This window comes from Thermoactinomyces intermedius, from assembly GCF_013912365.1.
Classification (GTDB): domain Bacteria; phylum Bacillota; class Bacilli; order Thermoactinomycetales; family Thermoactinomycetaceae; genus Thermoactinomyces; species Thermoactinomyces intermedius.
This window is the reverse complement of the sequence record NZ_JACETT010000009.1, coordinates 1-56,950: the sequence shown is the minus strand read 5'-3', so window position 1 is coordinate 56,950 and position 56,950 is coordinate 1. Positions and strand designations below refer to the sequence as shown.

Sequence of the window (56,950 nt, the reverse complement as noted above, 5' to 3'; positions counted from 1 at the left end):
TGACGACAGCCGCTTCCAATGCCGAAGTTCCGCTGCCTGCCACAATGAGCGGTTGCTGTCTGGTTCCGAAGATGGGTTTCAACCGCTCGGAACATTCCTGAATCAGTTGGGAAGCCAAACGGCTCCGGTGCCCGATCACCGGTTGTGTCATGGCCCGCTGGACTTGAGGCGGAACGGGGGTCGGACCGGGAATGCGCAGATGATATTTGTCTTTTAAAGGCATGAAGATCTCCTCCTATCCAAGGTGAAAGTCAATAAAAAAACCTTACATCCCCACACCTGTGGCAACAGGTGAGGGACGTAAGGTCCGTGGTGCCACCCTCATTCGCAATTGGTTCGCACCAATTGCCTCATCAAGTCCGAAAAGGACTCATGATGTAACGGATCATCCGGATCTGCCTACTCTGTCTTTCAGCAGACCGCTCGGGAGTGCTCCGCATCGGGCAAACTGCCGATTCGCAGCAAACATCGGCTCTCTGAGAGTTTGCCGGCTGATGCTTGGCTCCTTCATCGCTTTAATCATCTGAATTTTGATAAATAATGTAACATGGCGGGGAAGTACTGTCAACCCGTAAAGAAGAAAAATGTTGAGGCATAGAAAAAAAGGTTTGTGTTAACATTGAATTATTCAGTTTTGCTGATGGCGATCCGGAGGAAAGGAGGAAAAGCGGTGGGGATCAGCGGAACGAATTACATTTTGTCCGGATTGAATGAGAGACAACAAGAGGCTGTAACGGCACCCTGCCAGCCGACCGTGGTGTTCGCCGGGCCGGGAAGCGGAAAAACGACGGTGCTGACAAGAAGAATCTTATATTTGATGGATCAGGGGACAGCACCCGGACAGATCATGGTGGTGACGTTCACCCGGGCAGCGTCACGAGAGATGAAAAGCCGTTTACAGGAAGTGAACCCCGTGGATACGGACAAACTGTGGATCGGAACGTTTCATTCTTTGTTTCTTTTGATGTTGCAAGAAAGCGGCATGAGAATCCCTCCTTTGTTGAAAGACGGCAGGCAAAAAGAAGCCATCCGCAACATCTTGTCCCAACTGAACCAGCCCACCGATGATGACACGATCGGCACGTATCTTCAGCAAATCGGATTATGTAAAGCGCATGCCATTCTCCCGGCCAGAATGAAAGTCCAAAAGCAAAAAAACATCTTGTTTCGGGAAATTTATTCTTTATACGAAGCATGGAAACGGGAGCAGGATTATTGGGATTATGATGATATCTTGCTGGCGATGTACCATCAGGTGAAAAAACCGGAGTTTCTTGCGCGGTGGCAAGAACGGTTGATACATATTTTGGTGGATGAGTTTCAGGACATCAACCGGATTCAATACGACATTCTGGTCCGGTTGGCTTCCAGGCACCGCCTGCTGTATGCCGTCGGGGATGATGATCAATCGATTTACGGATTCCGGGGCAGCGATCCGGAAATCATGCTGCAATTAAAAAAAGATTTTCCCGATCTGAAGCGATACATCCTGACCACCAACTACCGGTCCGCCGATCCGATCATTCAAGCCAGTGAACGGTTGATCCAAAAAAACCGCTTCAGGCAGGCCAAAGTCCGGCATGGACTGGGAAAGGAAGGTGCGGATGTGGAATGGATGGAGCCGGAAGACGAGAATGAAGAGGCCGAACGGATTTTATTCCGGATCCAGGACGGCGCCGACACGGCGGTATTGTTCCGAACCGCCACCCAGGCGCGCGCTTTGGTCGATGCGTTGGTACGAAAGGGCATCTCTTTTTATATGTCAGGAGAGTTTTCTTTTTACCGCCGGTGGCAGATCCAGGATCTGTTTTCTTATTTTCGTCTGGCCAAAGACCCGGATGATCTGGACGCCTTGATCCGCATCATCAACAAACCCAAACGTTACTTGTTTCAAGAAGAATGGATCGATGCATGCTGGTCCCTGTCCAAAAAAAGCGGGCGGTCGCTGGTGGATACATTGCCGTCACTGCCGGGATTGGAACCGTATCAAGTCCGCCATTTGGACAAGCTGGGAAAAGATCTGCGGGAAATCCAGTCATGCTCACCGGTTGAAGCGATCCGGCATTTGCGGTTTCAAACGGGATATGACCGGTATTTAGAAGCATTTGCGAAGGAAACGGGGGCGGAGCTCGAGCAGTTGACCGAACCGTTGGATGAACTGATGGTCGCCGCGGAGAATTTTTCCGATCTTCCGGAGATGCTCGCGCATGCGGAAAAAGTGGAAGAAGCGTTAAAACAGACCAATCCCGACACGGCCAAAATCAAGCTGATGACGCTTCACCGTTCCAAAGGTCTGGAGTTTGACCGGGTTTTCATTATCGGATTACAGGCGCAAATTCTTCCGCATCACCGGAGTCTTCAGGTGGCGGAGGAACGAAAAAGTGCCGCCTGGGAAGAAGAACGGCGCTTGTTGTATGTGGGAATGACCCGTGCGCGAAAAGAACTGATTTTGTCCTCGGCCAAAACCAGGCAGGGAAAAAAAGCTGCTCCTTCGCCGTTTTTAAAAGACATCGGAATCACCGGGGAAACCCGGCGGGCACAAGGGGGAACGGATAAGAAACCGGAAGCCGCTTCCCCTGTAAAGCCGTCCGATCTGAAAAAGCAACCGCAAATGCGATTTATCCATGAAGAATTAACCATCGGCATGATGATTCACCATACCCGGTTCGGAACCGGGATCATTGAAGATGTCGTTCCCATTGAAGGGGTGGCTCCCGGCAGAAAAATTCTGGTGCGGTTTCAAGGCCAGCGTCAATCCTTGCACTATGAATTATCCCGGCAGTTGGGATTGATCCTGCAGGCATGAAAAAGGTCAGGGACACGGGTTCCCTGACCTTTTGTCAATTTCCCAGAAAATAAGGAATGGTAAACGCAAGACCGACGACAAGAAGGATGAAAATCCAGGAAAGCGGGTGAGCCCAATTATTGGTCCAGCCGATCCCGAAACGTTTTTCCACAAAAATCGCCGGATCATTTTTATTAAAGTAAAACTGTCCAAGCTTCCAGTATTGGTCCTCATCCCGGTTGATCATATCCCCGTTTTTGCCGGAAACCGTTTTGACCCGGCTGCCGCCTTGTCCCGTTGTAAAGGATAGGATAAGTGCGGCGATCAAAATTCCGATGGTAATGACGAGTGAAACGGCAGTCACCAGTCCCGCGGAAACCGGGTGGATCCATGAAAAGGATGACAGAGACAACATCGAAACCAAAACGGTTCCGGAAAGGATGGTGAAAAGGGACCATCTGCGCCGGAAAATGACATTTTGCCGGATGGATTTTTCCGGATTTTCCGCGCCGATTTGTTGTTTGGCTTTGCCGATGATGATGTTGATCCATAAAAACAGAAGGGTTAAATAGACCTGCATCACCGGTGGAAAGAGAACCGTCCGGTAAGATTTTTCCGCATAGCGGGTTACCTTTCCGTTCAAGTCATATTGCATGGGGATCTTTTCCGGGATCTGTTCATAAACATGGATGAAATAGATCAAAGTGGCAAGCGCAAGCGAAAAGGGAATCAAAAACCATAAATGGGAGTAAGTCAGTTTTTGCTGGCGAAAGCCGGTATCCACAACCACCATCTGCTTTTTCTCTTTTCCCCAATCCGCTTGTTTTTTCAATGCTTTCATTTTTCGGTGAAAGATTAAGTAAGCCAAAAAGTTGACAGCCAAATAAGCAACAAGAAGAAAAACAAACCAAAGACCAAGCGATTCCTCGTCGTCACATATCATGGATCCCGGAACAAACATGGCAAGGACGGCCAATCCGATACCGGCCATGATCCAGGCATATTGCTTGCGCATCTTTTTAAGTTCCGGAAGATGATAAACTTTTTCCGGGATGGAGACGCCAAAACTTTCCGTCCGACGGGTCCAATAGGGAATGAAACAAAGGGAAATCAATACGGGAATCATGATGAGGCACATCAGTAACACACTTGTACTCACGGGTTGTCACCTTCCCTGTCGGTGAATTTTTCAAACAAGCGGCTGCAAAGCTGTTGAAATTCCTTTTCCCCGATTCCGCGGCAAACGGATTCGGCGATCAGGGGAGAAAGGGATTGTTCCAGTTTTATCCGGTATGCTTCATCCGCTTCCGGAACCCCTTCCGGATGAACGACCACGCCCTTTTGTCTGTGAATCAAAATGAAGCCTTCCTGTTTTAACTGTTGGTAAGCTTTATTGACCGTGTGCAGGTTGATTCCGATGTCAGCGGCCATGGCTCTTACCGAAGGAAGGCGGTCGCCCGGTTTTAATTCTTTTTTGGCGATCCCGGCGATGATTTGATGCTTTAACTGCAAATAAATCGGTTCATCGGATTCGAAGTCCAAAAAAATTTGCATCCTTCCACCACCTTCCTTTCATTCTATATGTTATATATATAATATAACAAACAAATAAAAACAGGCAACAGAAGGCACAAAAAAAGCACCTGAAAGGATCAGGTGCTTGTTCAAGGAGACATTATTTATTTTCTTGATACCGCTTTTGACATTCTTCATAAAGTTGAGCCGCAAAGTCAGCATCTTTCCAGCCTTCGATCTTGGTTTCTTTATTTTCGAGGTCTTTGTACACCTGGAAGAAGTGTTCGATCTCTTTCAACACATGGGGAGCCACGTCTTCCAGGGAGTTGACTTTGTCAAAGCGGGGATCATCAACCGGAACCGCCAATAATTTTTCATCCGGGCCTTTGTCATCCGACATCAGCAACACGCCGATCACCCGGCTGGAAATCACGCAACCCGGGAAGGTCGGGAACGAAGTCAGGACCAAAATATCCAACGGATCCCCGTCTTCCGCCAGGGTGTTTTCAAGATAACCGTATTCGGTCGGATAATGCATGGGAGAGTAAAGAACCCGGTCCAGTCGGAATACGCCAAGTTCTTTATCATATTCGTATTTGTTTTGGCTTCCGGTCGGAATTTCAATGAATGCATCAACTACGAGTGGATTGGACATCTTTGTTCCTCCTTTGGTATGTATAACCTAACCATCATTGTAGACGTTTTTTTACAGATTCGCAATAAAGAAGGTGCTCCGGGTATGCTACAATCATAAAAAAGGGGAGAAAATATGATAAATGAAATTTCCGCAAAAGAGTTTGCGAAAAAAATTCAAAGCCAAAAGCCAGAGAAGGGTGAAATGGTGATCGTTGATGTGCGCGAACCCGAAGAATGGCATGATTACCATTTGGAAGGCTCGAAGTTAATGCCATTGGGATCGTTGCACCGGCAAATTCATGCACTCAATAAGCAGCAAAAAATTTATGTGATATGCGCCCATGGCGTCCGCAGCTTCTATGCCGCGCAATATCTGCTTCAACAAGGGTTTTCCGATGTGGTGAATGTCGAAGGGGGCATTCAACGCGTTCGGCTGTATTTGGAGGAATTTGAAAAATGAAAAAGCTACCCGGAAAAAAACCGGGTAGCTTGTGCGCATTATTCCTCGACTTTAATGGAATCCGTGGGGCATCCTTCTTGAGCGTCTCGGACATCTTCCCAAAGTTCTTCAGGAACATCTGCGGTTCCGGTGTTGTCGTCAAGAATCACATATGCAATGCCGTCTTCGTCATAGTCATACACGTCGGGAGCCGTTGCTCCGCAAGCACCACAAGCAATGCAAGTATCTTTATCTACCCAAGTGCGCATAAGTACAAATCTCCTCCCGTGAATAAATACCAATGAGCTAAGTCCACTACCAACCCTCATTTTAGAACGAATTGGTTGGAATTGCAAGAAGCGGATTGAGAGGGATGACCATGAAGGAACACGGTTCCAACGATTCATCATCCACGGCGAAGCAAGTGCTGTCCGCCTTTTATATTACCCAGTTTTTGTTATTTGCAATCAGTGCCGTCGCTTTATGGTGGCAAGGGAAATCACCGGAGCATTTATTCTCCTTTCATGATATACATATGTGGGTGTGGGGAATCGGTGCGGGAGGATTAATTCTGGCCGTCGATGCCGTGCTCATGGCCTGCGTTCCCGAAAGCTGGATGGACGACGGGGGATTGAATCAACTGCTGTTTGAGAATCGCTCCCGCGTGCATGTTCTTGTGATTGCGTTGATCGCGGCGGTCTCGGAAGAGATGTTTTTCCGGGGCGTTCTTCAGGAATGGCTGGGGATCTGGATGACCAGTGTCGTGTTTGTGCTCCTGCATACACGGTATTTAAAAAAATGGTTGTTGATGGCCGTTGTTTTTGCCATCAGTGCAGGGCTCGGTTGGTTGACGGAATGGTTCGGCAACATTACTCCCGCCGTGATTGCGCACGGACTGGTCGATTTTGTTTCCGGATTGTTCATCCGTCACAAGGCAAAAAGCGGGAGGAAGCTCAAAACTTGACAGCCACTTCAAGATGTTTTAATTATTTTATATGCTGATCTAGGCAAGAGAGTTGTTGATTGTGTATGATGAATATAGAAAAAGGAGACTTGACCCCGTCACATGTTCTTTTTTTTCACATAAGGTATAGGGGAAGGTCTCCGGCGAGGGAGGGTAGGCCATGCGTGTCGAACGGCTTGGGGGAGATAAAATCCGCTTTTTCCTCACTTTGGATGATCTGGCTGATCGCGGTATTGAAAAAGAGGATATTTGGCGGGATATCCCCAAAGTGCATGAGTTATTTAATGACATGATGGAACATGCCTATCAGGAGTTGGGATTTGAAGTGACCGGACCCGTGGCTGTGGAAGTGTTTGCATTGCCTGCACAGGGGATGGTGGTTGTCGTCACCCGTGGTCAGGCTCCGGGCGATACGGAGGAGGAAATCAGCCATGATCCGGAAATCTATGAACTGGAAGTGACGATGGAGGAAACAAAAGACCTGGTTTTCTGTTTCCATGACTTCGAAAATTTGGTGCAGGCCGCCCATCGCGTGAAACATCTCACCCAAGGAGGACAGGTTTACGCTTTTCAGAATCGTTACTATCTCCTTTTCGGGCAAGAGATGCAATCAGATGATTTGGAAACCCTGGTGGCCATCTTGTCCGAATTCGGTGAAATGTCCACGTGTACCATTCCTTATTTGCAAGAATACGGAAAAGTGGTTTGTGAAGATCATGCGGTTCAACAAATATCCCATTACTTTGGATGACATAGATTGCGCACCCGTTTTCAGGCGGGTGCGCTTTTCATGACGTTTTATCCACAACCAATTGAAAATGCTCAAATTTTCGAAGCTGGCCGGTTTTGCCCGCAAGGACCCCCGGAAAGACACGTTCCACGGACAGATGCTGGGTTTTATGCGCGGCCAGCGCTTTGGCGATTTGTTGATGGTAAGGGCTTACATCCACTTTTTCAGTTACATGTTCGTCCGGCACGAAGGAAACGGGAGCGGAATAAAATCGGGCGATTGATTCTGGTATGACAATATAGTAAAGTTTGGTTGGGAAAGAAATATTTTGCACAGCTGTGAGTGTTGCTTTTTGAATGACTTTATGATCCGGATGTCCGGAAATTCCGGACGGTGGGAAGGTGATAATCCGATCGGGGCGAATTTCATTCATCACGGAACACAGTTCACTGACGATGGTCGAAAAAGGCTTATCGGCTAAACGTCCGTCACCGTAATTTTTAAGGATGAGCCGGTCCATTCCCAAAATGGACAGAGCATTTTTCAGTTCCTGTGTCCGGACGTCACCCAGTTCTTCTTGTGTGCACAGGGGAGGGTTGCCGGTTTTGCCGGCTTCGCCGCGGGTGGCGCAAAAAAGGATCTGTTCGTGTCCCGATTGATGAAAGTGACAAATGGTTCCCCCGCAGCTGAAGGTTTCATCATCAGGATGGGCAAAGACGTACAATATTTTTTGACACATGATGATTTTCCTTTCTTCGTTTAACGTATTGGTTTGGAGCGCACTTTTTTTGAGTTTAGTTCTTCTGAGGAATATTGTATACTTAGATATGTTTAAAGGGAATGAAAAGTAGTATTTTTTCTGAGGTGGTCAGGATGGCACAACAATCAGTTGCAGAAAGTCATCAAGAAGATAAAGAAAACATGGATGTTCTTGCTTCCACGCAAACCGTGATCAAAGAAGCTTTAGAAAAATTAGGTTATTCAGAAGCGGTATATGAATTGTTAAAAGAGCCGTTAAGGGTTTTGACGGTAAGGATTCCCGTGAGAATGGACGACGGATCCGTCAAGGTTTTCACAGCATACCGGGCACAACATAATGACTCGGTCGGACCGACCAAAGGTGGCGTCCGTTTCCATCCGAATGTCACTGAAACCGAAGTGAAAGCGTTGTCAATTTGGATGAGTTTGAAAGCAGGGATTGTCGATCTTCCTTATGGCGGCGGAAAAGGCGGCGTGGTTTGTGATCCGCGCAATATGTCGTTTCGGGAATTGGAACGTTTGTCCCGCGGTTATGTGAGGGCGATCAGTCAGATTGTGGGTCCCACCAAAGACATTCCGGCTCCGGATGTTTACACCAACTCGCAAATCATGGCATGGATGATGGACGAATACAGCCGGATTCGTGAATTTGATTCCCCCGGGTTTATCACCGGAAAGCCGTTGGTGCTCGGCGGTTCACGTGGACGGGAAACAGCGACGGCCAAAGGCGTGACTTTGATGATCCGCGAAGCGGCGAAAAAGCGGAACATTGATTTGAAAAATGCACGGGTTGTGATTCAGGGATTCGGGAATGCAGGCAGTTATTTGGCCAAATTCATGCATGACTCCGGTGCCAGGGTGATCGGGATTTCCGATGCTTACGGAGCCCTTTACGATCCGGACGGCCTGGATATCGATTATCTCCTGGATCGCCGTGATTCATTCGGCACCGTGACCAACCTGTTCAAAGACACGATCACAAACCAGGAATTGTTGGAATTGGATTGTGACATCCTGGTGCCCGCCGCGGTCGGAAATCAAATCACCGCCCAAAATGCACACCGGATCAAGGCGGATATCGTGGTGGAAGCCGCCAACGGTCCCACGACTTTGGAAGCGACCAAAATCCTGAATGACCGTGGTGTTTTGCTGGTGCCGGATGTGCTTGCCAGTGCCGGCGGTGTGACGGTTTCTTATTTTGAGTGGGTGCAAAACAACCAAGGCTATTATTGGACGGAAGAAGAAGTCGAGGAAAAATTGGAAAAAATCATGGTGAAAGCGTTTGAAAATGTATATCGTACGGCGCAAACACGAAATGTGGATATGCGTTTGGCGGCTTATATGGTCGGTGTGAGAAATATGGCGGAAGCATCGCGTTTTCGTGGCTGGGTATAGTATAATAAAAGACTTGGAGAACACCCTTTGCGGGGTGTTCTTCTTTTGCATGTATTTTGGAGGTGATTCACTTGGCTGATGTAATTATTGTCGGAGCCGGACCCTGCGGAATTTCTGCCGCCATTGAACTGAAGAAGGAAGGATTTGATCCGCTCATCATCGAAAAAGGGTGTCTGGTGAATTCCATTTATCATTATCCGTTATCCATGACTTTTTTCAGTTCCGCTGACAATCTGGAAATCGGGGGAATTCCTTTTACCACCATAAATGAAAAACCGACCCGCGCGGAGGCGTTGGCTTATTACCGGACCGTGGCCAGACATTTTGAGTTGAATATCCATACTTATGAAGAAGTTTTGGACATTGAAAAGAACGGGGATGCATTTGTGGTCCGAACCCGAAAAAGAGGAGAACAACATCGTTACGAGGCGAAAGCGGTGGTGTTGGCCACAGGCTATTATGACAATCCCCGGCAGATGGGAATCCCGGGTGAAGAATTGCCGCATGTTCATCATTATTTTCATGATGCCCATCCCTATGCCGATCAAAAAGCGGTTGTCATCGGAGGCCGCAATTCAGCGATTGATGTGGCCTTGGAGCTCTACCATACCGGAGCCAAGGTGACCATGGTTTACCGCCAAAAAGCTTTTCACGACAGCGTGAAAGCCTGGGTGCGTCCGGTGATTGAAAATGCGATTGAAAAGAAACGCATTGAGATGTTCTGGGAATCGGAAGTGGAAGAAATTTTGCCGAATTCCGTGGTGATTCGAAAAAACGGGGAGAAAATGGCCATTCCGGCCGATGTGGTGTTTGCGATGACCGGATACCGGCCTGATCTCACTTTGTTGAAAAGATTGGGCGGGGAAGTGGATCCGAAAACCGGGGTTCCCGTTTTATCTGAAGCGATGGAATCAACGGTGCCCGGATTTTATCTGGCCGGGGTGGTCACAACCGGTCATGATTCCACCAAAATCTTTATTGAAAACGGAAGACACCATGGACGGTTTATTGCCGGGGATCTGAAGAAGAAATTCAAAGCGTGATGAGGAATGTGTGGTGGTTTCAAGAGGGAGGCCCCTCCGCTTTCCTTTTGAAACCACGATACGGTCTCTTTTACATTTGAAAGTAAGACTCCAGTTTTTTGGGATCGGTTGTCTGTTGAAGGGCCAGCATCAGTTTGATCCGTGCTTTGGGCCCGTTGATCCCGTTGCAGAACAAAAGCCCCATCTCTTTTAATTGTTTTCCGCCCCCTTCATATTCATAAGTGTCGAGCACCACTCCGTTAAAACACCGGGAAACCAGCACGACCGGCATGTTGCGGGAAAGTGCTTTACGGATTCCGGGCAACATCATGGGAGGAAGGTTGCCTTGTCCCAATGCTTCAATGACCAGCCCGTCCATATTTTGCTCAATCGCCCACTCGATCATGGAGCTGTCCATTCCGGAAACCGCCTTGATGAGGGCGACTTGATGAGAAGGGGGATTTAACGGCAGTTGTTTTTCACTGACTGCTTGCCGTTGGAATAAAATTTCTTTTTTGGTGATCATGCCAAGGGGGCCCAATCCCGGGGATTGAAATGTTGCAACATTGCTGGTGTGCGTTTTGGTCACTGTTTTGGGGGAATGGATTTCGTCATTAAACACCACAAGGGTCCCCATGCCTTTGGCTTTTTTGTCTGAGGCGACGCGAACGGCGTTGACCAAATTGTACGGGCCGTCGGCGCCCAGTTCGTTTTGGCTTCGCATCGCACCCGTGATGACAACCGGCTTATCCTGAGGAAGGACCAAACTCAAGAAGTATGCGGTTTCTTCCAGGGTATCTGTTCCGTGGGTGATGACGACTCCCGCCACGTCATTTTGTTCCAGGAAGTGTTTGGCCCGCCCGGCGATTTGCGCCATGATGGCCGGTGTGATATGAGGGCTGGGCAGATTCAGGAAATGGTCCATTTCCACTTTTGCATATTTGTTCAATAACGGCAGCGTGTCCTGTAATGCTGCCGGATCTTCCGGTTTGACGCCTTCCGTCTCGTCGGATTGAGACATGGCGATGGTTCCTCCGGTTGTGATCACAACCACTTTTTGATCCAAGCGGTTCACATCCTTTCCATCCGTCCGTGTTTGCGGCTTGCACCAAATCTATCGTATGGAATCCAGTATTCCCTGTCAATAATAGGATTATCAAGTGGTTTGGATGGTGAAAGAATGAAGGAAAACGAAAGATACATGGTCAGAATTCAATGCAATCAATGTGGCGAACGGTTTATTTTAAAAGGCAGGATGAAAAAGGGGCAAGTGCAGACAGGATTTAAGAAATGTTTGTGCGATAATGATTCGGATTTTGAAATTGATTATACTTCATTGGATGACAAATAAAGAACCGGTTGAAAAAAGAGAGCGCGGATGGCTCTCTTTTCTTATTGCATAAATCACCGGCCGGCCGCTCAAACTACGGAAAGAAATGAAAAGCGGAGGAAGAAACGGTGAAAAGGTTTGTATCCATCGGTGTTTGGTTTTGTTTGATCTTGATGATGGTCTGTACGGTTTCTGCAGACCGGGGGCAGGTTCATGCGGTAAACGCCGGAAAAGCAAGCGGAGGATTCAGTGAAAATGAAATCCGGCTGATGAGCCAGGCGGTTTACGGTGAAGCGCGTGGCGAGCCTTATATCGGACAGGTTGCCATCGCCGCGGTCATTTTAAACCGCTTGGAAAGTGAAAGTTTTCCCGATACCGTCTCCGGAATCATTTTTCAACCGGGGGCTTTTACCGCCGTGGCGGATGGACAGATTTGGATGGAACCGGATGAAACAGCCCGCAAAGCGGTGATGGATGCCATAAACGGATGGGATCCGGCGGAAGGGGCGGTGTATTATTTCAACCCGGAAACCGCCACCTCCAAATGGATCTGGTCCCGTCCGCAAAAAAAGAAAATCGGAAAACATATTTTCTGTGGTTAAAGGAGATGTGATCTCATGTACAAAAGAGTGGCGGCCATTTTGTTTCCGATCACGTTGGTGGCCCTGGTGGGGACTGCAGCATGGGGATATCAGGAATATCAAGACAAAAATGCCGTTTTGATTAAAGCGGAAAACTCCTATCAACGGGCTTTCCATGATTTGAACGAGAATTTGGACCGTCTGCACGGGGAATTGGGAAAGTCGCTGGCAATGAAATCACCCAAGCAGTTGGCAACTTCGATGACCAATGTGTGGAGACTGGCTTATGCGGCACAAAGTGATATCGGACAATTGCCGCTGACGTTGGTTCCTTTTGACCAGGCCGAAAAATATTTGGCAAAAGTGGGCCGCTTTGCCTATCATGTCGGGATTCGCGATTTTAACAAGGAACCTTTGAGTGAAAAAGAATGGAACACACTGCAAGAACTTTATAATCAATCACAAAATATCACTCATGAGCTGCAAAATGTGCAACATAAAGTTTTGGACAACAACTTGCGCTGGATGGATGTGGAACTGGCCATCGCCACCGAAGACAAGAAAATGGACAGCACCATCATTGACGGCTTTAAGTTGGTGAACCAGAAAGTGAAAGAGTTCCCGGAAGTGGATTGGGGCCCCGCTGTGAATAATATGGAAATCCGGGAGAGAGAACGGGCCAATCAGATTTCCGGTAAAAAGATCTCGCCGCAAGAGGCAAGGAGAATTGTGGCAAAAGCCTTTGGCAAAAAAACAACCAAAGGCATGCAAGTGGCGAAAAACAAAAACGGGGATTTTGAGACATACAGTGTCCGTTACAAGGGAGCCGGCGACACCGAGGTTTACACGGAAATGACCACCAAAGGAGGCCATCTGGTATGGATGGTGTTTGACCGGCCGGTGAAAAAGAAACAAATTTCTTCTGAGCAAGCTCTGAGAAAAGCGGAACAGTTTTTGGAACGGATCGGTTATCCGGACATGGAACCGGTTTCCTATGATGAAACGGCCAACATTTTGTCTTATACGTTTGTCCGCCGGCTGAACGGAGTGATGATATATCCGCAAACCCTCGCCGTCAAAGTGGCATTGGACAACGGGGAAATCATGGGGCTGCAGGCTGATGAATATGTGTTTAATCAATTCAAAGTGGCCGATACCAAACCGGAATTGACGGTGGAAGAGGCCCGGAAAAAACTGAGTCCGCATTTGAAAGTGCAGAAGAACGGGCTTGCGGTGATTTATAACCAAAACGGGCAACCGGTGTTGTGTCATGAGTTTTTGGGCACTATCAAAGACAATCAGTACCGCGTCTTCTTAAATGCCAAAACCGGCGAGGAAGAGTACGTGGAGCGGATTGAAAAAGCCGATGCCGATCAGATTTAATTTTTTGTTTAAACTTTTAAATGGGCCGATATAATAAGATCGGCTCATTTAATTGTTTTCATTGCAACTATGACTAAATTATGTTATTCTTTAAACAGGTTTCCTTTATTGTGATGCGCGATGTCATTCGCTCGAATTTCATGTTTTTACTTAAAAAGGAAATACATAGTTGATATGATCAGGTAGCAGTTGCGTTTTAGTTTGTCGAGAGGAATTTACTTGAATCGAATAAAGTATTTCCAATCGAGCAGGCTACGCCTGCTCTTATCATTTTCATCCCGATTTTCAGGGAGGATTTACAGAATCAATGAGTAGGATTTCAGTGGCAATTGACGGTCCGGCAGGTGCCGGAAAAAGCACAGTGGCGCGCCGAGTGGCAAAGCGCCTTGGAATAACCTATGTGGATACAGGAGCCATGTATCGGGCAATTGCATGGAAAGCGCTTCAGAACAAGATTGATCCGGAAAATGAGGAAGCAATCACTCAGCTTGCGGAATCGGTTCAAATCGATCTGCATCCGGATGGAATCCGTGTCGACGGACGGCTCTTAAAAGATGAACTTCGCACTTCCGAAGTGTCGCAACTTGCGTCAAACATTGCAAAAATGCCCGGGGTTCGCCGCATCCTGGTGAACATCCAGCAACGGATCGCCGAAGGCCGGAGCGTTGTGATGGACGGGCGGGATATCGGATCGCATGTGTTGCCGCATGCCGATGTAAAAGTGTTTTTGACAGCGTCCATTGAAGAAAGGGCCATGCGTCGATACCGGGAAATGAAAGCCAAAGGGATCGATGTGGATTTCGAACAATTGAAAGCGGAACTGGCAAAACGGGATGAAAACGACCGCACGAGGGAAATCGCCCCGTTAAAAAAGGCAGAGGATGCGGTGTTGGTGGATACGACGGGTTGCCCGGTTCCGGAAGTTGTCGAAAAGATCCTTCAACTTTGTCGTAACAAAATAAACGATGAGGAGTAAGATATGTTATACCGTGTTTCACGTGCCATTGTTCGATTTTTGATGGCTTTGCTCTATCCCTTCAAGTCCGAAGGGGAAGGGCATATTCCCAAAGAGGGGCCTGTGGTCTTATGTTCCAATCATATAAGTAATTTGGATCCGCCTTTGGTGGGGATCACCACGACGCGTCAAGTTTATTTTATGGCCAAGGAGGAGCTGTTTCGCATTCCGGTTTTAAACAGTGTCATCCGCCGTTTCGGGGCTTTTCCCGTCAAACGCGGAGCCGGGGATTTGAAATCGCTGAAAACGGCCATTCAACTCCTTAAAAACGGGAAAGTCGTGGGGATTTTTCCGGAGGGGACCCGCTCCAAATCAGGCGAGCTGTTGGATTTTCATGTGGGTGCCGCATTGGTCGCCCTGAAGGGAAAAGCACCCATTGTGCCGGTAAACATCACCGGACCTTACCGGTTGTTTCGTCCGGTCAAGATTACCTATGGTCCCCCCATTGACATCACGCCGTATTTACAGGAAAAAGCAAACATGAAAACGGCGAAACAATTGACGGAACGGGTGATGGAAGAAATCCGTTCGATGCAAAATGAAAACAGGGAATGAAGATCATCGAAAAGGTGAGGAAACTCAGAAACTCACCTTTTCAAATCTGATCTTTCTTTTATAAAAAACAGTTTTGATTGCGTCTGGCAATGATGAGGAGGGCTCGTGATGGCAGAAGAGATGAAATCTGAGTTGGCTGAAGTTCAAAATTTAGAAGTGGGCGATGTTGTAACAGGCAAAGTCGTGAAAGTGGAAGACAATCAAGCATTGGTTGATACAGGTTATAAATTCGAATCCATTTTACCCATTTCCGAATTGTCCAGTTTGCATGTGGATAAAGTTTCTGATGTCTTGTCGGAAGGGGACGAAGTCACGGTCAAAGTGCTTCGTATTAAAGAAGACGAAGGAAAATTGATTGTTTCCAAAAAAGAAGTCGATGCCGAAAAAGCGTGGGCTGAGTTGCAACAAAAATTTGAAACAGGCGAAACGCTGACGGCAAAGGTTCATGACATCGTCAAAGGCGGCTTGGTTGTGGATGTGGGCGTGCGCGGTTTTATTCCGGCTTCCCATGTTGAACAACACTTTGTCGAAGATTTTTCCGATTACAAGGGTCGTGAACTGACCTTAAAAGTGGTGGAATTGGATCCGGAGAAAAACAAATTGATTTTGTCCCATAAGGCCGTATTGGAAGAAGAACAAGAACGCCGCAAAAAAGAACGCTTGAGCCAGCTGGAAGAAGGACAAGTGCTGGAAGGAACCGTACAACGTTTAACCGACTTCGGAGCATTTGTGGATATTGGCGGTGTGGACGGTCTGGTTCATGTATCCGAAATCGCCTGGCACCGCGTGGAGCATCCGGCCGATGTGCTGAAGGAAGGCGACAAGGTGCAGGTGAAAGTCCTGAAAGTCAACCAGGAAGAAGAAAGAATCAGCCTCAGCATTAAAGAAACCCTGGAAAGCCCTTGGGAAAAAGTGGCCAAAGAAATCAGCGCCGGGGACATTGTGAAAGGGAAAGTGAAACGCCTTGTCTCGTTTGGTGCGTTTGTTGAAGTATACCCGGGAGTGGAAGGATTGGTTCATGTTTCCCAAATCTCCCACCGCCATGTGGAAACTCCGGCGGATGTTTTGGAAGAAGGACAAGAAGTGGAAGTCAAAGTGCTCGATATCCTTCCGGATCAAAAACGGATCAGCTTGAGCATGAAAGAAGTGGAACCGAAAGAGCCGAAAAAAGAAGTAAAAGAAAAAGAAGAGAACAAATTGCAACAATCCTCCGGTTTGAATGTGACCTTGGGGGATGTTTATCCGGAATTGCGCAACTTAAAATAAAAACACAGGATGTTTGAAACCAGCCAACTTTTGGCTGGTTTTTATATGCTTAAGAAAAGTTTTTTCTACAAAAAATATATAAAAAGATTTAGAAAGAAGGTGAACAGGATTGCGGCCTTCCTTTGCTCGTGGAGCTTGTTGATTTTATATGGCACCGGATGGTTGTCCCATTGGATGGAAGCGTTTGAATCGACCCGGGCTAACATCCAATGGGTGTTGTGGACCCTGTCTTTGCTCAGTTTATGTCAACCGTGGAGGGTTCATGAGCATTTGTATATCCATCCCGCGTGGATTGGTTTTCTTCTCATCTTTATTTATTGCGGCGGCAAATTTTCTCCGGACATCCTAATGACTTTACTCAGCAGTTCCTTTTGTGCAGGCACCCTGTTCCTTTTGGGGCATGAATGGCTCCATGCCCATGCTGATTGGACTTATCCACCTTTTCGAATCTTGTTGCTTTCGGGCGTGATTCTGCTTTCGCTTTTGATTTCTCCCCGCCTGCCGGAGCGGATCTGGTTTGCAGGGATGAGTTTGATGGCCTTGGAGATTTGGATTCAGTATTTTCATCAGGATGGATTCGCCCCGGTCGTTTTGGGGTCAAATGTTTTTATGGATGTGTTATGGCTGTCTTTGACCGGCATTTTGTTCGCGCATATTTTGGAAAATCATTTTCGTTCACGGATATCCAAAAAACGCCTGTCTCTGTCAAAGCTTTGAAAGAACATCAAAACCGGATGAGAAGAGCTTGCCTTCAAAAATATTTATCGATAAGATTAGGTATGTCTTAATATATAAAGATTGGAAAATGGAAAAGCGAGGATTTTGTATGAGTTTACCTGTTGTTGCGATCGTTGGAAGGCCCAATGTGGGCAAATCGACCATCTTCAACCGCTTGGCGGGAGAGCGGATTGCGATTGTGGAAGACCAGCCGGGAATCACCCGTGACCGGATTTACTCCCGCACGGAATGGAATGGTCGCGAGTTTCATCTGATTGATACAGGCGGAATTGAATTTGATGAAAAAGACGGGATCCTTAAACATATTCGAAATCAGGCCGAACTGGCGATTGAAGAAGCTGATGTGATTATCTTCGTCACGGATGGGCGCCAAGGAATCACCGCAACGGATGAAGAAGTTTCCCGTTGGTTGCACCGGTCCAAAAAACCGGTGGTTTTGATGGTGAATAAAATCGATGATGTCAAACATATTGAAGGCGTGTACGAGTTTTACCGGTTGGGATTTGAACATGTGATCCCGGTCTCTTCGATTCATGGCACGGGAACCGGGGACATGCTGGATACCGTTGTTTCCCTTTTTCCGGAAAAAGAGGAAGAAGAGTATGACGAGGACACCATCCGGGTGGCGCTCATCGGCCGGCCCAATGTGGGAAAATCATCCCTCGTCAATGCCATTTTGGGAGAAGAGCGGGTGATTGTGAGCCCGGAAGCCGGAACCACCCGTGATGCGGTGGACACGCCTTTCGAGTATGACGGGCAGTCGTATGTGCTGATTGATACCGCGGGGATCCGCAAACGCGGAAAAGTTTATGAGTCCGTGGAGAAATACAGTGTCATCCGGGCGATGCGGGCGATTGAGCGTTCCGATGTTTGCTTGATTGTCATTGATGGCGAACGGGGAATTGCAGAACAGGACAAAAAAATTGCCGGGTTTGCACATGAAGCGGGAAGAGCGGCCATTTTCATCGTCAACAAGTGGGATGCGGTTGAAAAAGACGAAAAAACGATGCATAAGTTTGAGCAAAAAATTCGTGATTCATTCCAGTTTATGCACTATGCCCCCATCCTGTTTGTTTCTGCCAAAACAGGCAAACGGATTCAAAAGATTTTGCCAACCGTGAGTGAAGTGGCGGAACAGCATGCGATGCGCATCCCCACCTCGGTTTTAAACCAAGTGATTCAAGATGCGATGGCAACGACACCGCCTCCTTCCGACCGGGGACGCCGCTTCCGGGTTCACTACATTACGCAGGTTGCCGTGAAACCGCCGACGATTGTGTTTTTTGTCAACGACCCGGAGATCGCTCATTTCAGTTATCTCCGATATTTGGAAAATCAATTGCGACAGGCATTTCCTTTCCATGGCACGCCTCTTAAAATAAAATTAAGGAAGAAAAGTTGATAATCACAAGCAGGGAGAGAGAGGAGAATATGTTGTTCAGTTGGGGGATATCCTTATTGATCTCCTATTTGCTGGGGTCGATCAGTTTCAGTTATTTGTTTACACGCTGGTTAAAAGGCGTGGATATCCGGGAATATGGAAGCGGGAATGCCGGGGCAACGAACACGTTGCGTGTTCTTGGCGCAGGACCTGCGGCAGCCGTCTTTGTCCTGGATGCCGTCAAAGGAGTGGCGGCGGTGGGGCTGGGTCACTGGTTGTCTCACGGAGACCCGGTATGGATGGTTGTATGCGGGATTGCGGCCATTGTTGGCCATAACTGGCCGGTGTTTCTTCGTTTTCGGGGAGGAAAAGGGATCGCCACCATGGTCGGGGTGACAGCCACCTGTTTTTTTGGCGCCACCCTTGTTTCCGGGATTTTGGCGATTTTGTTTATTGTCATTACTCGTTATGTTTCATTGGGGTCGCTGGTTTTGGCCCTCTTTATCCCCGTCATGATGTGGATCCTGGATTATTCCGGGATCTTGATCGGGCTGATGCTGGTTATCACGGTGATGTCCGTTTGGCGCCACCGGGTGAACATTCGTAATTTGATTCGCGGAAAAGAACGGAAGATCTCATTCAGAGGAGAGAAGGCATGAAACAACGAATAGCAGTGCTGGGTGCAGGAAGTTGGGGAAGCGCTCTTGCATCGGTTCTTGTGGAAAATGGCCATGATGTGAAGATCTGGGCCCGCAGGGATGAGCAGACAGAGGAAATCAACCGGTCTCACACCAATGAAAAATATTTGCCGGGGGTGAAACTTCCGGAATCGCTTTTTGCGTCCTCTTCGCTGGCTGAGTGCCTGAAGGAGCGGGACATCGTCGTTTTTGTGGTGCCTTCGCACACCATGAGGGAAGTGGCCAAGAAAGTGAAGCCGTACCTGCCTCCGGATGCCCTCGTTGTGCATGCGACAAAAGGTTTCGAATTGGATACGTGGAAGCGAATGTCGGAAGTTTTGCTGGAAGAGCTGGGCGGATCGTACCAAAGCCGGCTGGTCGTATTATCCGGTCCCAGCCATGCGGAAGAAGTGATCCGGAAGTGTCCGACTGCCGTTGTCGTGGCATCCTCCGGGTTGCCGGCAGCGGAAAAGGTTCAAACCTTGTTCATGAACCATTATTTTCGCGTCTACACCAATCCGGACGTGGTGGGCGTTGAAGTGGGCGGGGCGCTGAAAAACGTGATCGCTCTCGCTTCCGGCTTGGCAGACGGGCTTCAATTCGGCGATAATGCCAAAGCCGCCCTGATGACCCGCGGATTGGCCGAAATTGCCCGTTTGGGTTCCGCGATGGGAGCCGAGCCCATTACCTTTGCCGGCCTCGCCGGGGTCGGGGATTTGTTTGTGACTTGCACCAGCAAGCACAGCCGGAATTTCCGGGCAGGCAATATGCTGAGCCAAGGCAAAAAGTTGGATGAGGTTCTGAAGGAGATGGGAATGGTTGTCGAAGGGGTGAAAACCACCCGTGCCGCCCATGCTTTAAAGAAGCGTTACAACGTGGAAATGCCCATCAATGAACAACTGTATTTGGTGCTTTTTGAAAACAAAGAACCAAGACAAGCCGTCAAAGAATTGATGGAGCGCGGACGGACAAAAGAACTGGAAGAAATCGTCCAAGGTTGGTAAAATGATATTTGGGCTTTTTCCCTGTTGCAAGCTTTTCGGTGATTTCATACTCTGTAATAGCTTCAACCAATATCCACAAAACTTGAGCACTGATACAAGGACAGGGAATCAGATTGGTCAGGAGAAGCAGGGTACAAGAAACAGGGGTAATGCCTGATAAGCATTACCCCTGTTTTCGTTTGATTTGCGAATAAGAAGAAGTGGAAGCGGTTTTGGGACGGAACATTTGTGCAATCATTCTTTGAATCCATGGAGATTGTAACAGTTCAAGAATCTGGCCGATGCTGATGGATGAAAAAAGGGATGGCGGATCCGCTTTTTTTTCGTCCTGCCACTCGATGACCGGGATCTCTTCTTCCTCGGGCATTGTGGGGGCGTGTTCCCGGTCCGGCGGGGGGAGCATGGGAAAAGTGCGTGATGACGGAAGTGCTTGCCGGGCGGATCTCATCTGATTGGTCAATTCGAAGATTTTGTATGCCGATTCCATGATGCTTTCAAGCTTTTGGATAGACTTGCTCAAATCTTGGATGGTTGAACGCAAGGTCATGAATCCGCTCAGAACTTTTGCGATATGATCGGATGTCATGGGAGGCAGCGGTTCCGGTTTTGCTCTGCCGGGCGGTTGAACCGGTTTTGCCGGGGAAGTCACTTTTTTTCTTCTCTTTTTGCGAGAAGCATTTGGCCGATTTCGTTGGTTACTCATGTTGGCTTCCTCCATTTCAGGCTGATGTCCATTTATCTTATGCACAGGGCAGGCGAATGAATTGAGGCAGATGTCCTGTGATCCCCTGGGCCGGTGCGGATTTCACCCGTCCCGGTGAAAACGAAAAAGGAAGTGTGGAAAGATTGGACTTAATGATTGTTTTGTTTTTATTGGTGCTGATCAATATTTTGGTGGCCGTCGGACGGCAACAAAAAAAGGCCTGGGTGAGCATGATTTTTTCAACCGTATCCTTCTTGCTCCTGTTGGTGGTTCTGCTCTTTGTGATACGAATGTTTATGTGAGGAGGGATGGTTTTGCGGTTCAAAAAATGGTTACCCGGGATGTTCAGCCTTGTTCTGCTTCTTGCGGCCGGTTGTATGTATCCGGAAGAGGAACGGATGCAACTCGACCGGCTTCCGGAACAAGTGGCGCAGGTGCAGGGGGCGGTCGATGCATATTACCGGGAAAACCGGGTTTTGCCGTATAAGTATACAGAAGAGGATGAAAAATTAACGACCAAGTACAAGGTGAACTTTGAAGAGTTGAAAGGGATTTTGGGGAATATCCCGCCATCGGCATTTGAAAAGGGCGGATATTTTTTGTTTGTTCTGGTCGATGTGGAAAAGGATCCCAAGGTCCGCTTGTTTGACCTTCGCGTCAATGATGCGGTCATGAAAGTCCAAGCCGAAGTGAACGGCTATGTGAAACAACACCATTCTTTACCGGTCAAAGAGAAAATAAGCGGGCCATTTTACACCGTTGATTTTCAAAAACTGCGTATGGATCCCGTCGAGGTGCCCAGCCCTTATTCCGGGGAGAACCTGCCTTTGGTGGTCGACGGGCAAGGAAAAGTATTTCTCGATTACCGGGCAGAAGTGATGAAAAAATGGCAAAATGCGAAAGAAAAACCGGATGAAAAGACAGATTTGCGCCTGTGGTTGTCCGAAGACGCAATTTTTGTCCCCGCATTTTCCCCGCAGATCCAAATGGAGGGGAACGAACCCCGGTTGTTGCCGGTGGAGGAGGAAAACCACAGCAAAAAATGAATAACTGTTTTTTCTTTGAATAAGGATGAAAACAAGCGGAAGAACATTGGGCCCGAGGAGTGAAGTCCCATGGAACTGCTTTTGCTTCACCTTTTGGCGATCCCGTCGGTTTTCTTGTTGGGAAGGTTGTCGGGGTCTGTGAAAATATCCGCATTCCGGACGAAAGTAACCTCTTCCCGTCACAAAGACCGCTTGTCATCCCGTTCATCTTAGAGCTTCTTGCAAAAAGAGAGCTCTATTTTTTTACCTGAAGAATCATATTGGTGCAAAGCATTCATATATTAGTAGTGTCCAAGGAAGGTTCCGGAGGGAGGGGTTGCCTTCGCACCGGCGACAAGACCAGCATGTGATGTTTAAGTTCTGGAGGAGGGAATTTCGTGGAAAAAGTAGATATCCTGAAAGATATTGCAGAGAGAACAGGAGGAGATATTTACCTGGGTGTGGTCGGTGCGGTGCGCACCGGTAAATCAACATTTATCAAGCGGTTCATGGAACAGGTTGTCATCCCAAACATTGAAGATGAAGCTGAAAGAGTGAGAGCGACGGATGAGTTGCCGCACAGCGGTGCAGGACGTACCATCACAACCATCGAGCCGAAATTTGTGCCCAATCAAGCGATTCAGATCCATGTGGACGAAGGATTGGATGTCAATATTCGTTTGGTGGATTGTGTGGGCTATGCCATAGAGGGCGCCAAAGGTTATGAGGATGAAAACGGGCCGAGGATGATCAGCACCCCGTGGTTTGAAGAGCCGATTCCGTTTCAGGAAGCGGCGGAAGTGGGCACCCGGAAAGTGATTCAGGAGCATTCAACGGTTGGCATTGTAATCACCAGTGATGGCAGTATCACCGATTTGGCCCGGGAGTCTTATGAAGAAGTGGAAGAGCGTGTCATCGAAGAACTGAAGGAAGTGGGGAAACCGTTTATCCTGATCTTGAATTCAACCCAGCCGTACAGTGAACAAACCCAGGCTTTAAGGGGCGAACTTGCAGAAAAATATGACATCCCCGTTCTGGCTGTCAGTGTGGCCACGATGAGTGAAGAAGATATTTTGGGCATTATGAAGGAAGTGCTTTATGAATTCCCGGTGCATGAAGTCAATGTCAATCTCCCGAGCTGGGTCATGGTTCTTGAAGAAGATCATTGGTTGCGGCAAAGTTTTGAAGAGTCCGTGCGCGAAACGGTCAAAGACATTAAAAGGCTCCGGGATGTGGACCGGGTGGTGGGACAGTTTTATCAATATGATTTCATTGACAAAGCATCTCTGTCCGGAATGGATATGGGGCAAGGCGTTGCCGAAATTGATCTGTATGCCCCGGATGATCTGTATGACCAGGTGTTGCAGGAAGTGGTCGGCGTTGAAATTCGCGGTCGGGATCACCTGTTGGAATTGATGCAGGAGTTCAGCATTGCCAAGCGGGAATATGACAAAGTGGCAGATGCATTAAAAATGGTGCGTACGACCGGCTATGGCGTGGCAGCCCCTGCAATCGAGGAAATGACATTGGATGAACCCGAATTGATCAAACAGGGAAGCCGCTTTGGAGTCCGTTTGAAAGCAACCGCACCTTCGATCCATATGATCCGGGTGAACGTGACTTCCGAATTTGCGCCCATCATCGGTTCGGAAAAACAGAGTGAAGAGCTGGTCAATTACCTGATGCGCGATTTTGAGAAAGACCCGTTGCAAATCTGGAATTCCGACATCTTTGGCCGTTCCCTGAATTCTATCGTCCGGGAAGGCATTCAGGCCAAACTGTCCATGATGCCGGAAAATGCCCGCTATAAATTGCAGGAGACACTCGAGCGGATCATTAATGAGGGTTCCGGGGGATTAATTGCCATTATATTATAAATAATATGGAAAGCGCGTTTTCAGCGCTTTTTTTATTGTTATCCGGGAAAATCGCAAAGATTCTCTTGAACTTACGATTTGTCTATATTAGTATAGGATTGTCCCACGCAAATCCACTCATTTGCCGGTTGTATGGCAAGAGTGTTGGATTCGTAAACGGAGGTGCGAATATGAACAAAACCGATCTGATCAATAAAGTAGCAGAGGCTACTGAAATGACGAAAAAAGATGCTTCGAAATCGGTTGAAGCTGTATTGGAAGCCATTGCCGGAGCATTGCGTGAAGGAGAAAAAGTGCAACTGATTGGATTCGGAAACTTTGAAGTGAAAGATAAGCCTGAGCGCAAAGGGCGTAATCCGCGCACCGGTGAAGAAATGATCATTCCGGCTCGCAAAAGTGTTTCTTTCAAAGCAGGTAAACAATTGCGCGAAGAAGTCAATAAGTAATGATTGCTGGGACTACATAACCTGCCAAAAAGACCTCGTTTCTTCGAGGTCTTTTTGTTTTTTTATAATATGATATAATGTTCCTTGTTTCTATTGGTATAATACTTATTGTACAGGAATTTGTTTTTGGATGGAGGAACATAAATGGTAGACCATCGCAAGATTGAAGAAGCGGTACGCATGATTTTAGAAGCTGTCGGCGAAGATCCAAACCGTGAAGGTTTATTAGATACCCCAAAACGTGTGGCACGGATGTATGAAGAGATTTTTTCGGGATTAAACAAAGATCCGAAGGATCAATTTTCCGTGGTTTTTAGTGAAGATCACGAGGAACTCGTCTTGGTGAAAGACATTCCTTTTTTCTCCACTTGTGAGCATCATTTGGTTCCGTTTTTCGGGAAAGCCCATATTGGTTATATCCCGCGCGGAGGAAGAGTGACCGGGCTCAGCAAGTTGGCCCGCGCAGTTGAAACGGTAGCCAGAAGACCCCAATTGCAAGAACGGATTACTTCGACGGTGGCCGATTCCATTGTGGAGTCGTTGGATCCGTATGGTGTGATTGTCGTCATCGAAGCAGAACATATGTGCATGACCATGCGGGGGGTTAAAAAACCGGGTTCCAAAACCGTCACCTCGGCCGTCAGGGGAGTGTTTGCAGAAGATTCGGCTGCCCGTGCCGAAGCCATGAGTTTGATTGGTTTAAAATAATGAAAAAAACCTCTTGACACTGTATAAAACCCGTTATATAATCTTAGTTGTCACTGAGAGACAATATGAATTATATGACGGGCTATGGCGCAGTTTGGTAGCGCGCTTGCATGGGGCGCAAGAGGTCGTCAGTTCAAATCTGGCTAGCCCGACCAACAACGAGACTCTTCCTCATGGGAGAGTCTCTTTTATTGTCATGGCAAGGATGAAACCGTGGTAAAATAAAGTTGATTTTCTCAAGGAGGGATTTGCATTGAAGGAAACTTCAGGTGATTATGTGATTATCAAAGCCAAAGAGAACGGGGTGAATGTAATCGGATTGACCCGGGGAAGAGACACCCGTTTTCATCATTCAGAAAAGTTGGACCGGGGCGAAGTGATGATTGCACAATTCACGGAGAACACCTCCGCCATTAAAGTTCGCGGAAAGGCAACGGTCATGACCAGTTTCGGAACAATCGAGACGGATGAGTAGAGGTCTTGTTGCCCAAGGCATGTTTCCCCCTTGTTGTTTATAAAATAAAATCAGGGAGATCAAAGGGGGAAACAAGGGTGAGAAGTTTTCTGGTCCGATGGTTTGCTGCGGTTTTGTTGTCCACGGTTTTAGCGCTGATGATTTCCTGGATGTGCAGCCGGACGTTGTTTCCCGACAACCCGCCGACAAAACCGGTTTTTAAAGAGGAAAAAGTTCATCGGTTGACCAACGAAAATTTAGTGGACTATTTGGTGAGCCGGCAGATCAAGTTGACGATTCAACGGGCCGACCTTCGTCAGCAAAACGTTTATTTGGAGCTCACTGCTTTCAGACAGACCAAACCGGAAATGGAGCATGAGATGGTGCGGTTGATTTGTCCGATGCTGGAGCAAGTCGAAAATATCAACCGGGTGGAAGTTCTTGTGCATTTCAGACCCGGTGAAAGTTACTTTGTGGAAGCCGGAAAAGAAGATTTGCCGGCGTTGCAGAAAGCACCGATGAAAGCGTTGTCGGATCAGGAGATTTTGGAGGGTGTGTTTGAAATGACCCGGTTTTCTTCCCGTTCCCGTGATGAGGGGAAAACCTTGGAAGAATGCCTATCCACCAAAAAAGTATGGTATACTATTCGCAGTGTTTGAACTACCTCAATGGAGGAACTTTGTTTATGGCATTCATACATAATGAATCATTAAATCAGTTGATTACACAAATTCAAAATGATGCAAATCACAAATATGTACGCAAAACAATCGGGGAAGCGGAAGTCCCAGTTTTTTTTGTCCAAGTTTTGCAGTGGCTGCTCGGCGACCTGGCTGCGGACAAAAAAAGGGTGGACTTGTACATTTTGGCAACCACGCTGGTGAAAATGGGAACGGATATGCATGAACGCGTGGCGGTCGCTTCCCCGGATTCCGAAAACGAGCAAAAACAGCAGCTGACGGTTCTGGCCGGGGACCATTACAGCAGTTTGTTTTACCGGCATCTGGCCGGCCGGCATGAAACCGAGGGAATCCGTTGTCTGGCCGGGGTGACGTGCCGGGTGAACGAATGGAAAATGTCTTTGCATTCTCTGCTTCATGACGAAGAGGATCCGGACGTGGAGAAGGTCTGGTTTTACTTTGAAAAAATTGCAACGGCTTGGATTACGGCGCTCGCCGACTTTTTTCATGTGGAAGAAAACTTGAAGGTTCAGATTGCAGAAGCGCTGGTCGTTCTCCATGAAGCAACGCAAACCGCTGTTTCCCGGCTTCATCAACATGAGGTGTGGACGAACAAGCTGCGGGAAAAAGAGGCGTTTCTTCAGGAGGCATGCAGCCAAGCCGGGGATCCGGGTTTGACATGCTTAATCCATCAACTGCCGAAAACAGATACGGCTGTATCGAAAGCGAGTGATGAATCTTGACACGGGAAGGCGAAGCGAAATCCCGGTTTGTCCATCAGGTGTTTGAAAATATCGCCAAAGATTATGACCGGATGAATACGTTGCTGAGTTTTTGCATGCACAAAGTATGGCGCAAGTTCGCCATGAAAAAGATGAATGTGAAACCGGGCGAAACAGCTATTGACGTCTGTTGCGGAACTTGTGACTGGACGATTTCCCTGGCCCGCGCATCCAAGACCGGCGAAATCGTCGGACTGGATTTCAGTGAAAACATGTTGGATGTCGGCAAGCAGAAAGTGGACAAGGAAGCTTTGTCCGGCCAAATCCGGCTGATGCACGGGGATGCGATGAACCTGCCGTTTCCGGACAATACGTTTGATCATGCCACCATCGGTTTTGCATTGAGGAATGTTCCGGATCTTGTACAAGTGTTAAAAGAGATGAAACGGGTGGTCAAGCCGGGAGGACAAGTGGTTTCCCTGGAACTGTCCAAGCCGACGTGGCCTCCGTTCCGGGCGGTTTATTATTTCTATTTTCAACGGATTTTGCCGCTGATGGGAAAATGGTTTGCCGGACGTTATGAGCAATACCGCTGGTTGCCGGAATCGCTCGCTCCTTTTCCCGATTACAAAGAATTGGCGAAATTGATGAAAGAAGAGGCGGGGCTGGAGGAGATCCGGGTTTACCCGCTGACCGGCGGCATTACCGCTCTTCACATCGGAAAAAAACCAATCAATGGATAAAGGAACAGAAGGAAGATGGTTGGATGAATGCATGGAACAAATTAAAAATCGTGTTGGAAATGATCAAGTTTGAACACAGCATCTTTGCGTTGCCTTTTGCCTATCTCGGGGCGATCCTGGGCAGTTTGGAAGTGAGAGGGGAATTTCCGTCCTGGGCCGAAATGGGATGGGTGACGTTGGCGATGGTCGCTGCGCGGAGTGCGGCGATGTCCCTGAACCGCTTGATCGACCGGCATATCGATGCCAAAAATCCCCGCACGAAAAACCGGGCGATTCCGGCCGGTTTGGTTTCAACCACCTTTGTATGGGGATTTGTCATTGTTTCGTTTGCGCTGCTCTTTCTCTCGGCCTATCAGTTGAATATGCTGGCCGTCTATTTATTGCCGGTGGCCGTGTTTTTCCTGTGGTTTTATTCGTATACCAAACGTTTCACTTGGACATGCCATTTCTTTTTGGGAATCGCCACCGCTTTGGGCCCGCTGGGGGGATGGGTGGCCACCACCGCTCAAATCGATGGGGTCTCCCTGATTTTGTTTGCGACGGTGGCATTGTGGATCGGCGGATTTGATGTGATTTACGCCTGCCAGGATGTTGAGTTTGACCGGAAAGAAAAAATTCACTCCATCCCGGCCCGTTTTGGAATCAGAAAAGCATTGGTGATTTCTTCGCTGATGCACGTGGGGACGGCAGCCGGATTGATTGCGCTGTTGTTGCTGACCAACCTGGGGATCTGGTTTGGGATTGGAACGGCTATTGCATTGGGGGTTCTGATTTATGAACACGCCATTGTTTCTGCAGATGATTTATCCCGTTTAAACACGGCGTTTTTCACCATGAACGGGGTACTGAGTGTGGTTGTGTTCGCCTTCATGCTTCTGGATGTATGGCTGTAAAGGCGAATTTCCGGTTTTTTTAAAGAAAGCCGGATTGAGGATATTGAAATCGGCATGCCAACCCGCCGACCGGTTGGTATGTGTTAGGGTGAAGATGATGAATTTGCAAGAAATTTACCATGTGATCAAAAAGGATCTGGATTGGATTGAAGAAGAATTACAAAACGCCATCGAGACCGGACAACCGGTGCTCAATGAATCATCCGCACATTTGCTCAAAGCCGGCGGCAAGCGGATGCGCCCCGTGTTTGTGCTGTTGTCCGGGCGGTTCGGTCATTATGAGCGTGAAGAATTAAAAAGGGTAGCCGTGGCGCTGGAGTTGATACACATGGCTACCCTGGTTCATGATGATGTGATTGACGATGCGGATACACGACGGGGGCAAGCGACCATCAAAAAGGAATGGGACAATAAAGTGGCCATGTATACCGGGGACTTTATTTTGGCCCGGGCCTTGATGGAGTTGTCCGGTTTGAAAGATAAGACGGTTCATCCCATTCTGGCCAAAGCGATGACCTTGGTTTGCCTGGGGGAAATGGATCAGATCGAGGATCTGTATTCGGAAAGATTGTCGTTGCGCCGTTATTTGCGCCGGATCAAACGGAAAACCGCTTTGCTCATATCGGTCAGTTGTCAATTGGGGGCGCTCGTGAGCCAGGCTTCCCCCCGCCATGTTCAGTGGTTGAAAGCATACGGGTATTACGTGGGAATGGCTTTTCAGATGAAGGATGATGTATTGGATTTTATCGGGGATGAAGAGACATTGGGAAAACCGGCGGGAAATGATTTGCGGCAGGGAAACGTGACCTTGCCGGTGATCTACGCGTTATACCAAGGCGATGAAGATGCGCGGGAATCCATTCGTTCTTATTTGCGCTCGCAAGGGGAAATGGTCTCCCTCTCCCAGGTGTTGGATCAGGTCAGAAAAAGCGGGGGCATCGAATATACCTTGGATTTGTCCAAACGCTACATGAATAAAGCGATGCACTGTTTAAAGCAATTACCGGCTTCCACCGAACGGGAATCCCTCCGGCTGATTGCGGAATTCATTGTTGAACGGTCTTATTGACGGGATGGTTGCGTTTACAATTTAAACTTGTTAAAATTTTTCATGACGCTTTTTTCTTTTTGTTTATACATAAAGGTGGAGGATGAACCAAATGGAAAAAACATTTATCATGGTAAAGCCGGATGGTGTGCAACGCGGATTGATCGGAGAAATCGTGTCCCGTTTTGAGAGGAAAGGTTACCAACTGGTGGGTGCCAAGTTGATGACCGTATCCCGCGAGCTTGCGGAGCAGCATTATATCGAGCATAAAGAGAAGCCCTTCTTTGACGAGTTGGTGGACTTCATTACTTCCGGACCGGTCTTTGCGATGGTTTGGCAAGGAAACGGCATTATTGCGGCAGCCCGCCAAATGATGGGGAAAACCAATCCTTCCGAAGCGTTGCCGGGAACGATCCGGGGCGATTATGGCGTCAATGTGGCGATGAACATCGTTCACGGTTCCGATTCGCCGGAAAGCGCCGAGCGGGAAATTGCACTGTGGTTTGATGAGGAAGATTTCAATCATTATGAGAAAACTATCAATCGTTGGATCTGAAAACCGGTTTGATAAGGCATAGCGAAAAGCTATGCCTTGATTTTTTTCGGAGCCGGCGGGTTGAAAATGGCCGCGGCCATCCTTCAAACCGGTTTTGAAAAGGGTTTTATCTGGAATTGGCTCTCCCCAGTTTGGTTGATCTGTGTTATGATTACTATCAAATTTTTTCATTGAGATGAGAGGGAGATGAGCATGAGGTATCTGACAGCAGGAGAGTCACACGGTCCGCAATTAACAGTGATCATTGAAGGATTGCCCAGCCAGCTTTCCTTGGATAAAGAGAAAATTGACCGCGAATTGGCCCGTCGTCAAAAAGGGTATGGACGCGGCCGACGCATGCAGATTGAAAAGGACCAAGTGAAAATTTTGTCCGGTGTCCGGTTCGGGAAGACAACAGGAGCACCCGTCACCCTTGTGATTGAAAACCGGGATTTTAACCATTGGAAAAAAGTGATGAGTGTGGATCCGATTCCGGAAGAAGCAGAGAAACGGAAAATTTCCCGCCCGCGTCCGGGGCATGCCGATTTGAATGGAGCTATCAAGTATCAACACCGGGATATGCGTGATGTTTTGGAACGGTCCAGCGCCAGGGAAACCGCAGCCCGTGTCGCTGCAGGAGCGGTGGCCCGTTTGATTCTGGAAGAATGCGGAATCCGCATTGCCGGCCACGTGATCCGCATTGGCGATGTCGTTGCGGAGCCGGTGGAATTGTCCTTTGAGGAGATGGTGGAACGTGCCGAATTGTCCCCTGTGCGTTGTCTCGATCAAAACGCTGAGGAAAAAATGATGGCCCTCATCGATCAAGCGAAAAAAGAGGGAGATTCCCTGGGAGGCGTCGTGGAGACCATTGTGCAAGGGGTTCCGGTCGGATTGGGAAGCCATGTTCATTGGGACCGCAAACTGGATGCCAATATTGCGCGTGCGGTGGTCAGCATCAATGCCTTCAAAGGAGTCGAATTTGGAATCGGTTTTGAGGCCGCCAAGCGGAAGGGATCCGAAGTTCATGACGAAATTTTGTGGTCAAAAGAACGCGGATTTTACCGCCGGACCAATCGGTTGGGCGGATTCGAAGGCGGAATGACCACCGGCGAGCCCATCATTGTCAGAGGCGTCATGAAGCCCATTCCCACCTTGTACAAACCTCTCCAAAGTGTTGATATTGAGACAAAAGAACCATTTCAGGCAAGCATCGAACGTTCCGACAGCTGTGCGGTTCCGGCAGCCAGCGTGGTGATGGAAAATGTGGTGGCTTGGGAAGTGGCACAAGCGCTCTTGGGCAAATTTTCGGGAGACACCATGGATGAGGTGAAACGACAATTGAAGCAGTATCAGGAAAGCGTGTTGAGTTTCTGATGAAAACATTGACGGTGCAGGGAAAAGAACGGTCTTACCCGATTTACATCGGAAACGGTCTGTTGGAAAAAGTGCCATCGTTTTTAAAGCAACACCACATTGAAACGGATTGCAAACTGATGATTGTCACGGACACCCACGTGGCTCCGCTTTATGCCGGCAAATTGCGCGACGCGTTGGAGCAAGCCGGATTTCAGGCTGGGATCTCTGTCGTCGAAGCGGGGGAGAAAAGCAAGAGCTTGCAAATGCTGGAACATTTGACGGGGGAATGTTTGAAATTTGGCCTGGATCGCCGCAGTGTGATTTTGGCCTTGGGCGGAGGTGTGGTAGGTGATCTGGCCGGTTTTTTGGCGGCCAGTTACATGCGTGGGATTCCGTTCGTTCAAATTCCCACCACTTTATTGGCCCATGACAGCAGTGTCGGCGGCAAAGTGGCCGTGAACCATCCCATGGGCAAAAATTATATCGGCGCTTTTCATCAGCCGTTGATGGTTGTCTTTGATGTGGCCTGTTTAAAGACACTGCCGGCGAGAGAATGGCGGTCCGGAATGGCGGAAGTGATCAAACACGGCCTGATCCGGGATGCTTCCTTCGTCGAATGGTTGGATGAACATCGTGAATCGCTGGATGCACGGGACCATGATGCCATGATGGAATCCGTTTACCGGGGTTGTCAGATCAAGGCGGATGTGGTGTCCCAAGATGAAAGGGAAACCGGCCTTCGCGCCATTTTGAATTATGGGCACACCATTGGCCATGCCTTGGAGGCGGTGTCCGGATATCAGGTTTACACCCATGGAGAGGCGATTTCCATCGGAATGAACGGGGCCGCGCAATTAAGCGAACGGTTGTTGGGAACAAACCGGGAGGTGATCCGGGAAACCGGACGGATTCTGAAATCGTTCGGACTGCCCGTTGTTTGCACCGATTCATGGCCGGTTGCGTCCCTGATCGGGATCATGAAGCGGGACAAAAAAGCGCAACAAGGAAAATATGTGTTTGTTCTGGCCCGGGATATCGGCAACGTGGAGATTGTACGGGATGTGCCGGAGGAAGAAATCAAACGGGTCTTGCAGCGATTGTTGCCGGACCGGGAAATGAAACCCTGATTTCGGGTTGACAATTTTTTGCCTCTTCGATAAAGTAATAATCATAGAATGAGTAGCATAGTTATTCAGATGAGCTGAGTTGAGCAGAGAATGGAGATAGCGGAGCAGAGTGGAGGCTGAATGATACATGAAAAAACAGCCAAAGCAATGCTTGCTTTGGTTTTTATATTTTCCTCTGCAATCCCCGCTTTTCCCTTCTCTCAAAACCCATTTTTGAGGAGGGATTTTTTTGATTTACCCCACACGAGAAACGGCTTTGTCACTGAGCAAAAAATACCGCTTGATTCCGCTTTGCAAAAGAGTGCTGGCTGATACCGAAACCCCCATCCGCTTGTATGCCCGGGTGAAGGATCAACCCAATTCCTTTTTGCTGGAAAGTGTCGAAGAGAGTGAGCACCGGTCCCGGTATTCCTTTATCGGATATGACCCGTTTTTGACGGTCAAAGGAAAAGGAACCGAAATCACGACGACAAAGCGGAATGGCGAAAGCGAAACAACAGTGACATCTTCCCCGTTTGATTTTTTAAAATCCATGTTGGAACAGTATAAAACCCCGGTTTATAAAGATTTTCCTTCATTTTTGGGAGGAGCGGTCGGCTACACCGGTTACGATGCCGTCCGGTTTATTGAGCCCGACCGGAAGGTGACCAAAGGGACTTCTGATCAAAACGACCTCCATTATTTGTTCGTGGACCGGTTGCTGGTGTTTGACCATCTGAAAGATGAAGTCATCTTTGTTTCCCATCTGAAGGTTTTCCCCGGGATGTCCGCTCAGGAAATAAAAGAGGCCTATGATCAGGAGGCAGACCGGCTGGAGAAATGGTCATCGGAGTTTTTGAAGAAGCCAGGTCCCGTTCCTTCATTATCTTTTGAAGAAAGGGAAGTTTCCGAACTGGATATTAAACCGGACGTCAGCAAAGACGAATTTATGCAAATGGTGAAACAAACCAAGGAATACATTCAAAACGGCGAAGTTTTGCAAGTGGTCCTGGCCCGTTCGCTGACGGTGGAGACGGCACCTCCGCCCTTCGATGTATACCGGGCGTTAAGGGTTTTGAATCCTTCCCCTTACATGTATTATTTGAACCTCGGGGATGAGAAGGTCGTCGGGACTTCGCCGGAAGTGTTGGTGCGTGTCACCGGGTCCACCGCGGAAACCTGCCCCATTGCCGGAACCAGACCGCGCGGAAAAGACGAACAGGAAGATCAGGAATTGATGGATGATTTGTTGCAGGACCAAAAAGAACGCGACGAACATGTGATGTTGGTGGATCTGGGCCGGGAAGACATCGGGCGCGTTGCCAAAGTGGGAACGGTGAAAGTGCCGGATTATATGAAAATCGAAAAATATTCCCATGTCATGCATCTGGTTTCCCGGATCCAAGGGGAATTGAAAGAAGGAAAGAAACCCATGGATGCTTTGATCGCTTGTTTCCCGGCGGGAACCTTGTCCGGAGCGCCCAGGGTGCGGGCGATGGAAATCATCGCCGATCTGGAGGCGTCTCCCCGGGGCATTTACGGGGGAGCACTCGGTTATTTCAGCTTCAGTGGGGATATGGACCAATGCATTACCATCCGGACCATTGTGTTCCGTGACGGAAAAGCACAGGTTCAATCCGGTGCGGGCATTGTTGCTGCATCGGATCCGGAAAGGGAATATTTCGAGACCTTGCATAAAGCCAAGGGGATGCTCAAAGCATTGGCAATGGTCCGGCCGGAAAAGGCAAGGAGTTCGGTGGGATGAAGCCGTTTCTGAAAAAAGTGGTGGAAGGCGAACCTCTCAGCCGCAGCGAAGCAAAGCAAGCGATAGAAGCGATGATCAACGGAAACGTGCCACAGGCGCAAATCGCCAGTTTTTTGACTGCGCTGCGGATGAAAGGGGAAACGGTGGAAGAACTGATCGGCTTTGTCGAAGGCATCCATTCGCAAACCATTCCCGTCCGGAACCCGTTTGAAGAAGCGGTGGATACTTGCGGAACCGGCGGGGACGGACAAAAAACATTTAACATTTCAACAGCGGCATCCATCGTTGCATCTGCGGCGGGGGTGCCCGTCATCAAACACGGAAACCGCGCGGTATCGGGCAAAAGCGGGAGTGCCGATGTCTTGGAGGCCTTAAAGATGAATATCCGCCTGAATGCCGATGAAGCAGTAAAAATGCTTGAAAAGACAGGGCTTTGTTTTTTATTCGCCCCATTGTTTCATCCGGCGGTCAAAAAGGTGATGTCCATCCGCAAAGAGCTCGGGTTTCGCACCTGTTTCAATTTGATGGGGCCCCTGTTGAATCCGGCGCGGGTGAAAGTGCAATTGTTGGGCGTTTATGATGCCGGCTTAACCGGGAAGGTGGCGCATGTATTGAATCACTTGGGCGTCAAAAGAGCGCTGGTGGTGTCGGGGCTGGACGGCTTGGATGAGATGACGGTGACGGATGCGACCCGCATCAGTGAATTGGAGAACGGAGAGGTGAAAACTTACGAGGTCACTCCGGAGTCCCTCGGAGTGACCCGTTGGCATGCAGCCGGGCTCCGGGGCGGAACCGCAAAAGAAAATGCCCGGATCATGAAAGAAGTTTTTGCGGGCAAGGAGGGGGCTCCTGCCGATATCGTCAGCATCAATGCCGGGGCGGTCCTCTATCTTGCGGGGAAAGCCGGATCATTGAAAGAAGGAACGGAGCAGGCGAAACGGATCATTCAATCAGGACGTGCCCGGGAGCAGCTGAACAAAGTGGTTCAAGCTTCGAAGGAGGTTACCTATGTTTCTTGAAAAAATCGCAGACACCAAAGCAAAAGAAATCAGAGCCCTTCACGAGCAAATTTCTTCGCATGACCGGAAGCGTGCCAAACGCCTTCCGCAGGGGTTGTCTTTAAAAAAGAAGTTGTCCGGGACGGAGGCGGCCATTATTGCCGAGGTGAAATCCGCCTCTCCGTCCAAAGGGGTAATCTCAGAAAAGTTGGATCCGGTGAAGGTGGCCAAGGGATATGAGCTTGGCGGGGCGGCAGCCGTGTCAGTGTTGACGGATACCGTTTATTTTCACGGCAAACCGGAATATTTGACACAGGTGAAACAAAATGTCGGCTTGCCCGTGCTTCGCAAAGATTTCATCATGGATGAATTGCAGGTGTATGAAAGCAAGCTGTTGGGAGCCGACATCATTTTACTCATTGCCGCTTTACTGGATGAAGAGCGGTTAAAACGGTTCACCTGCACGGCTCATGAGCTGGGGATGGAAGTTCTGGTTGAAATCCATGAAGAAGACGAAATTCCTCCGGCGCTTTCGTGCGACCCGGATGTGATCGGAATCAATAACCGGAACTTGCATACCTTTCAAACCGATATCTCCCATACTGAGAAGCTGAGACCGCTCATTCCCCCGGGACGCCCTGTGATCGGGGAGAGCGGTGTTCTCTCTTTGGAAGATGCAAAACGGATGCACAAAGCCGGGGTGCAAGGGTTGCTCGTCGGGGAATACCTGATGCGTCAGGAAGATCCGGAACGGGCCGTTCGTGAATTGCGAGAGGGTTTAAGAAGATGAAAAAGCCTTTTATCAAGTTCTGCGGTTTTCAAAGAGCCCGGGATGTGCAAACAGCCAGCCGGTTGCCGGTGGATGCTTTGGGATTTGTGCTGGTTCCCGGCCGGAGAAGATCCGTGCCCCGCAGCCGTTTGCCGGAATTGGTCCGGCATCTGTCTAAAGGGCAGGCGGCCATCGGGGTTTTACAAAATCCTTCTTGGGATGAAGTGAAAAGTTGGTTGGAAACCGCGCTTCTGTCCGGTATTCAACTGCATGGAGAAGAGCCTGTTGAGTTGCTCCAAAAAATCAAGTCGGCCCGCCCCGGCCTTCATCTTACCAAAGTGTTTCATATGCAAGACTCTTTGCCGGAACCGGGGAAGCTGGAAGCGTATCAGCCGTGGGCCGATGCGATTTTGCTCGACACCGCAGCCGGAAACATAAAAGGCGGAACCGGAAAACGGTTTGATTGGCGTTTGATCCCGGCCTGGAAGGAGGCATGCCACCAATTGAATCTGCCCTGTTGGGTTGCCGGGGGATTGGACGAAAACAATGTGACGGAGTTGATCACCCGCTACCGGCCCGACGGAATTGACGTGTCCGGCGGAATAGAAATCGATCAACACAAAGACAGCGCAAAAATGCGCCTTTTTTTGGAAAGGGTGAAAAAAGCTTATGCCACTTCTTCATAAAAAAGCCGCGTCTTGGAGATACGGGGAATTCGGGGGGCGTTACGTTCCCGAAACCACCATGAATGCCCTGATCGAACTGGAAGCCGGATTTGAAGAGGCGATGAAGGATCCTTCCTTTAAAGAAGAGTTAAACCATTGGTTGGAACATTATTCGGGACGCCCGACCGCATTGACTTATGCAAAAAGGCTCACCGAATATGCCGGAGGGGCCAAAATTTATTTGAAACGGGAGGATTTGAACCATACCGGTGCCCATAAGATCAACAATGCTTTGGGGCAGGCGCTTTTGGCCAAGCGGATGGGGAAAACCAAATTGATTGCCGAGACCGGAGCCGGTCAGCACGGGGTGGCCACGGCAACGGTTGCTGCTCTTTTGGGGCTGGAATGTGAAGTGTTTATGGGAGAAGAAGATATCAAACGGCAACAGTTGAATGTTTTTCGGATGGAACTGTTGGGGGCGAAAGTGCAACCGGTTTGCTCCGGTACCCGCACATTAAAAGATGCCACCAATGAAGCACTCCGGCGTTGGGTGGCGGAAGTGGATCATGCCTTCTATCTGATCGGTTCGGCCGTGGGACCCCATCCTTATCCGTTGATTGTCAAAACGTTTCAACGGGTGATCGGTGATGAGACAAGGATCCAAATCTTAAACCGGGAAGGACGACTTCCGACGGATGTGGTGGCTTGTGTCGGGGGAGGAAGCAATGCAATCGGCATGTTTTCCGGGTTTCTGGATGAGGAAGAGGTGCACCTTCACGGGGTGGAAGCCGCGGGAAAAGGCTTGTCCACCGGATTGCATGCCGCTTCGCTCAGCAAAGGGGAGACCGGCGTCTTGCACGGCATGTACAGTTATTTCTTGCAGGATGAACACGGCCAGGTGTTGCCCGCCCATTCTATTTCAGCCGGATTGGATTACCCCGGGGTCGGACCCGAGCATGCGTACCTGCACAAGACCGGCCAGGTGCGATATACTTCGGTGACCGACCAGGAAGCATTGGAAGCGGTGAAAATCCTTTGCCGGACGGAAGGGATTTTGCCGGCGTTGGAGTCGGCGCATGCCATTTGGGAAGGGATCCGGTTGGCCAAACAACGGGATTTTCGGGATTTGATTGTGATTTGTTTATCAGGCCGCGGGGATAAGGATGTGGAGACGATCCGCCGGGCGTTAAGAGGTGAACCGTAATGAACCGTTTGCAACAAACCTTGGCTCAAAAAGAGAACCATTTCATTCCCTTCATCATGTGTGGCGATCCGGATATGGAAGTGACAGAAAGCCTCATCCGGTTGCTGGAAGAGGAAGGGGTTTCGGCCGTTGAACTGGGGGTTCCATTTTCGGATCCGATGGCCGACGGTCCCGTCATTCAGGCCGCGGGGGAACGCGCTTTGAAAAATCAGGTGACCTTGGCCAAAGTGCTGCAATTGGGAAAAAAGATGCGAAAAAACGGCAGTGAAGTGCCTTTGATTTTGTTTACGTATGCCAATCCCGTGTACCGGTTCGGCATGGAAAAACTGGTGGAGGAAGCGGTCGCTCACGGCTTTGACGGGTTGATTGTCCCGGATTTGCCTTTTGAAGAAAGCGAAGAATTACGCTATTTGGGAAAAAAACGCGGCTTGTGCGTGATCCCCCTGGTGGCGCCGACATCCCAAGACCGGGTGAAAGAAATCGTTTCAAAAGCCCAAGGGTTTGTTTACTGCGTCTCTTCACTGGGAACGACCGGGATGCGGGATCAATTCGCCGGACAAACCAGTCATTTTTTGGATACGGTGCGGAAATTCAGTCCCGTTCCCACGGCAGTGGGTTTTGGCATTTCCAATCGGGAACATGTCCGGCACTTTTTAAACCATACCGATGGCGTTGTGGTCGGAAGTGCGTTGGTCAAAAAAATCGAGGAACAATCGGACTTGTTGAAGGATCTGGGGAGAAGGGAAGACGGATTGAAGAACATCAGGGTGTTTGTCAGACAGTTAAAATCGGAGTAAGATAGAAATAAAAAATTGAAAGGGAATGGGCATGAAACCAAAAGCAACCGTTCAAGGACTACCAGTCTATCAACCTGGCAAAACACTTGCAGAGGTAAAAGAGGAGTACGGGATCCACGATGTGATCAAGTTGGCCTCGAATGAAAATCCTTTCGGCTGTTCACCAAAGGTTTGGGAAGCTTTGGGAGAGATGAAAGGGGAGTTCCATCTCTATCCGGAAGGGAATGCTCCCAAACTGCGTGAAAAATTGGAGGAGTACTTGGAAACCGACCCGCGACGTATCATCTTCGGAAACGGATCGGATGAATTGATTCAGATGATCGGCCGCACCTATCTGGAACCGGGGACGGAATCGGTGATGGCCGACCTCACTTTCCCACGGTATGAAACCGCGGTGCGGATTGAAGGAGCCCGGCCGGTGAAGGTGCCTTTAAAAGACGGCGTGCATGACTTGGAAGCCATGCTGGAGGCGGTGACGGACCGGACGAGGGTGATCTGGATCTGCAATCCGAACAATCCGACCGGAACGATTGTAACCCGGCAAGAGTTGACATGGTTCTTGGATCAGCTGCCGGATCACGTCTTGGTGGTGTTGGACGAAGCGTATTATGAATATGTCACGGACCCGGATTATCCTGATTCCTTGTCTTTTTTGGATTATAATCCGCAAATCATTGTTTTGCGCACTTTTTCCAAAATCTTTGGTTTGGCCGCTTTCCGGGCCGGATACGGGGTTGCCCATCCGGATGTGGTGCGCGAGTTGAACCGGGTCCGTGAACCGTTCAACCTGAACCGGCTTGCGCAAGCAGCGGCACTGGCGGCGTTGGAGGATGAAGCATTTATTTTTTATTGCCGGAACCAAAACCGGTTGGGAATCAAACAGATCACGGAAAAATTGGATGAATGGAACCTTCATTATTACCCGGCCCATGGAAACTTTATCCTGATGGATACCACCATGCCGGCCGATGAGGCGTTTCAGGGATTGCTTCGTCAAGGAGTGATTGTCCGGTCCGGGGAGGCACTGGGCTTCCCGACTTACATCCGTGTCACGGTTGGAAACAAAGAGCAAAATGACCGGTTTTTAAAAGCGTTGGAGCAACTTTTGGAAATGAAAGGATAGAATCTCCCGATGCCTGAAAAAATTGCGATTCTGGGAATTGGATTAATCGGCGGATCTTTGGCGCTGGGATTGAAAGAACGGACCGATGCCGTGGTGGTCGGATATGACCGTTCGGAAAAAGACTTGCGGTATGCGATGGCAATCGGTGCCGTGGATGATTGGACAACTTCCCTCCCGCGGGCGGTCAGCGATGCCGACATGATTGTCATCGCCTTGCCTGTGGGCCAAATCAAGCAAATGATTGAGACATTGGCCAAACTCCCCCTCAAGCCGTCATGCATTGTGACCGATGTGGGGAGCACCAAATCGGAGATCATGGAAGCAAGCCGCAAATTAAAAGAAAAAGGGATCGTTTTTATCGGCGGGCACCCCATGGCCGGATCGCACCAGTCAGGCATTCAGGCGGCCCGGTCTTTGTTGTTTGAAAATGCTTACTATGTTTTGACTCCGGATCCGGAAGCTTCCCTTTGGGAGGTGCAAAAGGTCAGCCAGTTGTTGTATAAGGCGACCCGGGCCGAACTGGTGATCATGGATGCCGCGCATCATGACCGGATTGTGGGGGCGATCAGCCATTTGCCCCATATCATTGCGGCCGGATTGGTGAATGTGGTCGGCAATTATAATGAAGAAAATGAATGGTTTCATCGCTTGGCAGCAGGCGGATTTCGGGATTTGACCCGCATTGGTGCCAGTCATCCGGTCATGTGGCGGGATATTTTGCTTTCCAACCGGAAAGCACTGTTAAAGTTGATGGATGATTGGATCGCAAAAATGGTAGAAGTCCGCTCCGCCATCTCTGACGGGGAACAAGAGCAAATTGAAGCGTTTTTCAGCCGCTCCCGCCGGTTGAGGCAACAATTGCCGGATAAAAAGCGCCGGGGAATTCTGGAACCGCGGTATGAATGTCATGTGGATGTGCCGGACCAGCCGGGGGTGATCGGAAAGATTGCCACCTTGTTGGGAAACGAAAACATCAATATCAGCAATTTGGAAGTGATGGAAAACCGGGAAGAGATTCCCGGTGTCTTAAAAATTGCCTTTAAAAAAGAAAAAGATTATCTGGCCGCCATCTCTGTCTTGCGCAGGGAAGGACTGGAAGTATTCAGTGAGGACGAAAGCTGGGAGGAAAGCAAAGTATGATGGAAATATGGCAGTCGAAACCGTTTCAATTGACTTGCAAAGTCCCCGGTGACAAATCGATTTCCCACCGCTCCATCATGCTGGGGGCATTGGCTGAAGGGGTGACCGAAGTCGAGGGCTTTTTGCCCGGAAAGGATTGTTTGGGGACCCTGCAATGCTTTGAACAGATGGGAGTGGAAATTGAACGATTGTCCCCCACATCCGTGCGGATTCACGGCCGGGGGATCCACGGATTAAAAGAGCCGGTGGCCCCGCTGGATGTGGGAAACTCCGGCACGACCATCCGGTTGATGCTGGGAATATTGGCCGGAGCGCCGTTTTTTTCCACGGTGATCGGTGATGATTCCATCAGCCGCCGTCCCATGGACAGGGTGGTTCAACCGTTAAGAAAAATGGGAGCACGCATTGAAGGACGGGAAAACGGGCGTTACACCCCCCTTGCCGTAAAAGGAGGCCGTCTGCAGGGGATCACCTATCACAGTCCGGTGGCCAGCGCCCAAGTGAAGTCTTGTCTTTTGCTGGCTGGTTTAAGCGCGGAAGGGGTCACCACGGTGGCTGAGCCCTCTCTATCCCGTGACCATACCGAACGCATGCTGCCGGCGTTTGGAGCCGCATTGACGGCGAAAGATCATGTGGTTTCCATAGAAGGGGGACAATCGTTGCGCGGTACCAAAGTCCGGGTGCCGGGAGACATTTCTTCTGCCGCGTTCCTCCTTGCCGCCGCCCTGATGGTGCCGGGCAGCCAGGTGACGGTGGAAGACGTCGGTTTAAACCCGACAAGGACCGGAATCCTGGATGCTTTTAAACAAATGGGAGCCATGGTGGAAGTGGAAGAGACCGGAAGTTGGTGCAATGAACCGGTCGGCAGAGTGACTGTTCGCACTGGAGAGCTTCACGGAGTGACCATTGGCGGAGAAATGATTCCGCGCTTGATTGATGAAATTCCTGTTTTGGCCGTTGTTGCCACTCAGGCCAAAGGAACCACGGTCATTAAAGATGCCAAAGAATTAAAAGTGAAGGAATCAAACCGGATTGCCACCACGGTCAACGAGCTGAACAAGTTGGGGGCAAACATCAAAGAAACCGAAGACGGAATGGTGATCGAAGGCCCCGTGACCCTGCACGGCGGCACCACCACCAGCCACGGGGATCACCGGATCGGCATGTCGATGGCGGTCGCCGGGTTGGGAGCCAAAGAAACCGTCAAAGTATTGGATGTGGAATCCATCGATGTATCTTTCCCCGGATTTTTCCGTTACATCCAAAAAATGCAAGTAAGTCAAATCTGAAAATTAAAAAATGTTGTTGACCTTGTCCACTTCTGCCCGTATAATGGGAACTACAGTATGGTTTCTCTCCACTCCTATCCAATATTGTACGTCCTGTGCAACCCGCCCGATTTGATCGGGCGGTTCTTTTTTTTTCCTTGTAAACATAAAAGTGGGATGAGGTGGTTTCATGCGGACAAGAGTCGGTCGTTTTTGCCTTGAATTCTTAATCGTGATCGGATTGGTCATGGCATTGAAAATCTGGTTTTTTCCCTTGTTGATTTCATTTTGGTTTCCCGCCCGGTTGGTGGCGGATCATTTGATGGAGTGGACCGTGCTGATCATCGGTGTCATGATGATGTTTATTTATTTGGGGTTGGGCTCTTCCGCAAAACAATCCCATGGATTGTCGCTGTGGCAGGCAACGGCGGTGTTTTTGGGGCTTCATCTTTTGTTTTTCATTCAAACGGTGTCCGTGATTGATCAATTTTATTTATATTGGAAAGATTTGATCGGGGATTTATTGGCCTTGTTTTTTCCAAAACAAACCATTCATGATTGGCACTTGGTCATCATCAGTTTTATTCTTTTTCTTGCAGGCAGAGGAATTCAGGTGAAAGAGGAAAAACCGGAAGAACATAGTGGCAACCGGAAATCATCCATCCCGTTAAATGAGAAGAATCTTTGAAAACCAGGACGGCAAAGAGTCTATCTTTCTCCTGATTCGTCCAAAATAAAAATAACGAGTCTCCGAGGAGGAAGATGGACGGTGAACATGGCAGATTGGTTAACGTATACGGATATCGAACAATTGAAACGAATGAACCGGTACTACGGGTGTGAAAATCAAAATTCCTGTTCCAAATATGACCTGATCCGGTCGTTGTTGCAACGCATGAACCAAAAAAACCAGCTGGAGGAGCAAATCGCTTCCCTCGACAAACATGAATTTCGTTTTCTGCAGTTGATCATGTTGGATCCGAGCCTTCAATACTCCATGGAAGAACTCCTGGCCAAAGGAAGGGCGGCGTTGGACGGCGAAAAAGGCGAGCCGCGCCGGTTCATTGTGGATTCGTTGAAAAGAGGATGGATTTTTCCCGGCTATTCCCATCGTACGCAATCACTGTATCATGTGCCTTCCGATTTGCGGGAAAGAGTGAGTGAGATTTTGCTCAAGCCTTTCCGGATGAAAGGAAGTTACCGGGAGGACCCGCCGGCGGTTTATCGTGATGAGCAAGAGCAGTTGCTCCACGACTTGGACCATTTCCTCCTGTTCTTAAAAAAGGAAATCGTCCGGTTGACCTTGGACGGGGCGATCTATAAAAATCAGCAAAAGCAAATGTTTCAAACGTTTTATGTCCCGGAAGAACCGGTTTCCAAAAAAGGTCCCCGGTTTGGTTTCGGCCGTTGTTACCATCTGTATCCGGACCGTTTCTCACTATTGTATGATTATGCCTATTACAAAGGATATTTTATAGAGGATAAAGATGGATATTTGTGTTTAACGGAGAAAGGTTCGGGGAAATTAAATAATCAAGAGAAGCAAAAGATTGACCATGGAAAAGAATTGGTCCGGTTTTGGATACGTCTTTACCGGCGGGCAATTCCGCAGTTGCCGATGGTCATTCGTTTGATCGCATTGTTGGCTTATCCGGGATGGATCCGGACGGTTACGGTTTATCAGGCAACGGAATCTTGGCTCAACCCTTTTTATTACGAAACAAAAGAAAGCGTTTTCCAAAAAGTGTTGAAAATGATGGTGCATCTCGGCGTGTTGAAGATCGGCAGGGAAGGAGAGGAGCAATATATTTCCCTTACACCATCCGGAGTCAAGTGGTTATACGGGATTTCGGCCTTCAGGGAGCGTGCGATCGAGGAAGGGTTCCTCCAAAGGACATGAGGCAGGAATCAATGTCCATGGCGCCGAAAACATGTTGTATCCGGAAACGGTTTGTTTCCGGATTGCAGCCGGAATAGAATGAATTTTCCAAACGGCGCAAGAGTGGGGGAAATATGAAAAGCAACGTGTCTGTGGCAGAGAAAAAATCGTTCATTCATTGGTTCCTGGAAAATTACGATTTGCAGAAAAAAGAAGCGGCATGGTTACTCGGTTATTTGCATTCCAATGACCGGTTGCTTGAAAAAGTCCGTTTTGTGGATCATGTCCGCAACCTGCCCAAATCCATGATTATCTCATCCTGTTGCAGTAAAATGGTCCCGTTTCGTTTTACGAAATGTATACGGATGTGGAGACGGCTTTTGACGATATCCGGGCGTATCCCCATGAAGAGCTATATATCGGTTTGTATTTTAAAAAGCGTTTCTCGTGTTCCAAATTTACCGCGGTATTGGAGGTTTATTCCATGGAGAAACATGACTTGGTGCAAGACCATTTGCTGAGTCTGTTTGCGGAGATGCTTCTGGATCAGGCGGTAAAGGATTTTGAAAAAAAACGTTTGTACGAACAAATTGATGATGCTTTGGCCAAGCGAGATGTTGAAACATTTTTACAACTTAGCAAACAATGGAAGGAAATACTGGAGTCCAAATGATATATTCGTTATAATGCTCAGCAGGAGCTGGGCATTTTTTTTGGAAAGAAGGTTACAAAATGCGACTGGATCAAATCAATCAGGACGGTTGGAAAGAGGTGGCGGCCTTTGTGGACACCTTGTGCCTGCCGGTTGCCTCTGTCCGGATCGAGGAAAAAGAATTGGATATTAAAAACGGGAAAATGGTCCAATATTTTGCCGAAGAACTGGAAAAAACTTTAACAGGGCGGTTGTTGCTCTTGCCGTCCGTTTCATATACGGGACAAAACCCGGAGGTTTTTAAATCGTATTTTCATGAAATAATAAAAGATATCAGGCAATCCGGTTTTAACTATTTTGTCATCGTTTACGACGGGAGATTGAAAGCGTTGGTGGAAAAGAGTTACGGGGAAAATGAGCAAAACTTGTTGTTCCATGCCATGGAACTTTCACCGGAGACCACCCGGTCAGAAATGGAGGAAGAAAGCCGGAAACTTTATGAAAAAGTATTGGAACTCTGGCAACATCAATCTTAATGTTCAAGATTTTTGGGAACATTGTCCCTTAAAGTCTGAACGCTTCCTTGACTTTTATGGAAAGCTTTCGCTATCATGTATATGTCCTAGTAAAAGATGAAAGTGTCCTAGCATAGATTCCGGTCCGAGTGGACGGTAAGCCGGATAGAAGGAGGTCGGACAAAACGTGAGTAAGAAAGTTTCCCGCCGGCAATTTTTAACGTACACATTAGGTGGGACCGGTGCTTTCCTTGCTTCGGGAGTCCTTTTCCCGATGGTTCGGTTTGTTGCTGATCCGTTACTCAGAAAAGGAGAAGGCGGCGAATTCCACGATGTTGGTTTGAGCGTGGATGAAATTACCGATACACCAAAGGAAGTGCGCTTTACGGTTCATCGTAAAGATGGCTGGTACAACCCGCCTAAAGGGGAACAGATGACTGCCTGGGTGCTGAAGTTAAACGGTGAATTTGTGGCTTTGTCCCCCGTTTGCAAGCATTTGGGATGTACCGTAAACTGGAACAGCAACCCGCAGTTTAAAAACCAGTTCTTCTGTCCCTGCCACTTTGGCCGGTACACGAAGGATGGGACCAACGTCCCGGGTACTCCCCCATCAGCACCTCTTGATCGCTATGAAACGAAAGTGCAAGATGGAAAGTTATTGATTGGACCGCTAATCAAGAAGTAAATGGTTGCTGAAACGGAGGTGTAGCAAGTGCTGCGCGCCATTTATGATTGGGTGGATGAGCGGTTGGACATTACGCCGTTGTGGCGCGATGTTGCGGACCATGAGGTGCCGGAACACGTAAACCCGGCTCACCACTTTTCTGCTTTTATTTATTGCTTTGGTGGATTGACTTTTTTTGTCGTCGTTATTCAAATCCTATCCGGCATGTTTTTGGCAATGAGTTATGTTCCGGATATTGAAAACGCTCACCGGAGCGTCGATTACCTGCAAAATGAGGTTGCAATGGGTGTCATTGTGCGGGGCATGCATCACTGGGGTGCCAGCGTGGCGATCGTCATGCTTTTTTTACATACCCTGCGCGTGTTTTTCACAGGATCTTACAAACATCCGCGTGAATTTAACTGGATTATCGGAATGTTGATCTTTTTTGTCATGTTGGGCCTTGGATTTACGGGTTATTTGTTGCCGTGGGACAACAAAGCGTATTTTGCCACCAAAGTAGGGGTTGAAATCGCGGCTTCCGTGCCGGTGATCGGGCCTTACATCGCAACATTCCTGCAAGGGGGAGACATCGTAGGTGCTCAGACTCTTGCACGTTTTTATGCTCTGCATGTGTTCTTCCTCCCGGCTGCATTGCTTGCGCTGTTGGGTGCACACTTTATCCTGATTCGTCGTCAGGGCATATCCGGACCTCTATAAGGTCTGCGCGTGAGGAGGGATCCACTTTGGCACATAATCAAGAAGGAAACGACAAACAAGTCCACTATGTGGGAGACTCACGCGTTCGTGCTGACCGTCCGAAGTTATATCCGAAGGACTACGCTGAGTTTCCAGGAAAAACGGAAGCTTTTTTTCCGGACTTCCTTTTAAAAGAGTGGATGGTTGCAGTTGTCTTTTTGGTGGGTTTCATGACCTTGGTCATGTCGGAAGAACCCCCGCTCGGTGAGCTTGCCGACCCGACCAACACCAGCTTTTTGCCCGTTCCCGACTGGTACTTCTTGTTTTTGTACCAATTGCTGAAATACAAATGGGCCGCTGGAAAATTTGTGGTTGTGGGTACCGTGATCTTGCCGGGTATCGCATTTTTGGCATTGATGCTTGCCCCGTGGCTGGATCGCAGCAAGGAGCGCCGCCCTTTGAAACGTCCGGTGGCCACCGGGATTATGGTGACGACTTTGATTGCGATTTCGGCATTGACATGGGCAGCGGAATACGAGCATGAACAGCAATTGGAGTCTGCACCCGGCGAAGCACCTGAAAATACGGAAGTAGTGGCAAAAGACTCTCAAGGGTATCAAATTTATTCTGAAAATGCTTGTATCAAATGCCACGGCGAAAACCTGGAAGGGAAAAACGGACCGAGCTTGCTGGGCGTTGGAAACAAACTGTCAGCTGATCAAATCACCAAGATTGTTGAAGAAGGCCGGGGGGCAATGCCTGCCGGAATGTTCCAAGGAAGCCCTGCAGAGGAAAAAGTATTGGTTGAATGGTTGACAAAACAGACGCAAAAATAAGATGAAAAAACCTGGTTGCCTTGGCAACCAGGTTTTTGTTTCAAAGGAGGAAAATCAATGAGCTTCGCTGTCCTCAAACAGAAGTGGTTGTGGATCATGGAACAACGGTTTTTTTTGCAGGTTTTGTTGGTAATTAATTTGCTGGGATCCATTTACGGGTTTTATTGGTACAAAAATCAACTCCTTTGGACAGAGCCGAAATACTTAAATATATTTGTCCCCGACAGTCCCACCGCCAGTACTTTTTTCTGTTTCGTCCTGCTTTCTTATCTTTGTCATCGCAGAAGCCCGCTTTTGGAGGCGTTTGCTTCCATCACTTTGGTGAAATACGGCATATGGGCCGTGGTGATGATCATATGGGGAGGAATGTTGGATACGCGTCCTTTTATGGAGGCGTTGACCTGGCAACATTGGATGTTGATCGGCTCTCATCTGGGAATGGCTTTGCAGGCCGTTTTGTATGCTCCTTTTTATACATACCGGGTCCGGGAAATTTTGCTGGTCGGAGGTTGGACTTTGCTCAATGATGCGTTGGACTACGGGCTCGATATCCATCCGTGGCTGGCACCCCCGTTGGAGCCTTATGACCATTTGGTCGGTTATTTCACGCTGTTGTTAAGCTTGACGACATTGCTTTTCTTCGCCACCCTGTCCATGTTAAACAGTTCGCACCGAAAATGGAATTATCATCTGTGGTTTTCAGCCGGGAAATGACACCGGCTTTTTTGTTTGGGGACATAACCGGATGAGATGACAAATAAACTTGTACTATCGGAGGTGAACGGGAGGGAGTGGTTTTGAGATGGATCATCTGGACTTTGATGGTCGTGTTGTGGATCATCCCGGTGGAAAGGGTACAAGCCAATGAAGGCTTTTTTGATGAAAGCCAATCCTGGTCCGGGTTGGCCAATGAAGTGATGAAAAGCATCGAAGAGAAAAATTATTTATCGGCAAGGGAGAAGCTGGCCGCCTTGTCTCAACAGTTTTCCAAATCCAATTGGGTTGACAAACAATTAACGGTGCCCGCGATTCATATGTTATCGGGGGTGATCATGGATGTGGAGCGGAATTTGAATCAAATCCGGCCCAATCATGCCAAGATTCACCGTTCCGCGCTTCGCATGCAAATGGCTTTTGATGCCGTGTCTCATCCCCATCAGCCGATGTGGCATCAATATTACGGCGAGTTCAAACGGGATATCGGGCAGATCAAGAATGAAATCAAAGCGAAAAATGAAAAAGGTTACAGGCAACAAATCGATCAGTTTTATGAGCATTACCAGTTGATCCGTCCGGCGGTCATGATCAGTAAAAGCGAAACAACGGTACAAAAACTGGACTCATTGATGACATGGATCCGGAAGACCAATGATTGGGCCGAACGCGAGCGGGGAATCCGGCAATGGGAAAGGCTCTTGAACCCGTTGTTTTTCGGTTCCGAAAAAGATGTTTTGTCCATGGTGTCCCCTTGGGATGAAAAAGAAGGGTTATTAAAAATCGGGGGATGGATCTCCGGGTTGATTGCCGGTGTTTTGGCTTATGTCAGTTGGCGGAGATATCCGCGCAAGCAGCGTGAGATGGCAGAATAAAAAAATGGACAAGTCAGGCATGTTTTGCGGGCCGGATATATGAAAGACGCTTGGGAAAAACGCAAGTTTTCCAGAGTGGAAATGCAATGTAATAAAACATGGATGTCAACATCAAGATTGATCAAAAGAGCTGCCTTCACAACCGGGCAGCTCTTTTGATTAGGGGAATGGAATCATGGTTTTGGGCGCTTCTTATTTTTATTCGAAGAAAGCAACCAATTTTTTGTCAAAAAGGAAGATGTCAACATGATGGGATTCAGTGACGTCGAAAAGAGGAGAGACAAAAACTCAGTCGATTATAATTTAAACAAGTTTGCAACACAAACAAACTCTTTCAAAAATCGGTAAACAGGAGCACATCGGCAAGGCAACACTCTGGAATGCCCGCAAAACATTATATTTGGGATATGCCCCGGTCATGACCATCCGGCCCTGCATAATAAAAAAGAACCGGCTCCCCTTTTTCCAAGGGATTTCCGGTTCAGGTCCGGTGCTGGTCGCTGTAAGCGATCGTTTTTTCATAACTGAATCCTTCTCCCAACACATCCCTTGCGTCATTTACAACGACAAAAGCCAGCGGATCGATTTGATGGACGATTTGTTTCAGTTTGGGCAGTTCGTTGCGGCCGACCACCACATACAACACTTCCCGCGTTTTCCCGGTGTATCCGCCGCGTCCGGTCAAAATGGTGACGCCGCGATTCATCTTTTTGACAATGGTGCCGGCCAATTCCTGAGGGCGGTTGGATACGATGGTGACGGCTTTGGATGCGTTCAATCCTTCGATGACGAAGTCGATGACCCGTGCGCTGATAAACACCGAAACCAACGTGTACATGGCCATGTCCAGTCCGATGATAAAGACGGACGAGAGAATGACGCCGAAATCAAACATCAACATGGTGCGGCCGATGCTCCAACCATAAAATTTGTTGACAAGCCGGGCGATGATATCCACGCCGCCGGTCGTCCCTCCGGTCCGGAAGATGAGCCCCAGGCCGATTCCTACCAACACTCCGGTATACAAGGTGCACAATAAGGTGTCTTCCGGCGGGGGGCCGAACCACGTGACGATGTTTTTGGTGATTTCCAAGAAAAAAGAGGAAGAGGCGATCCCGAGGATCGTATAGATAAAGGATTGTTTTCCAAATACTTTGTATCCGACAAAGAGAAGCGGTATATTTAAAAGCAGGATCACCAGACCGGGCGAAAAGCCAAACAAATAGAACAGAAGCAGGCTGATCCCGGTAAATCCTCCTTCAGCCAAATTGCTGGGGATGGCAAAATAGTTGATCCCCATGGCAAAAATCAGTGAACCGGTTAAAAGGATCACGATCTTGGAAATATGTAAAAGAATTTTGTTTTTTTTCATTTGGATTCTCCTTGTCAAAGGATCATTTCCGATATATTATACATGCCCTGATTTCCAGGTTCAATGCTTGAAAAAGATCGGTATAATGAAGGAGATTGAGTTTGTTCCGTATTTTACGTTAACATGAGAATGGAGCAGGAGGGTGAAGCGATGGCAGGAAAAACGATCAGTGACCTCCAAAAAGAGGTTGATCAATATATCGGTCAGTTTAAGGAAGGATATTTTCATCCGTTATCCATGCTGGCCCGCCTCACGGAAGAAGTGGGGGAGCTGGCGCGGGAAGTGAATCACCGCTACGGCGAAAAACCCAAAAAGCCGGATGAAGAAGAAAATTCGATTGAAAATGAGTTGGGGGATCTTTTGTTTATCATTACTTGCTTTGCCAACTCGTTGGACATCGATTTGGAAGAGGCTTACCAAAAAGTAATGGATAAATACCAAACGCGGGATGCCAACCGTTGGACGCGGATTGAAGACAAATAAAAACACCAAGGGAGAAGAGGAGACGAAACATCATGAAGATTCGAGTCATCGTAGCCGGAGCAAGCGGAAGAATGGGACAGGAAGTTGTGAAGATGTTAACAAAAACCGAAGATCTGGAACTGGTCGGAGCCACATCCCGGACCCACGCGGGGAAGGATGTCGGAGAAGTGGTTGGAATCGGGCCGTTGGGGGTCTCTTTTGTTTCTTCCACACTTGAAGCTCTCAGTAAAACCCGGGCGGATGTCTTGGTGGACTTTACGACACCGGAAGTGGTGAAAGAAAATATGGAACTCGCCATGGAAGCGGGCGTTCGTCCGGTGGTGGGAACCAGCGGATTGTCTGAATCGGATATCCAATCCCTCCGGGAAATGAGTGAACAAACCGGGGTGGGTGCGATCATTGCCCCTAATTTCGCCATTGGTGCCGTATTGATGATGGTCTTTGCACAAAAAGCGGCGAAATATTTACCCCATGTGGAAATCGTGGAGTCTCATCATGACCGGAAACTGGATGCTCCCTCGGGAACGGCGGTCAAAACAGCTGAGATGATTCAGAGAAGCCGGGGAGAGTTAAAACAAGGGCATCCGGAAGAAAAAGAGTTGCTCGAAGGGGCCCGGGGCGCTTATGTCGGCGGTTTCCGGATTCACAGTGTCCGGTTGCCCGGATTGGTCGCCCACCAGGAAGTGATGTTTGGCGGCGACGGGCAATTGCTGACGGTACGGCATGACTCTTTCCATCGGGAATCGTTCATGCCGGGTGTGAAATTGGCGATTGAAAAAGTTATGACGTTGGACAAGCTGGTTTACGGTTTGGAAAATATTTTGGATTTGTGATCAAAGGAGATGGAACCGTGCCTCACCCGATGAATCATTTTCCGATCTTGGATGGATTTACTCCGCTTGAACCGTTGCCTCGTCTCGCCGAACACCTGGGGATGAAAAGTTTATGGATCAAACGGGATGATTTGACGGGGTTGATGTTTGGGGGAAATAAACTCAGGAAATTGGAGTATTTGATCGGGGATGCCTTGTCCAAAGGATGTGATCTGGTGATCACCGGAGGCAGCCCCCAGTCCAACCATGCCCGATTGACGGCTGCGGTTGCCAATAAGGCCGGCATGGAAACCTGGTTATGTTTTGCCGGTCGCCATATGGGGATGCGGCAAGGAAACTTGCTGCTGAATCATATTATGGGAGCGACCATGTTCACTACCGGGGTATATGGATCAAACAATTTGTATCAGGCGATGAAAGAGAAAGCGGCCGAAGCCGAAAAAGAAGGAAAAAAACCTTACACCATTCCAGTCGGCGGATCGACCCCGATCGGGGATTACGGCTACCTTCGCGCATGGAAAGAGCTGGAGGAACAGCGGGAAATGAAACAGATTCCCCCGTTTGATGAAATTTATGTGGCAGCCGGTTCCGGCGGGACGATTGCCGGATTGCTGGCCGGGATTCATTTATATCCGCAAAAAACGAATTTGATGGGTATCAGCGTTTGGGAATCGAAAGAGACTTTATATCAGGAGATTCAGGATTTCACTTCTCAATTGTTGTCATGGTTGGGACACGACCAGGCGGTTTCCATGGATGCTTTGCAATTGTTTGATCAATTCATCGGAAAAAAATACGGGGTTCCGTCTGAAGCCGGCAATGAAGCCATTCGTCTGCTGGCGCGTTTGGAAGGTATCATGGTCGATCCGGTATATACGGGAAAAGCCCTGTCGGGATTGATTGACCGGGCCCGGAAAGGGCTGTTAAAGGATAAACACGTGTTATTTTGGCACACCGGCGGAACCCCGGCTGTCTTTACCCACGCTTCTTCCCTTTCACAGGATGAAGCGTGAATTCAAGCCCCATACCAAGCAAGGAACTTACAAAAAATGAAACAGGAAAAGAGGGTGTGAAGTGGGTACAACCGTTGATATTTTAGCTTTCGGCGCTCATCCTGATGACATTGAAATCGGGGCGGGCGCCTTGGTGGCAAAACATACAAAAAAAGGCTATTCTGTTGCTTTTTGTAATTTGACGGATGCCGAGCTTTCCTCCAACGGGACGGTGGAGCTTCGCAAACAAGAAGCGAAGCAGGCCGAGGAGATCCTGGGGGTGGAACAAAGCATTTATCTGGGCTTCCCGGACCGGGGGTTGACCGGCAGCAAGGAACAATTGTTAAAAATGACGCAGGTGATCCGCAAGCTCCGTCCCCGTGTGGTGCTCGCCCCCTACTGGAAAGACCGGCATCCGGATCACGTTCAGTGCAGTAAAATGGTCAAAGAAGCCGTGTTTGACGCGGCCATCCGGAAAAAAGAAACACCTGGCGGTGAAGAAGCCCATCGTGTGGAGCAAGTTTATTATTATTTTATTAATCACATGGGTGAAGCAGATGTGATTGTGGATGTTTCGGATGTTTACGAGTTAAAAAAGAAAGCTTTGCTTGCCTACCGCAGCCAGTTTTCCCAAGGGGAAGGACAGGTGGAAACCCCGCTGAATCAGCCCGCATATTTGGCCATGATTCAAGGTCGGGATCAGTTATGGGGGCAACAAATCGGTGTATGCTATGGGGAAGGATTGGTGAGTCCCCATCCGGTAAAAAAAGAGTTTCTTTGAAGATGAAGGAGGATTTGGATGCGAATCGGGATTACTTGTTATCCGTCACACGGAGGATCCGGCGTGGTAGCCACCGAACTGGGGAAACTGTTGGCCGAAAAAGGGCATGATATTCACTTTATTACATATGACATGCCTTTCCGGTTGGGAAACTTTCACCAAAATATCCGGTATCACGGGGTTGAGGCCAACCGGTATGCGGTTTTTAAGTATCCGCCTTATGATTTGTCGCTCGCCAGCCGGATGGCACAAGTTGCAAAAACATACGATTTGGACTTGCTTCATGTCCATTATGCCGTCCCGCATGCCATTGCCGCCGTGTTGGCCAAACAAATGGTGGGGGAACATTTGAAAGTTGTCACCACCCTCCACGGAACCGACATCACCGTGTTGGGGGAAGATCCATCACTGAGAGACATTATTTGTTTCGGGATCCGGCAGAGTGATGCGGTGACGGCGGTATCGGAGGATCTTGCCAAGCAAACGAAAGCCCTTTTTTGTCAGGATCATGAAAAAAAGATTGATTGCATCTACAATTTTGTGGATACAAGGGTGTATTATCCGCGGGATGTTTCCGACCTGCGGAAAAAGTATGTGGATGCGGACGAAAAGCTGTTGCTTCACATTTCCAATTTTCGTCCGGTCAAACGCCCGATGGATGTGATTGAGATTTTCCGCAAAGTGAGTGAATCCCTGCCGGCCCGGTTGTTGATGGTGGGCGAAGGCCCCGAGCTTCCACGGGTGATTGAGCAGGTGAAACAATGGGGAATGGAGGACAGGGTTATCTTTTTGGGAAAACAGGATGAAGTGTCCCGGCTGATCTCCCTGGCCGATTTGGTGCTTCTTCCCTCCGCCAAGGAAAGTTTTGGTTTGGTGATCCTGGAAGCCATGGCCTGCGGGGTTCCGGCCGTTGCATCCGATGCGGGAGGGATTCCGGAGGTGGTTGAACACGGGAAAACCGGCTTTTTGTCCCCGGTGGGAGCGGTGGATGAAATGGCCGGGTATGCCGTTCAATTGTTGAGGGATCCGCAGATGCATGCGTCGTTTGCAAAAGCGGGCCTGCAAAGGGCAAGAACGGTGTTCAGCGGGACGAAGATCGTTGAACAATATGAAGCGATTTATCGTCGGGTGATCAACGGGTGAGTTGGTGAGCATTATGGACCATCGAAAAATGGCGGCACTTCACGTGATGGAGAAACTGGAACAAGCAGGCTATCAAGCTTATTTGGTTGGCGGATGCGTCAGGGACGAATGCTTGGGAAAGATTCCCCAGGATTATGATGTGACGACCGATGCCCGTCCTGAACAAGTGATGGAAATCTTTGAAAAAGTAGTCCCGACCGGAATCCGGCACGGAACGGTGATGGTGGTGGAACAGAAAGTCCCGGTTGAGGTGACGACGTTCCGCACCGATGGAAAATATTCGAATCACCGGCAACCGGAAAAAGTGGAGTTTGTGCAATCGCTGAAGGAGGATTTGAAACGCCGGGACTTTACGATGAATGCCATGGCCAAGGATCGAAACGGCCGCATCATCGACTACTTTGGCGGGCGGAAAGATTTGGATGAAGGAATCATTCGCACGGTGGGGGATCCGTCGGAGCGTTTTCAGGAAGATGCACTCCGGATGCTGAGGGCGGTTCGCTTTGCCAACCAATTCCGGTTTGTTTTGGATCCGGCGACCGAAGAAGGCATTTGCCGGCACCGGGACAAAGGAGGCTGTTTGTCGGTCGAAAGGGTGACCGCCGAACTGAACAAAATGTTTGATGCCGATACCGTGTCCCATGGATTCCGGCTTCTGTTTCAAACGCGCCTGATCCATTTCCTCCCGCCTTTTTGCCGGTGGGATCTTCCGGATGAGGCGGTGAAGGCAATGCCACAGATTGATCCGATCAAAAACCGGACGGTGAGGTGGGCGTATCTGCTCTGTTTATGCGGCACCCGCCCGGATCAGTTGGCGGAACGGCTTCGGCAGTTAAAGCTTTCCAAAAAGGAGAATAAAGAAATATCGGCTTGTTTTTCGCTGGCTTCCCGGTGGAAAGGCCCGGATGATTCCATGAGCCGGGAAGACTGGTGCCGCATCTTGCTGGAAGAAGGACCGGAGGCCGTGGCCAACGCGGCAAATCTGGCCAGACTGACAAGCCCTGACGGACAGTGGATTCCTTCGGATTCACAGCTTGCAGAGTGGTGGAACGGCCTGAAGATTCATCAAGCCCGGGAGTTGAAGGTAAGCGGCCGGGATTTCATCCGGCATTGCGGATGGGAGAAAGGCCCGTGGATCGGTAAAGTCCTGCAGGTTCTTTTGGAACAAGTGGCCCTCGGACATCTTCCCAATGAGAAAGAAATTTTGCTGAAGGAAGGGTGTAAAATTGGAGCGCTCCATCAGAAATGAAATTGTTCGCTTATTCGTCGAGAATCCGGAGGGATTCTTGTCCGGAGAAGAAATCAGCCGCCGGGTCGGATGCAGTCGCGCGGCCGTTTGGAAGCAGATTGAAGAGCTGAGGAAACAAGGCTATGAGATTGAGGCCAAACCCCGGCAAGGCTACCGGTTAAAGTACCGCCCGGACCGTGTGGCACCCGAAGAAATTTATCCCCACCTGAAGACGGAGCGGTTGGGGTGTGAAATTCGATATGTCGAATCCACGCCTTCCACACAAAACATTGCTCATCAATGGGCAAAAGACGGAGCTCCCGAAGGGGCCGTCGTGATCGCGGAGGAACAGGTGAACGGGCGGGGGAGGATGGGAAAAACCTGGCATTCTCCACCGCGGACCGGGATCTGGATGAGTTTGATTTTGCGCCCTCCCATTTCGCTGGCGGAGGCGTCCCAATTAACCCTGCTGGCGTCGGTGGGAGTGCAGGAAGCCATCTCAAAAGAAACGAATTTGCCGACAAAAATAAAATGGCCCAATGATATCTTGGTGCAAGGGAAAAAAGTATGCGGGATTTTGACGGAAATCCGGGGGGAACAGGACCGGATCCACTATGTCATCATGGGGATTGGAATGAATGTCAACACGGAAGCCAAAGATTTTCCGGAAGAACTGGCGAATGTCGGTACGTCGCTGGCCATGGAGACCGGTCGCAAAATCCACCGCGCCTCTTTGGTGGCCGTGCTGTTAAAAGAACTGGAACAATACTATTTGCTTTATTTGCAACAAGGTTTTACCCCCATTCGCAAAAAATGGGAAGAGAAAGCAGGAATGCTGGGGCAAGTGATCACGGCCCGCTCCACGCAAAGCACCATCACCGGTTTGGCGGAACACTTGAATGAACAAGGAGCCTTGCTGATCCGGACTTCTTCCGGTGTGGTTCCGGTTTATTCCGCAGAGATCGAATGGCAATAAAGATGGCATGTCGGACAGACGGGGTTTTTTCTCGTTCTTGTCCGATTTTTATTTTTTGACATAAAATAGCTATAATGTTTGCCTATTATATTTATTAATAATATACTT

Annotated in this window: 64 protein-coding genes, 1 tRNA gene, 1 pseudogene and 1 other annotated feature (1 of these 67 cut by a window edge); of the genes and pseudogenes, 57 read left to right on the top strand and 9 right to left on the bottom strand. The window is 48.9% G+C overall.

Annotated elements, in window-relative coordinates:
* Positions 1-223, bottom strand: partial view of a pyridoxal-phosphate-dependent aminotransferase family protein gene (locus H1R82_RS02945; RefSeq protein WP_181732037.1) — the start only. The gene continues 935 nt to the left of window position 1, outside the view; the window shows 223 of its 1,158 coding nt (coding positions 1-223); it begins with the start codon at positions 221-223; its stop codon lies beyond the left edge, outside the window.
* A 68-nt stretch (positions 224-291) separates the two neighbouring features.
* Positions 292-520: a binding site (T-box leader), on the bottom strand.
* Positions 521-670: 150 nt separating this feature from the next.
* Between H1R82_RS02945 and H1R82_RS02940 the strand changes: the two genes are divergently transcribed.
* A complete protein-coding gene (locus H1R82_RS02940; protein ID WP_181732038.1) occupies positions 671-2,806 on the top strand; it encodes an ATP-dependent helicase in 2,136 nt (711 codons plus the stop codon).
* A gap of 34 nt (positions 2,807-2,840) precedes the next feature.
* Here H1R82_RS02940 and H1R82_RS02935 read toward each other — a convergent pair whose 3' ends face one another.
* From H1R82_RS02935 to H1R82_RS02925, 3 genes are all read right to left on the bottom strand, one after another.
* Positions 2,841-3,944, bottom strand: coding sequence for a DUF1648 domain-containing protein (locus H1R82_RS02935; RefSeq protein WP_181732039.1), 1,104 nt, complete (start codon positions 3,942-3,944; stop codon positions 2,841-2,843).
* Positions 3,941-4,339 (bottom strand): GntR family transcriptional regulator, encoded by a 399-nt coding sequence (locus H1R82_RS02930; RefSeq protein ID WP_181732040.1) that lies wholly within the window; start codon positions 4,337-4,339, stop codon positions 3,941-3,943. Before H1R82_RS02930 ends, H1R82_RS02935 begins: the two co-directional genes overlap by 4 nt.
* Positions 4,340-4,460: 121 nt before the next feature.
* Positions 4,461-4,955, bottom strand: coding sequence for an inorganic diphosphatase (locus H1R82_RS02925; RefSeq protein WP_037997666.1), 495 nt, complete (start codon positions 4,953-4,955; stop codon positions 4,461-4,463).
* Between the two features lie 114 nt (positions 4,956-5,069).
* On the opposite strand from H1R82_RS02925, the gene H1R82_RS02920 reads away from it, so the two are divergent.
* Entirely contained in the window at positions 5,070-5,396 is a 327-nt protein-coding gene (locus tag H1R82_RS02920) for a rhodanese-like domain-containing protein (protein ID WP_181732041.1), read from the top strand.
* Positions 5,397-5,434: 38 nt separating this feature from the next.
* Here H1R82_RS02920 and H1R82_RS02915 read toward each other — a convergent pair whose 3' ends face one another.
* The gene (locus tag H1R82_RS02915) at positions 5,435-5,644 is read right to left on the bottom strand and encodes a ferredoxin (protein WP_037997672.1); all 210 of its coding nucleotides are present in this window, start codon (positions 5,642-5,644) and stop codon (positions 5,435-5,437) included.
* Between the two features lie 110 nt (positions 5,645-5,754).
* On the opposite strand from H1R82_RS02915, the gene H1R82_RS02910 reads away from it, so the two are divergent.
* Entirely contained in the window at positions 5,755-6,339 is a 585-nt protein-coding gene (locus H1R82_RS02910; protein ID WP_181732042.1) for a CPBP family intramembrane glutamic endopeptidase, read from the top strand.
* 160 nt (positions 6,340-6,499) lie between these two features.
* Positions 6,500-7,090, top strand: coding sequence for a genetic competence negative regulator (locus H1R82_RS02905; protein ID WP_181732043.1), 591 nt, complete (start codon positions 6,500-6,502; stop codon positions 7,088-7,090).
* Between the two features lie 37 nt (positions 7,091-7,127).
* On the opposite strand, the gene H1R82_RS02900 is transcribed toward H1R82_RS02905, so the two are convergent.
* Positions 7,128-7,808 carry a PIG-L deacetylase family protein gene (locus H1R82_RS02900; RefSeq protein ID WP_181732044.1) on the bottom strand — a complete coding sequence of 227 codons (681 nt, stop codon included), beginning with the start codon at positions 7,806-7,808 and terminating at the stop codon, positions 7,128-7,130.
* A gap of 134 nt (positions 7,809-7,942) precedes the next feature.
* Here H1R82_RS02900 and H1R82_RS02895 point away from each other — a divergent pair, with 134 nt between their 5' ends.
* Positions 7,943-9,223 carry a Glu/Leu/Phe/Val family dehydrogenase gene (locus tag H1R82_RS02895; protein WP_181732045.1) on the top strand — a complete coding sequence of 427 codons (1,281 nt, stop codon included), beginning with the start codon at positions 7,943-7,945 and terminating at the stop codon, positions 9,221-9,223.
* Between the two features lie 62 nt (positions 9,224-9,285).
* On the top strand, positions 9,286-10,266 hold the full coding sequence (locus H1R82_RS02890) for a YpdA family putative bacillithiol disulfide reductase (RefSeq protein ID WP_309544778.1): 981 nt from the start codon (positions 9,286-9,288) through the stop codon (positions 10,264-10,266).
* A gap of 70 nt (positions 10,267-10,336) precedes the next feature.
* Here the strand turns inward: H1R82_RS02890 and H1R82_RS02885 are convergent, their stop codons facing one another.
* Positions 10,337-11,320, bottom strand: coding sequence for an asparaginase (locus H1R82_RS02885; protein WP_309544777.1), 984 nt, complete (start codon positions 11,318-11,320; stop codon positions 10,337-10,339).
* 494 nt (positions 11,321-11,814) lie between these two features.
* Between H1R82_RS02885 and H1R82_RS02880 the strand changes: the two are divergent.
* The 9 genes and pseudogenes from H1R82_RS02880 to H1R82_RS02840 all read left to right on the top strand — a co-directional run.
* Positions 11,815-12,177: pseudogene (locus tag H1R82_RS02880) on the top strand (cell wall hydrolase); the annotation flags it as partial.
* Between the two features lie 15 nt (positions 12,178-12,192).
* Positions 12,193-13,539, top strand: a complete 1,347-nt coding sequence (gene ypeB / locus H1R82_RS02875; RefSeq protein WP_181732047.1) for a germination protein YpeB — start codon at positions 12,193-12,195, stop codon at positions 13,537-13,539.
* Between the two features lie 307 nt (positions 13,540-13,846).
* Positions 13,847-14,515: a (d)CMP kinase gene (gene cmk / locus H1R82_RS02870; RefSeq protein ID WP_181732048.1), complete on the top strand. Its 669-nt coding sequence runs from the start codon at positions 13,847-13,849 to the stop codon at positions 14,513-14,515.
* A gap of 3 nt (positions 14,516-14,518) precedes the next feature.
* Positions 14,519-15,109, top strand: a complete 591-nt coding sequence (locus H1R82_RS02865) for a lysophospholipid acyltransferase family protein (protein ID WP_181732049.1) — start codon at positions 14,519-14,521, stop codon at positions 15,107-15,109.
* A 108-nt stretch (positions 15,110-15,217) separates the two neighbouring features.
* Complete coding sequence (gene rpsA, locus H1R82_RS02860; RefSeq protein ID WP_181732050.1) at positions 15,218-16,375, top strand: 30S ribosomal protein S1; 1,158 nt, start codon at positions 15,218-15,220, stop codon at positions 16,373-16,375.
* 99 nt (positions 16,376-16,474) lie between these two features.
* Positions 16,475-17,092: a hypothetical protein gene (locus H1R82_RS02855; protein ID WP_181732051.1), complete on the top strand. Its 618-nt coding sequence runs from the start codon at positions 16,475-16,477 to the stop codon at positions 17,090-17,092.
* A gap of 109 nt (positions 17,093-17,201) precedes the next feature.
* Positions 17,202-18,515 (top strand): ribosome biogenesis GTPase Der, encoded by a 1,314-nt coding sequence (gene der / locus H1R82_RS02850; protein ID WP_181732052.1) that lies wholly within the window; start codon positions 17,202-17,204, stop codon positions 18,513-18,515.
* Between the two features lie 29 nt (positions 18,516-18,544).
* Positions 18,545-19,153, top strand: coding sequence for a glycerol-3-phosphate 1-O-acyltransferase PlsY (plsY, locus tag H1R82_RS02845; RefSeq protein WP_181732053.1), 609 nt, complete (start codon positions 18,545-18,547; stop codon positions 19,151-19,153).
* Positions 19,150-20,175 carry an NAD(P)H-dependent glycerol-3-phosphate dehydrogenase gene (locus H1R82_RS02840; RefSeq protein ID WP_181732054.1) on the top strand — a complete coding sequence of 342 codons (1,026 nt, stop codon included), beginning with the start codon at positions 19,150-19,152 and terminating at the stop codon, positions 20,173-20,175. The genes plsY and H1R82_RS02840 overlap by 4 nt, the downstream gene beginning before the upstream one ends.
* A 163-nt stretch (positions 20,176-20,338) precedes the next feature.
* On the opposite strand, the gene H1R82_RS02835 is transcribed toward H1R82_RS02840, so the two are convergent.
* Positions 20,339-20,878 carry a hypothetical protein gene (locus H1R82_RS02835; protein WP_181732055.1) on the bottom strand — a complete coding sequence of 180 codons (540 nt, stop codon included), beginning with the start codon at positions 20,876-20,878 and terminating at the stop codon, positions 20,339-20,341.
* Between the two features lie 77 nt (positions 20,879-20,955).
* Here H1R82_RS02835 and H1R82_RS02830 point away from each other — a divergent pair, with 77 nt between their 5' ends.
* The 35 genes from H1R82_RS02830 to H1R82_RS02665 all read left to right on the top strand — a co-directional run bounded on the left by H1R82_RS02830 (position 20,956) and on the right by H1R82_RS02665 (position 49,034).
* Positions 20,956-21,180, top strand: a complete 225-nt coding sequence (locus H1R82_RS02830) for a hypothetical protein (RefSeq protein WP_181732056.1) — start codon at positions 20,956-20,958, stop codon at positions 21,178-21,180.
* A 12-nt stretch (positions 21,181-21,192) separates the two neighbouring features.
* Positions 21,193-21,924, top strand: coding sequence for a YphF family lipoprotein (locus H1R82_RS02825; RefSeq protein ID WP_181732057.1), 732 nt, complete (start codon positions 21,193-21,195; stop codon positions 21,922-21,924).
* Between the two features lie 69 nt (positions 21,925-21,993).
* Positions 21,994-22,137, top strand: a complete 144-nt coding sequence (locus H1R82_RS02820) for a hypothetical protein (protein WP_156097728.1) — start codon at positions 21,994-21,996, stop codon at positions 22,135-22,137.
* 164 nt (positions 22,138-22,301) lie between these two features.
* Positions 22,302-23,780 (top strand): stage IV sporulation protein A, encoded by a 1,479-nt coding sequence (gene spoIVA / locus H1R82_RS02815; RefSeq protein WP_037995281.1) that lies wholly within the window; start codon positions 22,302-22,304, stop codon positions 23,778-23,780.
* 170 nt (positions 23,781-23,950) lie between these two features.
* Positions 23,951-24,226, top strand: a complete 276-nt coding sequence (gene hbs / locus H1R82_RS02810) for a non-specific DNA-binding protein Hbs (RefSeq protein ID WP_037995279.1) — start codon at positions 23,951-23,953, stop codon at positions 24,224-24,226.
* A 144-nt stretch (positions 24,227-24,370) separates the two neighbouring features.
* Positions 24,371-24,934 (top strand): GTP cyclohydrolase I FolE, encoded by a 564-nt coding sequence (gene folE, locus H1R82_RS02805; RefSeq protein WP_037995277.1) that lies wholly within the window; start codon positions 24,371-24,373, stop codon positions 24,932-24,934.
* A 78-nt stretch (positions 24,935-25,012) separates the two neighbouring features.
* Positions 25,013-25,089, top strand: a tRNA-Pro gene (locus H1R82_RS02800).
* A gap of 98 nt (positions 25,090-25,187) precedes the next feature.
* Positions 25,188-25,409, top strand: a complete 222-nt coding sequence (gene mtrB / locus H1R82_RS02795) for a trp RNA-binding attenuation protein MtrB (RefSeq protein WP_037995275.1) — start codon at positions 25,188-25,190, stop codon at positions 25,407-25,409.
* A gap of 77 nt (positions 25,410-25,486) precedes the next feature.
* A complete protein-coding gene (locus tag H1R82_RS02790; RefSeq protein WP_037995273.1) occupies positions 25,487-26,047 on the top strand; it encodes a hypothetical protein in 561 nt (186 codons plus the stop codon).
* Positions 26,048-26,073: 26 nt separating this feature from the next.
* Entirely contained in the window at positions 26,074-26,811 is a 738-nt protein-coding gene (locus H1R82_RS02785) for a heptaprenyl diphosphate synthase component 1 (RefSeq protein ID WP_181732058.1), read from the top strand.
* Positions 26,808-27,533, top strand: coding sequence for a demethylmenaquinone methyltransferase (locus tag H1R82_RS02780; RefSeq protein ID WP_220215024.1), 726 nt, complete (start codon positions 26,808-26,810; stop codon positions 27,531-27,533). The genes H1R82_RS02785 and H1R82_RS02780 overlap by 4 nt, the downstream gene beginning before the upstream one ends.
* A 23-nt stretch (positions 27,534-27,556) precedes the next feature.
* Positions 27,557-28,426 carry a UbiA-like polyprenyltransferase gene (locus tag H1R82_RS02775; RefSeq protein ID WP_181732059.1) on the top strand — a complete coding sequence of 290 codons (870 nt, stop codon included), beginning with the start codon at positions 27,557-27,559 and terminating at the stop codon, positions 28,424-28,426.
* Between the two features lie 97 nt (positions 28,427-28,523).
* A complete protein-coding gene (locus H1R82_RS02770) occupies positions 28,524-29,495 on the top strand; it encodes a polyprenyl synthetase family protein (RefSeq protein ID WP_181732060.1) in 972 nt (323 codons plus the stop codon).
* Positions 29,496-29,586: 91 nt separating this feature from the next.
* The gene (gene ndk / locus H1R82_RS02765; protein ID WP_181732061.1) at positions 29,587-30,030 is read left to right on the top strand and encodes a nucleoside-diphosphate kinase; all 444 of its coding nucleotides are present in this window, start codon (positions 29,587-29,589) and stop codon (positions 30,028-30,030) included.
* A 192-nt stretch (positions 30,031-30,222) separates the two neighbouring features.
* Positions 30,223-31,383 carry a chorismate synthase gene (gene aroC / locus H1R82_RS02760; protein WP_181732062.1) on the top strand — a complete coding sequence of 387 codons (1,161 nt, stop codon included), beginning with the start codon at positions 30,223-30,225 and terminating at the stop codon, positions 31,381-31,383.
* On the top strand, positions 31,383-32,492 hold the full coding sequence (gene aroB / locus H1R82_RS02755) for a 3-dehydroquinate synthase (RefSeq protein WP_181732063.1): 1,110 nt from the start codon (positions 31,383-31,385) through the stop codon (positions 32,490-32,492). The genes aroC and aroB overlap by 1 nt, the downstream gene beginning before the upstream one ends.
* A gap of 229 nt (positions 32,493-32,721) precedes the next feature.
* On the top strand, positions 32,722-34,236 hold the full coding sequence (gene trpE / locus H1R82_RS02750) for an anthranilate synthase component I (protein WP_181732064.1): 1,515 nt from the start codon (positions 32,722-32,724) through the stop codon (positions 34,234-34,236).
* Positions 34,233-35,255: an anthranilate phosphoribosyltransferase gene (gene trpD / locus H1R82_RS02745; RefSeq protein ID WP_181732065.1), complete on the top strand. Its 1,023-nt coding sequence runs from the start codon at positions 34,233-34,235 to the stop codon at positions 35,253-35,255. Before trpE ends, trpD begins: the two co-directional genes overlap by 4 nt.
* Positions 35,245-36,024, top strand: a complete 780-nt coding sequence (gene trpC / locus H1R82_RS02740) for an indole-3-glycerol phosphate synthase TrpC (RefSeq protein WP_181732066.1) — start codon at positions 35,245-35,247, stop codon at positions 36,022-36,024. The genes trpD and trpC overlap by 11 nt, the downstream gene beginning before the upstream one ends.
* Complete coding sequence (locus H1R82_RS02735) at positions 36,021-36,689, top strand: phosphoribosylanthranilate isomerase (protein WP_181732067.1); 669 nt, start codon at positions 36,021-36,023, stop codon at positions 36,687-36,689. The genes trpC and H1R82_RS02735 overlap by 4 nt, the downstream gene beginning before the upstream one ends.
* The gene (trpB, locus tag H1R82_RS02730; protein WP_181732068.1) at positions 36,673-37,872 is read left to right on the top strand and encodes a tryptophan synthase subunit beta; all 1,200 of its coding nucleotides are present in this window, start codon (positions 36,673-36,675) and stop codon (positions 37,870-37,872) included. The genes H1R82_RS02735 and trpB overlap by 17 nt, the downstream gene beginning before the upstream one ends.
* A complete protein-coding gene (trpA, locus tag H1R82_RS02725) occupies positions 37,872-38,669 on the top strand; it encodes a tryptophan synthase subunit alpha (protein ID WP_181732069.1) in 798 nt (265 codons plus the stop codon). Before trpB ends, trpA begins: the two co-directional genes overlap by 1 nt.
* 31 nt (positions 38,670-38,700) lie before the next feature.
* Positions 38,701-39,792 (top strand): histidinol-phosphate transaminase, encoded by a 1,092-nt coding sequence (gene hisC, locus H1R82_RS02720; RefSeq protein WP_181732070.1) that lies wholly within the window; start codon positions 38,701-38,703, stop codon positions 39,790-39,792.
* Between the two features lie 9 nt (positions 39,793-39,801).
* Complete coding sequence (locus tag H1R82_RS02715; RefSeq protein WP_181732071.1) at positions 39,802-40,932, top strand: prephenate dehydrogenase; 1,131 nt, start codon at positions 39,802-39,804, stop codon at positions 40,930-40,932.
* Entirely contained in the window at positions 40,929-42,221 is a 1,293-nt protein-coding gene (aroA, locus tag H1R82_RS02710) for a 3-phosphoshikimate 1-carboxyvinyltransferase (RefSeq protein ID WP_181732072.1), read from the top strand. Before H1R82_RS02715 ends, aroA begins: the two co-directional genes overlap by 4 nt.
* Before the next feature lie 169 nt (positions 42,222-42,390).
* Positions 42,391-42,888 (top strand): hypothetical protein, encoded by a 498-nt coding sequence (locus H1R82_RS02705; RefSeq protein ID WP_181732073.1) that lies wholly within the window; start codon positions 42,391-42,393, stop codon positions 42,886-42,888.
* Between the two features lie 81 nt (positions 42,889-42,969).
* A complete protein-coding gene (locus tag H1R82_RS02700) occupies positions 42,970-44,100 on the top strand; it encodes a hypothetical protein (RefSeq protein WP_181732074.1) in 1,131 nt (376 codons plus the stop codon).
* 113 nt (positions 44,101-44,213) lie between these two features.
* The gene (locus tag H1R82_RS14815; protein ID WP_309544776.1) at positions 44,214-44,600 is read left to right on the top strand and encodes a YpiB family protein; all 387 of its coding nucleotides are present in this window, start codon (positions 44,214-44,216) and stop codon (positions 44,598-44,600) included.
* On the top strand, positions 44,564-44,752 hold the full coding sequence (locus H1R82_RS14555) for an IDEAL domain-containing protein (RefSeq protein ID WP_232333969.1): 189 nt from the start codon (positions 44,564-44,566) through the stop codon (positions 44,750-44,752). The genes H1R82_RS14815 and H1R82_RS14555 overlap by 37 nt, the downstream gene beginning before the upstream one ends.
* Before the next feature lie 59 nt (positions 44,753-44,811).
* The gene (locus tag H1R82_RS02690) at positions 44,812-45,267 is read left to right on the top strand and encodes a DUF2487 family protein (protein ID WP_181732075.1); all 456 of its coding nucleotides are present in this window, start codon (positions 44,812-44,814) and stop codon (positions 45,265-45,267) included.
* Positions 45,268-45,433: 166 nt separating this feature from the next.
* Positions 45,434-45,931, top strand: a complete 498-nt coding sequence (locus tag H1R82_RS02685) for a Rieske (2Fe-2S) protein (RefSeq protein WP_037995233.1) — start codon at positions 45,434-45,436, stop codon at positions 45,929-45,931.
* A 27-nt stretch (positions 45,932-45,958) separates the two neighbouring features.
* Entirely contained in the window at positions 45,959-46,630 is a 672-nt protein-coding gene (gene qcrB, locus H1R82_RS02680) for a menaquinol-cytochrome c reductase cytochrome b subunit (RefSeq protein ID WP_037995230.1), read from the top strand.
* Between the two features lie 26 nt (positions 46,631-46,656).
* Positions 46,657-47,445 (top strand): menaquinol-cytochrome c reductase cytochrome b/c subunit, encoded by a 789-nt coding sequence (locus tag H1R82_RS02675; protein WP_181732076.1) that lies wholly within the window; start codon positions 46,657-46,659, stop codon positions 47,443-47,445.
* 57 nt (positions 47,446-47,502) lie between these two features.
* Positions 47,503-48,159: a DUF1405 domain-containing protein gene (locus H1R82_RS02670; RefSeq protein ID WP_232333963.1), complete on the top strand. Its 657-nt coding sequence runs from the start codon at positions 47,503-47,505 to the stop codon at positions 48,157-48,159.
* An 83-nt stretch (positions 48,160-48,242) separates the two neighbouring features.
* Positions 48,243-49,034, top strand: a complete 792-nt coding sequence (locus H1R82_RS02665) for a sporulation protein YpjB (RefSeq protein WP_181732077.1) — start codon at positions 48,243-48,245, stop codon at positions 49,032-49,034.
* Positions 49,035-49,515: 481 nt separating this feature from the next.
* On the opposite strand, the gene H1R82_RS02660 is transcribed toward H1R82_RS02665, so the two are convergent.
* Positions 49,516-50,406, bottom strand: coding sequence for a YitT family protein (locus H1R82_RS02660; protein WP_181732078.1), 891 nt, complete (start codon positions 50,404-50,406; stop codon positions 49,516-49,518).
* 150 nt (positions 50,407-50,556) lie between these two features.
* Between H1R82_RS02660 and H1R82_RS02655 the strand changes: the two genes are divergently transcribed.
* The 7 genes from H1R82_RS02655 (at position 50,557) to H1R82_RS02625 (ending at position 56,842) form a co-directional block, all read left to right on the top strand.
* Positions 50,557-50,889, top strand: coding sequence for a nucleotide pyrophosphohydrolase (locus tag H1R82_RS02655; protein WP_181732079.1), 333 nt, complete (start codon positions 50,557-50,559; stop codon positions 50,887-50,889).
* Positions 50,890-50,921: 32 nt separating this feature from the next.
* The gene (gene dapB / locus H1R82_RS02650; protein WP_220215025.1) at positions 50,922-51,722 is read left to right on the top strand and encodes a 4-hydroxy-tetrahydrodipicolinate reductase; all 801 of its coding nucleotides are present in this window, start codon (positions 50,922-50,924) and stop codon (positions 51,720-51,722) included.
* Between the two features lie 17 nt (positions 51,723-51,739).
* A complete protein-coding gene (locus H1R82_RS02645) occupies positions 51,740-52,735 on the top strand; it encodes a 1-aminocyclopropane-1-carboxylate deaminase/D-cysteine desulfhydrase (RefSeq protein ID WP_181732080.1) in 996 nt (331 codons plus the stop codon).
* Between the two features lie 61 nt (positions 52,736-52,796).
* Positions 52,797-53,495: a bacillithiol biosynthesis deacetylase BshB1 gene (bshB1, locus tag H1R82_RS02640; protein WP_181732081.1), complete on the top strand. Its 699-nt coding sequence runs from the start codon at positions 52,797-52,799 to the stop codon at positions 53,493-53,495.
* An 18-nt stretch (positions 53,496-53,513) separates the two neighbouring features.
* Positions 53,514-54,638 (top strand): N-acetyl-alpha-D-glucosaminyl L-malate synthase BshA, encoded by a 1,125-nt coding sequence (gene bshA / locus H1R82_RS02635; protein WP_181732082.1) that lies wholly within the window; start codon positions 53,514-53,516, stop codon positions 54,636-54,638.
* 13 nt (positions 54,639-54,651) lie between these two features.
* Positions 54,652-55,887, top strand: a complete 1,236-nt coding sequence (locus H1R82_RS02630) for a CCA tRNA nucleotidyltransferase (protein ID WP_181732083.1) — start codon at positions 54,652-54,654, stop codon at positions 55,885-55,887.
* Entirely contained in the window at positions 55,865-56,842 is a 978-nt protein-coding gene (locus H1R82_RS02625) for a biotin--[acetyl-CoA-carboxylase] ligase (RefSeq protein WP_181732084.1), read from the top strand. Before H1R82_RS02630 ends, H1R82_RS02625 begins: the two co-directional genes overlap by 23 nt.
* The last annotated feature ends 108 nt before the right edge of the window (positions 56,843-56,950 follow it).

Coding starts and splice junctions, on each gene's coding strand:
- H1R82_RS02930 (WP_181732040.1), bottom strand. CDS start 4,339: ATGCAAATTTTTTTGGACTTCGAATCCGATGAACCGATTTATTTGCAG.
- H1R82_RS02925 (WP_037997666.1), bottom strand. CDS start 4,955: ATGTCCAATCCACTCGTAGTTGATGCATTCATTGAAATTCCGACCGGA.
- H1R82_RS02920 (WP_181732041.1), top strand. CDS start 5,070: ATGATAAATGAAATTTCCGCAAAAGAGTTTGCGAAAAAAATTCAAAGC.
- H1R82_RS02915 (WP_037997672.1), bottom strand. CDS start 5,644: ATGCGCACTTGGGTAGATAAAGATACTTGCATTGCTTGTGGTGCTTGC.
- H1R82_RS02910 (WP_181732042.1), top strand. CDS start 5,755: ATGAAGGAACACGGTTCCAACGATTCATCATCCACGGCGAAGCAAGTG.
- H1R82_RS02905 (WP_181732043.1), top strand. CDS start 6,500: ATGCGTGTCGAACGGCTTGGGGGAGATAAAATCCGCTTTTTCCTCACT.
- H1R82_RS02900 (WP_181732044.1), bottom strand. CDS start 7,808: ATGTGTCAAAAAATATTGTACGTCTTTGCCCATCCTGATGATGAAACC.
- H1R82_RS02895 (WP_181732045.1), top strand. CDS start 7,943: ATGGCACAACAATCAGTTGCAGAAAGTCATCAAGAAGATAAAGAAAAC.
- ypeB (WP_181732047.1), top strand. CDS start 12,193: ATGTACAAAAGAGTGGCGGCCATTTTGTTTCCGATCACGTTGGTGGCC.
- cmk (WP_181732048.1), top strand. CDS start 13,847: ATGAGTAGGATTTCAGTGGCAATTGACGGTCCGGCAGGTGCCGGAAAA.
- H1R82_RS02865 (WP_181732049.1), top strand. CDS start 14,519: ATGTTATACCGTGTTTCACGTGCCATTGTTCGATTTTTGATGGCTTTG.
- rpsA (WP_181732050.1), top strand. CDS start 15,218: ATGGCAGAAGAGATGAAATCTGAGTTGGCTGAAGTTCAAAATTTAGAA.
- der (WP_181732052.1), top strand. CDS start 17,202: ATGAGTTTACCTGTTGTTGCGATCGTTGGAAGGCCCAATGTGGGCAAA.
- plsY (WP_181732053.1), top strand. CDS start 18,545: ATGTTGTTCAGTTGGGGGATATCCTTATTGATCTCCTATTTGCTGGGG.
- H1R82_RS02840 (WP_181732054.1), top strand. CDS start 19,150: ATGAAACAACGAATAGCAGTGCTGGGTGCAGGAAGTTGGGGAAGCGCT.
- H1R82_RS02835 (WP_181732055.1), bottom strand. CDS start 20,878: ATGAGTAACCAACGAAATCGGCCAAATGCTTCTCGCAAAAAGAGAAGA.
- H1R82_RS02820 (WP_156097728.1), top strand. CDS start 21,994: ATGGAACTGCTTTTGCTTCACCTTTTGGCGATCCCGTCGGTTTTCTTG.
- hbs (WP_037995279.1), top strand. CDS start 23,951: ATGAACAAAACCGATCTGATCAATAAAGTAGCAGAGGCTACTGAAATG.
- folE (WP_037995277.1), top strand. CDS start 24,371: ATGGTAGACCATCGCAAGATTGAAGAAGCGGTACGCATGATTTTAGAA.
- H1R82_RS02785 (WP_181732058.1), top strand. CDS start 26,074: ATGGCATTCATACATAATGAATCATTAAATCAGTTGATTACACAAATT.
- H1R82_RS02775 (WP_181732059.1), top strand. CDS start 27,557: ATGAATGCATGGAACAAATTAAAAATCGTGTTGGAAATGATCAAGTTT.
- H1R82_RS02770 (WP_181732060.1), top strand. CDS start 28,524: ATGAATTTGCAAGAAATTTACCATGTGATCAAAAAGGATCTGGATTGG.
- ndk (WP_181732061.1), top strand. CDS start 29,587: ATGGAAAAAACATTTATCATGGTAAAGCCGGATGGTGTGCAACGCGGA.
- aroC (WP_181732062.1), top strand. CDS start 30,223: ATGAGGTATCTGACAGCAGGAGAGTCACACGGTCCGCAATTAACAGTG.
- aroB (WP_181732063.1), top strand. CDS start 31,383: ATGAAAACATTGACGGTGCAGGGAAAAGAACGGTCTTACCCGATTTAC.
- trpD (WP_181732065.1), top strand. CDS start 34,233: ATGAAGCCGTTTCTGAAAAAAGTGGTGGAAGGCGAACCTCTCAGCCGC.
- trpC (WP_181732066.1), top strand. CDS start 35,245: ATGTTTCTTGAAAAAATCGCAGACACCAAAGCAAAAGAAATCAGAGCC.
- H1R82_RS02735 (WP_181732067.1), top strand. CDS start 36,021: ATGAAAAAGCCTTTTATCAAGTTCTGCGGTTTTCAAAGAGCCCGGGAT.
- trpB (WP_181732068.1), top strand. CDS start 36,673: ATGCCACTTCTTCATAAAAAAGCCGCGTCTTGGAGATACGGGGAATTC.
- trpA (WP_181732069.1), top strand. CDS start 37,872: ATGAACCGTTTGCAACAAACCTTGGCTCAAAAAGAGAACCATTTCATT.
- hisC (WP_181732070.1), top strand. CDS start 38,701: ATGAAACCAAAAGCAACCGTTCAAGGACTACCAGTCTATCAACCTGGC.
- H1R82_RS02715 (WP_181732071.1), top strand. CDS start 39,802: ATGCCTGAAAAAATTGCGATTCTGGGAATTGGATTAATCGGCGGATCT.
- aroA (WP_181732072.1), top strand. CDS start 40,929: ATGATGGAAATATGGCAGTCGAAACCGTTTCAATTGACTTGCAAAGTC.
- H1R82_RS02705 (WP_181732073.1), top strand. CDS start 42,391: ATGCGGACAAGAGTCGGTCGTTTTTGCCTTGAATTCTTAATCGTGATC.
- H1R82_RS14815 (WP_309544776.1), top strand. CDS start 44,214: ATGAAAAGCAACGTGTCTGTGGCAGAGAAAAAATCGTTCATTCATTGG.
- H1R82_RS14555 (WP_232333969.1), top strand. CDS start 44,564: ATGGAGAAACATGACTTGGTGCAAGACCATTTGCTGAGTCTGTTTGCG.
- H1R82_RS02690 (WP_181732075.1), top strand. CDS start 44,812: ATGCGACTGGATCAAATCAATCAGGACGGTTGGAAAGAGGTGGCGGCC.
- H1R82_RS02670 (WP_232333963.1), top strand. CDS start 47,503: ATGAGCTTCGCTGTCCTCAAACAGAAGTGGTTGTGGATCATGGAACAA.
- H1R82_RS02660 (WP_181732078.1), bottom strand. CDS start 50,406: ATGAAAAAAAACAAAATTCTTTTACATATTTCCAAGATCGTGATCCTT.
- H1R82_RS02655 (WP_181732079.1), top strand. CDS start 50,557: ATGGCAGGAAAAACGATCAGTGACCTCCAAAAAGAGGTTGATCAATAT.
- dapB (WP_220215025.1), top strand. CDS start 50,922: ATGAAGATTCGAGTCATCGTAGCCGGAGCAAGCGGAAGAATGGGACAG.
- bshA (WP_181732082.1), top strand. CDS start 53,514: ATGCGAATCGGGATTACTTGTTATCCGTCACACGGAGGATCCGGCGTG.
- H1R82_RS02630 (WP_181732083.1), top strand. CDS start 54,652: ATGGACCATCGAAAAATGGCGGCACTTCACGTGATGGAGAAACTGGAA.